Source organism: Streptomyces sp. CNB091, assembly GCF_000377965.1.
On record NZ_KB899003.1, the window covers coordinates 170,898 to 225,517 of the forward strand.

General features: G+C 70.7%; 60 protein-coding genes and 2 pseudogenes (1 of these 62 only partly in view). 24 read left to right on the top strand and 38 right to left on the bottom strand.

Annotated features, from left to right (window positions below):
* The first annotated feature begins 113 nt into the window (after positions 1-113).
* The 3 genes from D581_RS0124455 to D581_RS0124465 all read left to right on the top strand — a co-directional run bounded on the left by D581_RS0124455 (position 114) and on the right by D581_RS0124465 (position 4,178).
* A complete protein-coding gene (locus D581_RS0124455; protein WP_018959822.1) occupies positions 114-899 on the top strand; it encodes a methylase in 786 nt (261 codons plus the stop codon).
* A 335-nt stretch (positions 900-1,234) separates the two neighbouring features.
* Positions 1,235-2,311 carry a C40 family peptidase gene (locus tag D581_RS0124460; protein ID WP_018959823.1) on the top strand — a complete coding sequence of 359 codons (1,077 nt, stop codon included), beginning with the start codon at positions 1,235-1,237 and terminating at the stop codon, positions 2,309-2,311.
* A 445-nt stretch (positions 2,312-2,756) separates the two neighbouring features.
* Positions 2,757-4,178, top strand: coding sequence for a PP2C family protein-serine/threonine phosphatase (locus D581_RS0124465; RefSeq protein ID WP_018959824.1), 1,422 nt, complete (start codon positions 2,757-2,759; stop codon positions 4,176-4,178).
* On the opposite strand, the gene D581_RS0124470 is transcribed toward D581_RS0124465, so the two are convergent.
* The 6 genes and pseudogenes from D581_RS0124470 to D581_RS1000000141360 all read right to left on the bottom strand — a co-directional run.
* Positions 4,160-4,498: a DUF2516 family protein gene (locus tag D581_RS0124470; protein WP_018959825.1), complete on the bottom strand. Its 339-nt coding sequence runs from the start codon at positions 4,496-4,498 to the stop codon at positions 4,160-4,162. The two genes, D581_RS0124465 and D581_RS0124470, sit on opposite strands and share 19 nt — an antisense overlap.
* Positions 4,499-4,644: 146 nt before the next feature.
* A complete protein-coding gene (locus D581_RS0124475; RefSeq protein ID WP_018959826.1) occupies positions 4,645-5,340 on the bottom strand; it encodes a hypothetical protein in 696 nt (231 codons plus the stop codon).
* Positions 5,341-5,375: 35 nt separating this feature from the next.
* Positions 5,376-5,843: a helix-turn-helix domain-containing protein gene (locus D581_RS0124480; RefSeq protein WP_018959827.1), complete on the bottom strand. Its 468-nt coding sequence runs from the start codon at positions 5,841-5,843 to the stop codon at positions 5,376-5,378.
* A gap of 192 nt (positions 5,844-6,035) precedes the next feature.
* Positions 6,036-6,761 (bottom strand): class I SAM-dependent methyltransferase, encoded by a 726-nt coding sequence (locus D581_RS0124485; protein WP_018959828.1) that lies wholly within the window; start codon positions 6,759-6,761, stop codon positions 6,036-6,038.
* Between the two features lie 173 nt (positions 6,762-6,934).
* Positions 6,935-8,575, bottom strand: a complete 1,641-nt coding sequence (locus D581_RS0124490) for an eCIS core domain-containing protein (RefSeq protein WP_018959829.1) — start codon at positions 8,573-8,575, stop codon at positions 6,935-6,937.
* 534 nt (positions 8,576-9,109) lie between these two features.
* Positions 9,110-9,274: pseudogene (locus D581_RS1000000141360) on the bottom strand (DUF4158 domain-containing protein); the annotation flags it as partial.
* Positions 9,275-9,503: 229 nt separating this feature from the next.
* Here D581_RS1000000141360 and D581_RS0124500 point away from each other — a divergent pair.
* The 6 genes from D581_RS0124500 to D581_RS0124520 all read left to right on the top strand — a co-directional run bounded on the left by D581_RS0124500 (position 9,504) and on the right by D581_RS0124520 (position 14,205).
* Positions 9,504-9,920, top strand: a complete 417-nt coding sequence (locus tag D581_RS0124500; RefSeq protein ID WP_486585875.1) for an ankyrin repeat domain-containing protein — start codon at positions 9,504-9,506, stop codon at positions 9,918-9,920.
* A gap of 390 nt (positions 9,921-10,310) precedes the next feature.
* Complete coding sequence (locus D581_RS0124505; RefSeq protein ID WP_026290867.1) at positions 10,311-11,108, top strand: hypothetical protein; 798 nt, start codon at positions 10,311-10,313, stop codon at positions 11,106-11,108.
* Between the two features lie 192 nt (positions 11,109-11,300).
* Complete coding sequence (locus tag D581_RS0124510) at positions 11,301-12,155, top strand: alpha/beta fold hydrolase (RefSeq protein ID WP_018959833.1); 855 nt, start codon at positions 11,301-11,303, stop codon at positions 12,153-12,155.
* Positions 12,156-12,328: 173 nt separating this feature from the next.
* A complete protein-coding gene (locus D581_RS1000000140000; RefSeq protein ID WP_469225445.1) occupies positions 12,329-12,439 on the top strand; it encodes a peptidoglycan-binding domain-containing protein in 111 nt (36 codons plus the stop codon).
* Positions 12,440-12,709: 270 nt separating this feature from the next.
* Positions 12,710-13,408 carry an HAD-IA family hydrolase gene (locus D581_RS01000000137650; RefSeq protein ID WP_018959834.1) on the top strand — a complete coding sequence of 233 codons (699 nt, stop codon included), beginning with the start codon at positions 12,710-12,712 and terminating at the stop codon, positions 13,406-13,408.
* Positions 13,405-14,205, top strand: coding sequence for a phosphotransferase (locus D581_RS0124520; RefSeq protein ID WP_026290868.1), 801 nt, complete (start codon positions 13,405-13,407; stop codon positions 14,203-14,205). Before D581_RS01000000137650 ends, D581_RS0124520 begins: the two co-directional genes overlap by 4 nt.
* Positions 14,206-14,311: 106 nt before the next feature.
* Here the strand turns inward: D581_RS0124520 and D581_RS0124525 are convergent, their stop codons facing one another.
* Positions 14,312-15,013: a TetR family transcriptional regulator gene (locus D581_RS0124525; protein WP_018959836.1), complete on the bottom strand. Its 702-nt coding sequence runs from the start codon at positions 15,011-15,013 to the stop codon at positions 14,312-14,314.
* A gap of 19 nt (positions 15,014-15,032) precedes the next feature.
* On the bottom strand, positions 15,033-15,881 hold the full coding sequence (locus D581_RS01000000137655) for a TetR/AcrR family transcriptional regulator (protein ID WP_486585876.1): 849 nt from the start codon (positions 15,879-15,881) through the stop codon (positions 15,033-15,035).
* 209 nt (positions 15,882-16,090) lie between these two features.
* On the opposite strand from D581_RS01000000137655, the gene D581_RS0124535 reads away from it, so the two are divergent.
* On the top strand, positions 16,091-17,119 hold the full coding sequence (locus D581_RS0124535) for an ATP-binding cassette domain-containing protein (protein ID WP_018959838.1): 1,029 nt from the start codon (positions 16,091-16,093) through the stop codon (positions 17,117-17,119).
* Positions 17,112-17,954: an ABC transporter permease gene (locus D581_RS0124540; RefSeq protein ID WP_018959839.1), complete on the top strand. Its 843-nt coding sequence runs from the start codon at positions 17,112-17,114 to the stop codon at positions 17,952-17,954. The genes D581_RS0124535 and D581_RS0124540 overlap by 8 nt, the downstream gene beginning before the upstream one ends.
* A gap of 141 nt (positions 17,955-18,095) precedes the next feature.
* Here the strand turns inward: D581_RS0124540 and D581_RS0124545 are convergent, their stop codons facing one another.
* From D581_RS0124545 to D581_RS01000000137660, 3 genes are read right to left on the bottom strand one after another with little or no spacing between them, the layout of a single operon-like run.
* On the bottom strand, positions 18,096-19,349 hold the full coding sequence (locus D581_RS0124545; protein WP_020679241.1) for a GNAT family N-acetyltransferase: 1,254 nt from the start codon (positions 19,347-19,349) through the stop codon (positions 18,096-18,098).
* Between the two features lie 24 nt (positions 19,350-19,373).
* Positions 19,374-20,372 carry an asparaginase gene (locus D581_RS0124550; RefSeq protein WP_018959841.1) on the bottom strand — a complete coding sequence of 333 codons (999 nt, stop codon included), beginning with the start codon at positions 20,370-20,372 and terminating at the stop codon, positions 19,374-19,376.
* A 50-nt stretch (positions 20,373-20,422) separates the two neighbouring features.
* Positions 20,423-21,088, bottom strand: a complete 666-nt coding sequence (locus tag D581_RS01000000137660; protein ID WP_018959842.1) for an RsiG family protein — start codon at positions 21,086-21,088, stop codon at positions 20,423-20,425.
* 115 nt (positions 21,089-21,203) lie between these two features.
* Here D581_RS01000000137660 and dtd point away from each other — a divergent pair, with 115 nt between their 5' ends.
* Positions 21,204-21,653, top strand: coding sequence for a D-aminoacyl-tRNA deacylase (gene dtd / locus D581_RS0124560; protein ID WP_026290869.1), 450 nt, complete (start codon positions 21,204-21,206; stop codon positions 21,651-21,653).
* Between the two features lie 47 nt (positions 21,654-21,700).
* Here dtd and ygfZ read toward each other — a convergent pair whose 3' ends face one another.
* The 6 genes from ygfZ to D581_RS0124595 form a co-directional block, all read right to left on the bottom strand.
* Positions 21,701-22,666, bottom strand: coding sequence for a CAF17-like 4Fe-4S cluster assembly/insertion protein YgfZ (ygfZ, locus tag D581_RS0124565; protein WP_026290870.1), 966 nt, complete (start codon positions 22,664-22,666; stop codon positions 21,701-21,703).
* A 9-nt stretch (positions 22,667-22,675) separates the two neighbouring features.
* On the bottom strand, positions 22,676-23,236 hold the full coding sequence (locus D581_RS0124570; protein ID WP_020679242.1) for a Fur family transcriptional regulator: 561 nt from the start codon (positions 23,234-23,236) through the stop codon (positions 22,676-22,678).
* Positions 23,237-23,324: 88 nt separating this feature from the next.
* A complete protein-coding gene (locus D581_RS0124575; RefSeq protein WP_007446360.1) occupies positions 23,325-23,897 on the bottom strand; it encodes a heme-binding beta-barrel domain-containing protein in 573 nt (190 codons plus the stop codon).
* A gap of 287 nt (positions 23,898-24,184) precedes the next feature.
* Complete coding sequence (locus tag D581_RS0124585) at positions 24,185-25,057, bottom strand: hypothetical protein (RefSeq protein ID WP_018959847.1); 873 nt, start codon at positions 25,055-25,057, stop codon at positions 24,185-24,187.
* Positions 25,054-25,773 (bottom strand): hypothetical protein, encoded by a 720-nt coding sequence (locus D581_RS0124590; RefSeq protein ID WP_018959848.1) that lies wholly within the window; start codon positions 25,771-25,773, stop codon positions 25,054-25,056. The genes D581_RS0124585 and D581_RS0124590 overlap by 4 nt, the downstream gene beginning before the upstream one ends.
* A gap of 188 nt (positions 25,774-25,961) precedes the next feature.
* Positions 25,962-26,783, bottom strand: a complete 822-nt coding sequence (locus tag D581_RS0124595) for a hypothetical protein (RefSeq protein ID WP_018959849.1) — start codon at positions 26,781-26,783, stop codon at positions 25,962-25,964.
* Positions 26,784-26,888: 105 nt separating this feature from the next.
* Between D581_RS0124595 and D581_RS0124600 the strand changes: the two genes are divergently transcribed.
* Complete coding sequence (locus tag D581_RS0124600; RefSeq protein ID WP_012380275.1) at positions 26,889-27,251, top strand: DsrE family protein; 363 nt, start codon at positions 26,889-26,891, stop codon at positions 27,249-27,251.
* 69 nt (positions 27,252-27,320) lie between these two features.
* Here D581_RS0124600 and D581_RS0124605 read toward each other — a convergent pair whose 3' ends face one another.
* The 8 genes and pseudogenes from D581_RS0124605 to D581_RS1000000138695 all read right to left on the bottom strand — a co-directional run bounded on the left by D581_RS0124605 (position 27,321) and on the right by D581_RS1000000138695 (position 33,090).
* Entirely contained in the window at positions 27,321-27,578 is a 258-nt protein-coding gene (locus D581_RS0124605; RefSeq protein ID WP_018959850.1) for a DUF3099 domain-containing protein, read from the bottom strand.
* A gap of 218 nt (positions 27,579-27,796) precedes the next feature.
* Positions 27,797-28,084, bottom strand: coding sequence for a DUF1416 domain-containing protein (locus D581_RS0124610; protein WP_003968135.1), 288 nt, complete (start codon positions 28,082-28,084; stop codon positions 27,797-27,799).
* 63 nt (positions 28,085-28,147) lie between these two features.
* Positions 28,148-28,987, bottom strand: coding sequence for a sulfurtransferase (locus D581_RS0124615; protein WP_018959851.1), 840 nt, complete (start codon positions 28,985-28,987; stop codon positions 28,148-28,150).
* A 165-nt stretch (positions 28,988-29,152) separates the two neighbouring features.
* The gene (locus D581_RS1000000142230; RefSeq protein WP_350240574.1) at positions 29,153-29,233 is read right to left on the bottom strand and encodes a putative leader peptide; all 81 of its coding nucleotides are present in this window, start codon (positions 29,231-29,233) and stop codon (positions 29,153-29,155) included.
* 261 nt (positions 29,234-29,494) lie between these two features.
* A complete protein-coding gene (locus D581_RS0124620; protein ID WP_018959852.1) occupies positions 29,495-30,184 on the bottom strand; it encodes an LmeA family phospholipid-binding protein in 690 nt (229 codons plus the stop codon).
* A gap of 178 nt (positions 30,185-30,362) precedes the next feature.
* On the bottom strand, positions 30,363-31,847 hold the full coding sequence (locus D581_RS0124625) for a hypothetical protein (RefSeq protein ID WP_018959853.1): 1,485 nt from the start codon (positions 31,845-31,847) through the stop codon (positions 30,363-30,365).
* A gap of 10 nt (positions 31,848-31,857) precedes the next feature.
* A complete protein-coding gene (locus tag D581_RS0124630; RefSeq protein ID WP_018959854.1) occupies positions 31,858-32,112 on the bottom strand; it encodes a MoaD/ThiS family protein in 255 nt (84 codons plus the stop codon).
* A gap of 59 nt (positions 32,113-32,171) precedes the next feature.
* A pseudogene (locus tag D581_RS1000000138695) lies at positions 32,172-33,090 on the bottom strand (alpha/beta hydrolase).
* Positions 33,091-33,405: 315 nt separating this feature from the next.
* On the opposite strand from D581_RS1000000138695, the gene D581_RS0124640 reads away from it, so the two are divergent.
* From D581_RS0124640 to D581_RS0124660, 5 genes are all read left to right on the top strand, one after another.
* On the top strand, positions 33,406-34,212 hold the full coding sequence (locus tag D581_RS0124640) for a response regulator transcription factor (protein WP_018959856.1): 807 nt from the start codon (positions 33,406-33,408) through the stop codon (positions 34,210-34,212).
* Between the two features lie 189 nt (positions 34,213-34,401).
* Positions 34,402-35,442: a LacI family DNA-binding transcriptional regulator gene (locus tag D581_RS0124645; protein WP_018959857.1), complete on the top strand. Its 1,041-nt coding sequence runs from the start codon at positions 34,402-34,404 to the stop codon at positions 35,440-35,442.
* A 94-nt stretch (positions 35,443-35,536) separates the two neighbouring features.
* Complete coding sequence (locus tag D581_RS0124650; protein ID WP_018959858.1) at positions 35,537-36,637, top strand: trypsin-like peptidase domain-containing protein; 1,101 nt, start codon at positions 35,537-35,539, stop codon at positions 36,635-36,637.
* An 88-nt stretch (positions 36,638-36,725) separates the two neighbouring features.
* The gene (locus tag D581_RS0124655) at positions 36,726-37,460 is read left to right on the top strand and encodes a response regulator transcription factor (RefSeq protein WP_018959859.1); all 735 of its coding nucleotides are present in this window, start codon (positions 36,726-36,728) and stop codon (positions 37,458-37,460) included.
* Between the two features lie 128 nt (positions 37,461-37,588).
* Positions 37,589-38,947: a HAMP domain-containing sensor histidine kinase gene (locus D581_RS0124660; protein WP_486585880.1), complete on the top strand. Its 1,359-nt coding sequence runs from the start codon at positions 37,589-37,591 to the stop codon at positions 38,945-38,947.
* A gap of 35 nt (positions 38,948-38,982) precedes the next feature.
* On the opposite strand, the gene D581_RS0124665 is transcribed toward D581_RS0124660, so the two are convergent.
* The 4 genes from D581_RS0124665 to D581_RS0124680 all read right to left on the bottom strand — a co-directional run bounded on the left by D581_RS0124665 (position 38,983) and on the right by D581_RS0124680 (position 42,286).
* Positions 38,983-39,525, bottom strand: a complete 543-nt coding sequence (locus D581_RS0124665) for a PIN domain-containing protein (RefSeq protein ID WP_018959861.1) — start codon at positions 39,523-39,525, stop codon at positions 38,983-38,985.
* A gap of 32 nt (positions 39,526-39,557) precedes the next feature.
* Entirely contained in the window at positions 39,558-40,004 is a 447-nt protein-coding gene (locus D581_RS0124670) for a helix-turn-helix domain-containing protein (RefSeq protein WP_018959862.1), read from the bottom strand.
* 96 nt (positions 40,005-40,100) lie between these two features.
* Positions 40,101-41,036, bottom strand: coding sequence for a phosphatidylinositol-specific phospholipase C domain-containing protein (locus tag D581_RS0124675; protein ID WP_018959863.1), 936 nt, complete (start codon positions 41,034-41,036; stop codon positions 40,101-40,103).
* A gap of 173 nt (positions 41,037-41,209) precedes the next feature.
* The gene (locus D581_RS0124680; RefSeq protein WP_018959864.1) at positions 41,210-42,286 is read right to left on the bottom strand and encodes an alkene reductase; all 1,077 of its coding nucleotides are present in this window, start codon (positions 42,284-42,286) and stop codon (positions 41,210-41,212) included.
* Between the two features lie 133 nt (positions 42,287-42,419).
* Between D581_RS0124680 and D581_RS01000000137670 the strand changes: the two genes are divergently transcribed.
* Together D581_RS01000000137670 and D581_RS0124690 are read left to right on the top strand one after the other, a co-directional pair.
* Positions 42,420-42,830 carry a MerR family transcriptional regulator gene (locus tag D581_RS01000000137670; protein WP_018959865.1) on the top strand — a complete coding sequence of 137 codons (411 nt, stop codon included), beginning with the start codon at positions 42,420-42,422 and terminating at the stop codon, positions 42,828-42,830.
* A gap of 220 nt (positions 42,831-43,050) precedes the next feature.
* Positions 43,051-43,746 (top strand): hypothetical protein, encoded by a 696-nt coding sequence (locus tag D581_RS0124690; RefSeq protein ID WP_018959866.1) that lies wholly within the window; start codon positions 43,051-43,053, stop codon positions 43,744-43,746.
* A 118-nt stretch (positions 43,747-43,864) separates the two neighbouring features.
* On the opposite strand, the gene D581_RS0124695 is transcribed toward D581_RS0124690, so the two are convergent.
* Entirely contained in the window at positions 43,865-44,503 is a 639-nt protein-coding gene (locus D581_RS0124695) for a maleylpyruvate isomerase family mycothiol-dependent enzyme (protein ID WP_018959867.1), read from the bottom strand.
* A 267-nt stretch (positions 44,504-44,770) separates the two neighbouring features.
* On the opposite strand from D581_RS0124695, the gene D581_RS0124700 reads away from it, so the two are divergent.
* On the top strand, positions 44,771-45,250 hold the full coding sequence (locus D581_RS0124700; RefSeq protein ID WP_018959868.1) for a hypothetical protein: 480 nt from the start codon (positions 44,771-44,773) through the stop codon (positions 45,248-45,250).
* A gap of 82 nt (positions 45,251-45,332) precedes the next feature.
* Here D581_RS0124700 and D581_RS0124705 read toward each other — a convergent pair whose 3' ends face one another.
* From D581_RS0124705 to D581_RS0124715, 3 genes are all read right to left on the bottom strand, one after another.
* The gene (locus D581_RS0124705) at positions 45,333-45,743 is read right to left on the bottom strand and encodes a hypothetical protein (protein WP_018959869.1); all 411 of its coding nucleotides are present in this window, start codon (positions 45,741-45,743) and stop codon (positions 45,333-45,335) included.
* Between the two features lie 288 nt (positions 45,744-46,031).
* Positions 46,032-46,226 (bottom strand): DUF397 domain-containing protein, encoded by a 195-nt coding sequence (locus D581_RS0124710; protein WP_018959870.1) that lies wholly within the window; start codon positions 46,224-46,226, stop codon positions 46,032-46,034.
* Positions 46,227-46,239: 13 nt separating this feature from the next.
* The gene (locus D581_RS0124715) at positions 46,240-47,091 is read right to left on the bottom strand and encodes a Scr1 family TA system antitoxin-like transcriptional regulator (protein WP_026290873.1); all 852 of its coding nucleotides are present in this window, start codon (positions 47,089-47,091) and stop codon (positions 46,240-46,242) included.
* 250 nt (positions 47,092-47,341) lie between these two features.
* Here D581_RS0124715 and D581_RS0124720 point away from each other — a divergent pair, with 250 nt between their 5' ends.
* The 3 genes from D581_RS0124720 to D581_RS1000000140015 all read left to right on the top strand — a co-directional run bounded on the left by D581_RS0124720 (position 47,342) and on the right by D581_RS1000000140015 (position 50,626).
* Positions 47,342-47,794 carry an ATP-binding protein gene (locus tag D581_RS0124720; protein ID WP_018959872.1) on the top strand — a complete coding sequence of 151 codons (453 nt, stop codon included), beginning with the start codon at positions 47,342-47,344 and terminating at the stop codon, positions 47,792-47,794.
* Between the two features lie 990 nt (positions 47,795-48,784).
* The gene (locus tag D581_RS1000000141365; protein WP_158688630.1) at positions 48,785-49,186 is read left to right on the top strand and encodes a hypothetical protein; all 402 of its coding nucleotides are present in this window, start codon (positions 48,785-48,787) and stop codon (positions 49,184-49,186) included.
* A 207-nt stretch (positions 49,187-49,393) separates the two neighbouring features.
* A complete protein-coding gene (locus D581_RS1000000140015) occupies positions 49,394-50,626 on the top strand; it encodes a VanZ family protein (protein ID WP_158688631.1) in 1,233 nt (410 codons plus the stop codon).
* A gap of 223 nt (positions 50,627-50,849) precedes the next feature.
* On the opposite strand, the gene D581_RS1000000140020 is transcribed toward D581_RS1000000140015, so the two are convergent.
* The 5 genes from D581_RS1000000140020 to D581_RS1000000140030 all read right to left on the bottom strand — a co-directional run.
* The gene (locus D581_RS1000000140020; RefSeq protein WP_078625916.1) at positions 50,850-51,317 is read right to left on the bottom strand and encodes a hypothetical protein; all 468 of its coding nucleotides are present in this window, start codon (positions 51,315-51,317) and stop codon (positions 50,850-50,852) included.
* An 85-nt stretch (positions 51,318-51,402) separates the two neighbouring features.
* Complete coding sequence (locus tag D581_RS1000000140895) at positions 51,403-51,585, bottom strand: hypothetical protein (protein ID WP_199787830.1); 183 nt, start codon at positions 51,583-51,585, stop codon at positions 51,403-51,405.
* A gap of 649 nt (positions 51,586-52,234) precedes the next feature.
* Positions 52,235-52,813 (bottom strand): hypothetical protein, encoded by a 579-nt coding sequence (locus D581_RS0124740; RefSeq protein ID WP_158688632.1) that lies wholly within the window; start codon positions 52,811-52,813, stop codon positions 52,235-52,237.
* Positions 52,810-53,979: a DUF7224 domain-containing protein gene (locus tag D581_RS0124745; protein ID WP_158688633.1), complete on the bottom strand. Its 1,170-nt coding sequence runs from the start codon at positions 53,977-53,979 to the stop codon at positions 52,810-52,812. Before D581_RS0124745 ends, D581_RS0124740 begins: the two co-directional genes overlap by 4 nt.
* Before the next feature lie 62 nt (positions 53,980-54,041).
* A protein-coding gene (locus tag D581_RS1000000140030) for an ATP-binding cassette domain-containing protein (RefSeq protein ID WP_078625917.1) crosses the window boundary here: on the bottom strand, positions 54,042-54,620 show its 3' portion. 171 nt of this gene lie beyond the right edge of the window; 579 of the gene's 750 nt are visible here — the last part of the coding sequence; its start codon lies off the right edge, out of view; the stop codon is at positions 54,042-54,044.

Sequence of the window (54,620 nt, forward strand, 5' to 3'; positions counted from 1 at the left end):
ACACGCTCGGCCCATGCGCCGGCACCCCGTCGCACACGCTCGGCCCATGCGCCGGCACCCCGTCGCACACGCTCGGCCCATGCGCCGGCACCCCGTCGCATACGCTCGACCCCATGCGCCAGCGCCCCATCGGCACCGCCACCCGCGGGACCACCAACCCGAACCGGCTGCGCCGCATGGACCGCTGGATCGCCGACGCACACGGCCCGGCCCTGCGCCGCGCCGGGACGCCGGTCGCCGTCGACCTCGGTTACGGGGCGGCCCCCTGGACCGCGGTCGAGCTGCTGGACCGGCTGCGCACCGCCGAGCCGCGCACCGTCGTGGCGGGCATCGAGATCGACCCGGAGCGGGTCGCCGCCGCGCAGCCGTACGCCCGCGAGGGCCTCACCTTCGTACACGGCGGCTTCGAGGTTCCGCTGGACGTCCGGCCGCTGCTCATCCGGGCGGCGAACGTGCTGCGCCAGTACGACGAGGACCAGGTCGCCGAGGTCTGGGGGCGGCTGTGCTCCCGCCTCGCCCCGGACGGGCTCCTCGTGGAGGGGACCTGTGACGAGATCGGGCGCCGGCACGTCTGGGTGGCGCTGGGCCCCGAGGGGCCGCGCACGGTCACCTTCGCGACTCGGCTCGGCTCGCTGGAGCGCCCCTCGGACCTCGCGGAACGTTTGCCGAAGGCACTGATCCACCGCAACGTTCCGGGTGAGCCGGTCCACGCGTTCCTGCGGGACTTCGACCGGGCCTGGGCGACGGCCTCCCCGTACGCCTCGCTCGGCGCACGGCAGCGCTGGATCGCGGCGGTGCGGGCGGTGTCGGCCGACTGGCCGGTGGCGGACGGGGTACGGCGCTGGCGGCAGGGCGAGATCACCGTGCCGTGGGGCGCGCTGCGGCCCAACAGCCACTGAGACCTTGCCCGGAAGGGCAGAACTCCTCCGCTCCGGGAACGCCGCAGGGGCACCGTTCGTCCCAGTGAGGGGAGAGGACGCGGGTCGCAGCGGAGCGCGCCCCGGGTGCCTCGGGCGGGCTGGGGAGCTGGGCGGGCTGGGGAGCTGAGGGCAATCATGACGAAGTAGCCCTGTGGGGGCGGTATGTGGCGCGTCAGGTACCGTCGGCCCCTGTTGCTTTAGGGGACGACATGGCACGATCGCGACGTTGCCGAGACGTTACTGACGGTAAATCAGATGCACGTTGCCGCCTTCGTTCGGAGGCGGGCCCGGAGTAACAACCGGAGGGGGAGCTCGTGAACCGACGCCACCGCGCCACTGCCGCCATCACGCTGGTCTGTGCGCTGGCCCTGCTGACGTCCACGGGCCAGGCCATGGCCGCCCCGGTTCCGGAGCCCTCCCCGTCCGCCTCCGCCGGCCCGCCGCCCCGCTACTCCAACGCGGACCTCGAAAAGGTCCGCGAGCAGATCGACACGCTGTACCGGAAGGCGGGCGCGGCGACGGACGCGTACAACCTCGCCGAGGAGCAGGCGAAGAAGCAGTCCGGCGAGATCGTGCAGCTGGCCAAGGCGATCGTCGACGGCCAGGCGCGCATCGCCGCCCTGAAGGACCGGGCCGGGGCCCAGGCCCGCGAGCAGTACCGCAACGGCGGCCTGCCGCCCGGCGCGCAGCTGGCCCTGAGCAACGACCCGAAGCTGTTCCTGGACGGGCTCAACCAGGTCCGCCAGAGCCAGCAGGCGTCCAAGTCGCTCCTGGCCGACCTGACCCAGACGCAGCAGGACCTGGAGACGTACACCCAGGACGCCAGCACCAACTGGGAAAAGCTGGAGACGATCCGGGTCAAGCAGGCCAAGGCCAAGAAGAAGATCAACGCCCAGATCAAGGCGGCGGAGAAGCTCGAATCGCAGCTGGAGAAGACGGAGCGCGACCGGCTCCGCCAACTGGAGCGAGACGCCGCGGTCAAGGCCCAGACCGCCTGGCTCTCCTCCAGCGCCGTCAAGGACGTCAGCGGCGAGGCGAGCGAGGGCGGAACGGCCGCGGTGGCCTTCGCGACGGCGCAGATAGGCAAGCCGTACGTCTGGGGAGCCGAGGGCCCCGGTTCGTACGACTGCTCGGGGCTGACCTCACAGGCGTGGCTGGCGGCGAAGCGCACGATCCCGCGCACCTCGCAGGAACAGTGGCGGCTGCTGCCGCGCATCGACATCCAGGACATGCGCCCCGGCGACCTGATCATCTACCACGCGGACGCCAGCCACGTCGGGATGTACGTCGGCGACGGCGAGATCGTCCACGCCCCGCGCCCCGGCCGCAACGTCACACTGGCCGGCGCCGGCTCGATGAAGATCCTCGGCGTGGTCCGCCCGGACAAGTAGGACCGACCGGACGGATACGCGAGGCCGACGGCGACCGGACCGATACGCGGGACCGGCGGCGACCGGACCGATACGCGGGACCGGCGGCCGGCCGCATCGGCAGGGACGGTCGCACACGCAGGGCCGACCCCCTGCCCAGGACCGCGGGGACCGGGGCGGCCCGATCCAGGACGCGGCCCTCCCGAGGCCGTGGGCGGGGCCACGTGAGCGGGGCCACGCCGCCTCCCGTGGGCGCGTGATGTTTGTCATGCGCGCTTATCCGCCGTTATGGCCGCCCGTCGCGCCGGATCCGTGTGGGGACGCGGCTTATGGCGGCGCGTCCGGCGGGGGCCGGTCCCGGTGCGCCATTCCGTTCCCCCACCGCGGACCGCTATCGTCCCCGTCTGGCGGATCGTCGATCGTCGACCCGCCGCGCCCTCGGGGGGAGGGAAGGAAACGCGAACCGATGCCCGTACCCGTACCGCAGCAGCGAGCCGTTCCCGCTGCGGAGACCTCGCACGGCGACCTCACCCTGCTGGTGATCGAGGACGACCCGGCGGGCACCACCATCACCGTCCCCGAACTCTCGGCAGCGGCCGGGACTCGGGTCCGTATCCGTACCGCCCGCAACCTCACCGAGGCCGCGCGGCTGCTCACCGACGACGTCGACTGCGTCCTGCTGGACCTGGCGCTGCCCCTCACGGGCGGCGCGCCCGCCACGGACGCCGGGACGGCAGGCACCGGCACGTCCGGCGGATCGCTGCCCGAGCTGCCCGAGCTGCCCGAGCCCGTCTCCGCGCGGGCCGACGAGCTGGCGGCCCTCACCCACGTACTCCGCATCGCGCCGCTGCACGCGGTCCTCGCGCTGACCGCGCAGGACGACACGGAGCTGGCGGCCGAGGCGGTCCGGGTCGGGGCGCAGGACTATCTCTTCCGGGGCGAGCTGGACGCGCGCGTCCTGAGCCGCGCCATCCGGTACGCCGTGGAGCGCAAGCGCGCCGACATCGCCCAGCACCAGCTGACCGAGTCCCGGCTGCACGCCCAGGAGAACGCCCGCCTGGAACGCGGCCTGCTCCCCACCCCGCTGCTGGACGGTTCCGGCCTGAGCTTCGCCGCCCGCTACCGCCCCGGCCGCAGCCGCGCCCTCCTCGGCGGCGACTTCTACGATGTCGTCCGCACCCCGGACGGCACGGTGCACGCGATGATCGGCGACGTCTGCGGACACGGCCCGGACGAGGCGGCGCTCGGCGTCGAGCTGCGGATCGCCTGGCGGGCGCTGACCCTGGCCGGGCTGTGCGGGGACGAGCTGCTCTCCACGCTCCAGCAGGTGCTGGAGCACGAGCGGCAGAGCGAGGAGATCTTCGCGACGCTCTGCACCGTGGACATCGCCCCCGACGGGCGGCGGGCCGGACTCTGCCTGGCCGGCCATCCCGCACCGCTGCTCGCCCGCCACGGCCTGCCCGCCCGGCTGCTCCCGTACGAGGACGGCGGCCCGGCCCTGGGGCTGCTGCCGCGGGCCAGGTGGCCGCGCCGCCAGGTCGAGCTGGGCGGCGCCTGGAGCCTGATGATGTACACGGACGGGCTCATCGAGGGGCGCGTGGGGACCGGCGGCAGTGAGCGGCTGGGCCAGGACGGCATGGTCGCGATGGTCAACAGCCGGATGGAGCAGGGGCTGGCGGGCGAGGAGCTGCTGGAGGCGGCGGTCGCCGAGGTGCGGGAGATGAACGGCGGCGAGCTGACCGACGACGTGGCGGTCCTGCTGCTGGGCCGCGATCCGGAGCGGATACGACGATGGGGCGGCAGCGCACCGCGCTCCCACCCCGCGTCCGTCGACCGGCCGCCGTCCCCGTCCGTGAGGGCGGCGAGGGCTCAGCGCCCGCCGTTGTAGGGGCCGTACGGGCCGTCGCTGCTGGAGCCGCCGCTGCGGCCACCGCCGCCGCCCGAGACCGCCTTGAGCGCGGGACGCACGTCGACCATGAACACGATCGACGCGACCACACCCGCGAGCTGCAGGAAGAGCATCGGGATCAGCAGGTTCACGGCGACGGCGACACCCAGGATCACCAGCCAGAAGGATTTCTTCTTCTTGTCGGCGGCACGGTAGGCGTCCTCACGGGCGGTCGCCGCGAAGACGAACGCGACCACGGCCAGCACCAGCATCGCCAGATAGAGCAGCTGGAGGAGCGAGCCGAACGCTGAGAGCAACATGGTGTCTACCGCCTAGTGAGTGGATGAGCGCCCTGCGGCCGGAAAGGCCAAGGTACCGGGACAACGAGCCGGCCACCCGTAAAGGTGCCCGCCCCGCGCCCCGGTCACGCGTCCCGCGACCCGCGTACCGGAAGGACCCGTGGGGGTCACTTGCCGGCGGGCGGCGGGGTCTTCCTGGCCGCGGGCTTGCGCGGCGCGGGCGTCTTCTTGGCAGGCGCGGCCTTGGCCTCGGCGGACTCCACCGGAGCGGCGGGCTTGGTCGCGGCGGGCGCGGCCTCGGCGGCGGAGGGCTTGGCGGCGGGCGCGGCCTTGGTCGCGGACGGCTTGGCGGCGGGCGCGGCCTTGGTCGCTCCGGGCTTGGCGGCGGGCGCGGCCTTCGGCTTGGGCTCCGCCTCGACGACGGTGGCGATCTCGACGATCTCCTCGGCCGCCTCCCCGCGCCAGGTCCGTACCGTCTGCTCGCCGTGCTCGGCGACCTTCTCGTACGTCTCCCGGGCCTTGATCGCGTACTCGGCGGCCACGCCCACACTGCGGAGCGCCAGGTCCTGAGCGCTCTCGCCCAGCTTCTTCAGGTCGGCGGCGTCGAGCGAACCGAACACCTCGGTGACCTTCGCCTGCACGGTGGCCTGGGCCTCCTTGGCCTGCGTGGTCACCTTCTCCTGCACGGCCTTGGGGTCGGTGTTGCGCACCGCGTCGATCCGCTCGGGCGCCTCGGCCCGCAGCTGCTCGATCAGCGCCGGAACCTTGCGCGCCTGCTGCACGGCCAGGTCGGCCGTGCCGGCGGCGAAGTAGAGGGGGGTGGGGTCGGTGAGGGTCTTGCGCAGGTCATCGGTGATGGCCATGACTGTGGTCCTCCCGGATCATCAGAACCAGCTGTTCAGCTGTGAGGGTCTTGGTCTTCGGTGGCGTCCGCACCGGCGCCGTCGCCGTTACGGGGCCCGGCATCTTCACGGGGCCCGGCATCGCCGCCCGCGTCGGCGTCCGCATCGGGGCCGGGGGCGAATCCGTTCTCGCGGCGGAAGGAGTCGTAGATCTGCAGCAGCACGTTCTTCTGCCGCTCGTTGATCGACGGATCGGCCAGAATGACCGCCCGCGTCTCCAGCTCCTCCCGCTCCCGCTCGTCGAGGATCCCCGCACGTACGTACAGGGTCTCGGCCGAGATCCGCAGCGCCTTGGCGACCTGCTGGAGCACGTCCGCGCTGGGCTTGCGCAGTCCGCGCTCGATCTGGCTGAGATACGGGTTCGACACCCCGGTCGCCTCGGCGAGCTGCCGCAGCGAGAGCTGCGCCGCACGGCGCTGCTCCCGCAGGTACTCCCCGAGATTGCCGACGTTGAGTGATGCCATGACTCCGATAGTGCCCACCCTTGCTAACTTTTGCAAGCACATGCTTGCAAAAGTGTCGCGCGCCACTGTGCTGGGCGCCTGTGGCGTCGGCGGGTGTCCGTTCCCAGTGCTTGTGAGGTTTCCCGCTGGATCTGCTCGGCGAAGTGATTGAGTCCCGATCAATGTGCGCGGCGAGATCTCTCGGGGGCTGAGCTATGGACGTCGCGCGACGAAGACGAACTCCTTGCCCGGCCTGTCGGGCGCGTCGCGTACGTCCTCCACCACGTACCCCTGCGTGATCAGCTCCGTCTCGACCTCCTGCCGCTCGCGGAAGCGCAGAGTGGAGTCCGACATCATTACCTCCCCGTCGGCAGCGAACACATAGGTCCAGCGGAACGTCACCAGCGGCTCTTTCACCTCGATCACTTGGACCCAGCTTTCGACTGGGCCGACATCCGGGATCTCCGTCACGCGATATGAGGCTTCGCGGTTCCACTTCTCCCAGGCGCGTCTGGCTGGGTCCCGGGTCTCGAACACCAGACGGCCACCAGGCTGTAGTGCTTCGTACGCGCCACGCAGGGTCTCGCGCCATGCCTGCGGATCAAGGATCTGCTGGGCGGCGTTCGCGGTCATGGTTGCCAGGTCGACCCGCATCGGCGGAAGTGTCGTGGCATCGCCACAGATCCAGCGCACTCGCTCGCCGCCCGGCTTGGCTCGGGCCACGTCGATGGACGCTTGAGCGGGATCGACACCCACGACTTCGATCTCGCGTTCAGCCAGCAGAAGCGCGAACACGCCTGTTCCACAGCCGATGTCCAGCACTTGACGTGCCCCGAACTCCTCCGTCATCTGGACGTACGCGTCGAGATCGCCGCGATCGGGGTCGAGTGGGTCGTAGATCGCGGCGAGCCGTGGATGTCCAAAACATTCGTCTGTCATGCGGCCGAACGTAGGGGCCGCTGAGCTCGGACGCCTACTCAATTTCGCCGCGTGTCAACGGCGTTGGCCTTCCTGCCGCGAGAGATCTTCGGCCGACGCGGGGCTGAGGTCACTGCCCGACTCCGTCGGGAATCTTAAGGGTCGCGCGCTCGAAGGCCGCCTGGACGGGCGCTTCAGCTGCTCGGCCCGCCGCTCTCCCGAGATTCCCGAGGGAGTCGCTCAGTGCCCGGTGCCTCGCGAAGCAGCATGTCGAGAGCCTTCTCCAGACGGCTCGTCACCGTCTCGACCACCTCTATGGCCGATGCGGAGTCCTGGCGATCCACTCCTTCGCTGGGTTTCGTTCTTCCAAACGCCGCGATCTGGGTGTCCTCCGCGCCGAGAGCTGGCGCGGGCAGACCGTGCAGACGGCAGACCCAGTCCATGACCAGCCGGCTGAGCCGCCCGTTCCCGTCGCGGTATGGGTGGATGCTCACCAGGTACTGGTAGACCTTGGCCGCCAGCTCCACCGGCGGCATCCGCTCGCCCTCCGACTTGCTGACCTCCTCGTTGTACCAGCGAACGAACTCGTGCATCGCCTGCGAGACATGTGTCCCCGGGATGAAGTAGGCGTTCTTACCCATGGGGGGACTTGGAGCATCGCGCAACTGACCCGCCTCTCCGTTGTTGTTTTCCTGCCCGCTGGCCAGGACGCGATGGAGTTCCTTGATCCGCTCCATCGTCGGATGCTCACGCTGTTCAGCCCAGTTCTGCACCATCCGATCTGCTTCTTCCCACTGGATCGTCGCAGGCTGGGCGTCCTCTGGGGGAGCGACCCCCGCGCCGGCCGCTGTCGAGGATCCCTTCAGCCGGATGTCCCCGATCTCCTGCAGCGCCCCGACCAACAGCTCCGGGTCAAGCTCCGCGACCTGGGCAGCCCGCTCCCTGATCTCCTCCCAGCGCCCCTGGAACGACTGCCGCTGCTCCGCCGTCAGCGGCTCCTGGACATGCCGCTCCAGATTCGGCAGCATCGCGTCGCCGTACTCGCGCCAGATCGACTCCAGGGACTCGAACCCCGGACGCTGCGACCGCCGATGCAAGATCGCCCTGAGGCCGTCGAAGCAACCAGCGCGCTGCACGACGACCGGCATGACCGATCGCTGCACCGGTACGTCGGTACGGGCGCCGCTGCCAACTCCGCCTTCGGTCCGCGCCGGCGAGAGCACCGACCGCTGCATGACGCGGGTGGCGTTGGCCTCGGCTTCGCGTTCGAAGCGGTCGGAGGGTTCGGAGACCTTCAGCCCGGTGCCGTTGTCGGTTCCGGCGACGGGGCCTTGGCGTTGCTGGATGACGTGGGTGAGTTCGTGGGCGAGGGTGTGCTTGTCGGTTCCGCCGGTGCCGATGACAACGTGGTTGCCGGAGGTGTAGGCGCGGGCGCCGATCTCAGTGGCCGAGGCGCGGGCGGCCGAGTCGTTGTGGATCCGCACGTCGGAGAAGTCGGCGCCGAGGCGGGCTTCCATGTCGGTGCGGGTGGCGTCGTCCATCGGTTGCCCGGGGGTGCGCAGGATGTTGTGCACGGCGGAGAGCTGCACCGCGGGGGCCGTCTGCTCATCCGGACGGTGGCCGCAGCCGGCCGAATGCTGGTGCTCCTCATGCGCCCAGGCGTGGCCGGCGCGGCGGAGCATCTGGACGACGGCGGCGTTGCCGACCGTGGTCTGTAGGCCGGACAGGCCGCGCGGCCTGTCCGGGGGTGCGGTGTCGGGTCCGTGAACGGGCCGGCTACGTCTGCCGTCGGCCTTTTCCCCCTTGGAGCCTGTGTCGTTCTCATGATCGCGCAACGGAACTCCCTCTCCGGCTTGGTTTCATCCAGCCCCTTTTTGTACCAGGGCGGAACTTGCCGACGCAGCGTACGGAGGGACAGTGTCTGCGGCTGGGAGGGCAGACCTTCGGACCTGCCGGGATGGTGCGGTGCAGGTCGTCGGCAGCAGGGCGATGGGGAGTGGTTGCCCGAGGATGTGGTGGTGTGCTGGACGACGGTGGGGAGCGACTGGGACCTGGTCGCGAACAAGTCTGGGCCCCCATGTCCCTGACCGCCGCCCCGTACGAAGACGCGCAGACGTACAGCGAGGTCGTGTCCACCGACAGGCTCCCGCTCACCACCTCGCCGGGCACCGAGTACGGAGCGTCGGCCTTGACGCTCTGCTTGCAGTTCGGGCCGATGTACGACAAGCCGCCGGCCGGACGGACTGCGGAACATCGCCGGTCCCGGCCCGCAGGTCGCCGGTCCGCTGCCCCCGGACTACGAGGCGGTTTTGGACGAGGCCGAGCTCCGGCCTGGAGAAGCGCGTTCGTGACGGCAGCGACCCGCGTACCCCCTCGGCGTGCGTCCACGCCCGCCCGTGCAGGAAGGTGCGGAACCGCCGGGACCACTCCGCGTCGTCGTACTCGTCGTACTCGTGGTACTCGTAGGCGTCCCGGATCTCCCACGCGTGCTCGTACGCCGTCTTCGGCCGCTCGGTGTACCGCTTCACCACCGCCCACAGGGGTTCGAGCAGGCATGATGGCAGGACAGGCACGAGCCCTCCGGTGATCACTGAGCGTAGAGAACTCCATGATCACCTCGGGCTCGTGCCTGCTTACGTCCGGGGTGGCTGTCCGCCGCCTGCATACGCCTACTGCCGGTCGGTCTTGACTGAAACAGGACAGCGGGTACGTGTCCCGTCGCAGTGATGTGCGGGCAGTCTCGGAGATCTCCGGGCAGGTGAGATGGCGACGGTCTTACGGGTAGGGGACGATCTGGACTCCGCTGGTTTGGAGGACTGGTTGCCGCACTTCATGGACAACGACGGGAACGATCTGTCTCCGCTTCACCAAGCTGTCGAGATCAGCAATGTGGAGGAGCTGACACGGCTCCTCGATGCTGGTGCCGATCCCGATGAGATCCACGAGTACAGCGGTTGGACCCCGTTGTTGCGTGCGATCGACGGTGAACTCGATGGATCGGTGCAGACAGGAAACCCTCTGGGAGCCGCCGCGACTGCGGTCCTGCTCGCCTACGGAGCTGATCCCGAACGGCCGTCCCGGGATGGCCTTACGCCGATGCGTCTGGCCTTTCAGACGCGGCACGAGATCGCGGTTCGTCTTCTTGAAGCGCACATCGCTTGGCGCCGCGCAGCTGGATAGCGTCCCGACCGGCTTGAGGGGTCGGCTCCTTGGAAGGGGCCGTGCTGTTTCGCCATCAGCGCCTCGGGGCGCGCCGGTGGAGTTTCCCGAGTACCCGATGTGGACGAGGAAGGAGGCGACACCCGTGTGCTGGTTCTCCGCGCCGGGAAGCTCTTGCGGCTCGGCGGACTGAGCGACCACAGCCGGCCGCACGTTCGCCGACGAGAGCGCTTCTGCTCCAACAGTTGCGGCCACGCGTGGCATTGCCTGTCTGTCGGCACCCCCCGAAGCCTCGGCCTGATCTCCGCCACATCCACGGGGACCGGACAGCGGGTCCAGGGCTTCCAGGGCCGACCGGGGGCGGGGCTTCGGCCGTGAGTCGTGTCAGACCCGGGTGCGAGACTTCGGCCCATGTCTCTCGCTGATCTCACTCTCGACCAGTGGCGGTCCTTCGAGCTGCCTGCCGCACGTCGCATCGCCCAAGAGGCCGCGCACCAGGTGGATGGCCGGGTGACCGTCGTGGAGACCGTCGAACATCTCGGTGCTCCGCTGCACCGGGTTCGGATCGAGCGGGACGGGCAGGAATTCGCCCTGATACCCGGCGGCACGGTGGCGCTGGGATTCGATCTCGACACCTGGCAGCCCACGTCCGAGCAGGCCGCCGACTACGCGGAGAGCCTGGAACAGGGCTACGGCTACGGCCCCGACCTGCGAACCCACCTCGCACAGGTGCTCAGCCCCCGCCGGAGCGCCAGTTTGGCCACGGTGCTCATGGCCGTGCAGGACGAGAAGCTGACCGAGCTGCCTGCCGCCATGCCGGCCGTCCTCGCGGCTCGCGGCCTGCGGATGCCGAGCTCCGACGAGTGGGAACACGCCTGCGGAGCCGGAGCGGACACGCTGTTCCGGTGGGGCAACGACTTCCCCATCGGCAGCATCCCCTACGGCGACGACACCGGCCCGCATCAGCAACTGAGCGGCTTCGGCCTACGCATCGCCCACGACACCTACAGCGCCGAGCTGACGAGCGACGTCACCGCGGCCCATGGGGGTGACGGTGGCGAGTCGGTGTGCGGAGGGTACGGCTGGGTGCTGGCGTGGCTGCCCCTGGCCACGGCCAGCCGCGACCCCTCCATGGCCGAGCTCGCGTACGGCCCGGACGGCGAAGGGCTCTACGAGAGCTTCTCCACCCGGCCCGTGCTCCCGCTCTGAACCGCCCGCGGCCGCCCGGGACCACCCGGGACCGCCCCAAGGTTCACGGCGCGCGCCTTCCCGCCGGCGGATCCGGTGACCGGGTGACCGGGTGACCGGGTGACCGGGGTGCCTCTGGGGCAGGCCGGTCAGCGGCCCCGTCGTCTCGACCCCGGATCTTGTTCCGAAGATCGTTCTGTTGGAGGCTGAAGCATGCATACTCAACCGACGTTCATCCTCGTCCACGGCGCCTTCGCGAATTCGTTCTCGTTCGCGCCCCTCCAGGCCGAACTCGCCCTGCTCGGGCACCGCTCGGCCGCGGTCGACCTTCCGGGGCACGGATTCGGGGCGACGTCGCCGGCCTCCTTCCAGGCCCCCCAGGATCTGGACGCGCTGGCCACGGAGCCGGGAGGCATCAAGGGAGTCACGCTCGCGGACAACGCCGCCCGCGTGATCGACGTCCTCGAACGGGCCAAGCGGAACGGCCCCACCGTCCTCGTCGCCCACAGCAGGGGCGGCATCACGACCACCGCCGTCGCCAACGCCCGGCCCGACCTGATCGACCGGATCGTCTACGTCTCCGCCTGGTGCCCCGTCGAGCTGGAGGTGGGCGGCTACTACGCCCAGCCGGAGATGGCCGACGTCGACGCGGGAGCCCTCACCGGCGCACTCGTCGGGAACCCGGCCGAACTCGGGCTGCTGCGCTTCAACTTCCGCACGGCCGACCCGACAACGCTCGCTGCGCTCAAGCAGGCCTTCGCCGCCGACCTCACCGATGACGAGTTCCGGACCTTCCTCAGTACCTTCCAGTGCGACGAGAACCTCGACGCCGGTACGGCAGCCGACCGGGCACAGGCCACGACCTGGGGCCGGATACCCAGGACCTACGTCCGCCTGGCCGCCGACGCCAGTGTTCCGCCCGCCGCGCAGGACCGCATGATCCGCGAGGCCGACGCGCTCACGCCCGACAACCCCTTCGACGTCCGGACGCTCGCCGGCAGTCATCTGCGCTGGCTCGTCCACCCGAAGCCCGCCGCCGAGCTGCTCGCCGACCTCGCGGCGCTCTGACCGCCCGCCCGGCCGGGGAGAGCGGACGCCCCGGGTCCCCCGCCGGGTGCGCGAGTCGCCGGGGACCGAGCGGCAGGCGGGGCCGGAGCGGAAATCGGCTCACCCATACGCGTGTTGGGCCCACCAGTGGGCCCCTGGGCCCCTGACCGGGCAGCCGCCCGGCCCTATCGTCTATGCGGGTAGATCCTCGTACCGCGAGCGCCGTACGCGCCTACCGGAGCGGCAACCGCCTGGTGGCCGACGGCGAGGCGGGCCCGGTGACCTGGCGGGCGCTGACCGGCTGACCGGCTGACCGCCGCCGAGTGTGGGACACACGGTGACGCGTGATGTCCCGCGGGCCGCCCGCAAGGGCGGCAGTGGTCGGCCATGAACGGTCCGGCGGCCGTTTATGGTCGACCACGTCCCTCCGCACCCGGCGCACCGACGCCGAAACCCACCGCAGGAGTCCAGTACCAGGCATGTGTACGCGACCCGCCCCCGGCGACAACGACACTCCGGCAGCGCCTCCTGTGGCCCCTCTGGCCCCTCCGACCCCTGCGGCCCCAGCGGCCCCTATGGCCCCTCCCGCCCCCGTGGGGCGCGCCTTCGACGCGGTGCTCTGCGATCTCGACAACGTCGTCCGCTTCTACGACACCGCCCCGCTCGCCGCCCTGGAGCGGGCCGCCGGACTTCCGGAGGGCACCACGACCGACATCGCCTACGCGCCGGAGGTCGATCTCCCGCTGCTCCTGGGTCGGATCACCCCGGACGCCTGGGTGGCGGCCATCGCCGCCGGGCTCGTGGAGCGGGTGGGCGCGGACCGGGCCCACACACTGGGCCGGGCACTCGCGGACGCGCCGTTCTGGGCCGACGAGGAGGTGGTGGCGCTGCTGCGCCGGGCCAGGACCCACGTCCCCCTGGTGCTCGTCACCAAAGCAACCCTCCAACTGGACGCAGACCTCGCACTGTTGGGCCTTTCCGACCTGGCCGACGCGGTCGTGAGCAGCGCGGTGGAGCAGGTGGCCAAGCCCGACCCGGCCATCTACCGCATCGCGGCCGCGCGGGCGGGCGTACCGCCGGCCCGGTGCCTGTTCGTGGACGACCGGCAGGAGAACGTCGACGCGGCCGCCGCCCTCGGCATGACCGGCGTCCTCTACCGCGAACCGGCGGATCTGCGACGCGCGTTGGGCCCTTGCGCCGAGGGTGCGGGGAGCGCGGAGGCGGCGGACGGGGCGACCGACGGGGCGCGGCAGCTCGCCGCGCCGGCCCGGTGAGCCCGGTGCACCGGGACCCGGAGGTGCTGTCGGGCGGACTGGCCAACGCCGGAGCCGTCCTCCGTCACGGCGACGCCGTCGAACGCCCCGCCCCACCGCATGCCGCCCTCCTGCACGCCCACCTCCGGGCCCTCCGGGAGCAGGGATTCAACGGCGTACCCGTCCCTCTGGGGGTCTCGGCCTCCGGGCGTCGCGAGCGGCTCTCGTACGTCCCCGGCGAGGTCGCCGTCGCCCCGCACCCGCCCTGGGCCTGGACGGACGCGGCCCTGCGCTCCGTGGGGGCGCTGCTCCGGCGCATGCACGACGCGGCGGCGGCCGTTCCGTCCGGCCACGTGGCCGGCTGGCCCGGCGACCTGGCCGACCCGGAGGGGGCGACGGCTCCCGGCGCGGTGGTCTGCCACAACGACGTGTGCCTGGAGAACGTGGTGTTCCGGGGCGGCCGCGCCGCCGCGCTCATCGACTTCGACCTGGCCGCGCCCGGCCGCCCGGTGTGGGACGTGGCCATGGCGGCGCGCTACTGGGCGCCGATGCGGGGCCGCGCCGGCCTCGACCCGCCGCACCGTCTGCGCGTCCTGGCCGACGGTTACGGACTCGGGCGCGCGGACCGGGCCGCCCTGCCCCGGGTGATCGAGCAAGCCACAGCGGTGTGCCGGGCGTTCGTCGAGCTGCGGGTGGAGCGGGGGGACGCGGCGTACGCGGCGGCGTACGCGGAGAACGGGCGCGCGGTGTGGGACCGGCACCAGACCTGGCTGGCGGACCACCGCCCCGCACTGACCGCGGCCCTGCTCGCCGACTGAGAGTGAGGATTACGTGAGCGTTCCCCGGCGGGGTCTGACCCACCGACCATCGCCACCGCGCGGCTGCGGCTGCGGTTACGGCCCGGGCCTCGGCCGCGACCCCGGTTCAGTTCGGCTCCAGGCCCGTCCGCAACTGGACGAACGCCTGCTCGGCCGCCCGTACCGCGGACGGGTGGACGCGGTCCGCACTCTCCCCCGCGTCGATCCGCCGCCAGTTCTCCAGGGCCAGGATGCGCAGTACGGCGATGATCTGCCCGGCCGCGAGCCGTTCGGGCAGCCCGCCGCCGAGGGCGCGGGCGAGCGCCGCCTCGGAGCGGCCCTGGTAGGCGTACATGCGGGCGACCAGGGACGGCGTTCCGTACAACAGGCGGAGGAACGCCAGCACTTCCGGTACGTCACAGAGGCCGGTCACCGGGTCGCGCCGGTCGAGGCCGTCGAGGAAGTGGCGGCGCAGGGCGTCCAGCGGGCCCTCGCCGGGGGGCCGTTCGGCGACCACGCGGGCGGACTCGTCCTCGTGGTCGGCGAACCGGTGCAGGACCAGGTCCTCCTTGGCGGGGAAGTACCGGAAGAGCGTCGGCTTGGAGATGTCCGCCGCGGCCGCCACCTCCGCCACGGACACCTTGTCGAAGCCGCGCTCCAGGAACATGGTGATGGCCGCGTCGGAGACCGCCTGATAGGTCAGCCGCTTCTTGCGCTCCCGCAGACCGACCGGTGCCGGGGGGCGCTCCGGCGCCCGGCCCGGGGCCCGCACCTCGCCCCCGTCCCCGCTCCCGGACTCGCCGCCGGCGTTCTCTCCGTTCATGACCATGAAGCGTACGCCCCTGACCTCAAGCTGACTTGACGTCGCCACCGGAGACGCCGGGAGCACCTGAGGCGTCCTGGGTGCCGGGCGTGCCCGGGGCGTCATGGCCGTCGGCCGCCCCGCGGATCAGCGCCTCCACCCCGTCCAGCAGCACGCCCATACCGAAGCCGAACTCATAGTCCGCCTCGTCCGGCTCGCTCATGACCCCGGTCTCCAGCTGCCGGGTGATCCCGGGGTGCCGCTCGGGGTCGACGAGTCGCTTGAGGGTGCGTTCGTGGGAGGCCGCCAGCTCCTCGGGGGTGATGCCGCGCGCGGCGACGGCGGCCGCCAGGTCGCTCATCATCAGCGCCTCGCTGCGCACGAAGTTCGAGACCAACAGGATCACCGAGGTCTTGTCGCCCTCGCCGAGACCGCTGCCCCTCAGCGCCTGGAGCCCCTGCTCCCACCACGCGATCGAGTTCGGGGTCGCGGGCGGGCCGCCGATGGGGATCCGGAGCGCCCAGAGGTGGCTGTGGTACCGCTCGCGCTGCGCGGACGCCCATGCGGTGAGCGCCGCCCGCCAGCCCCCACCGGCCTCCAGGGCGGGCAGGGGATCCGGCGGGCCGATGGCCGCCTCGTGCATCAGGACGTACAGCTCGTCCTTGGCGGAGACGTACCGGTACAGGGACATCGTGGACGCGCCGAGCTCCTGGGCGACCCGGCCCATCGACACGGCAGCGAGCCCGTCGGCCGCCGCGACGGACACCGCCGCGGCCACGATCCGCTCCAGGCTCAGGCCGGGCTTCGGACCCTTTGCCGGGCGGTCCCGCAGCCCCCAGGCCGCCTCCAGGCTGGCCGGCAGATCGCCGCCGCCCGAGCCGTTCTTCTCCGTCACCGCATCCCCTTCGCCCGCCGTCCCGGCCACGCCGCCGCCCCGGAACACTCCACCGGCCCGACCACGCCGCCGTCCTGGCCTCGTCGCCGCCCCGGCGTCGTCGCCGTCGCTCTCCACGCCCCGTGCGCCTTGACCCCATCCTAGAGATGCGTAATGCTTACGCAATAACGCGTATGACATACGCAGAAAGCGCAGAAGGAGGCCCGCCCATGACCGGCCCGACCGGAACCACCGACAGCGGCAGCGGCAGCACCGTCGGCAGCGCTGCCGACGGCGCCCACGCCATCGAGGCGTACGGCCTCACCAAGTCCTACGGAAAACCCGCCGTCCGGGTCCTCGACGGCATCGACCTCCAGGTCGGGCTCGGCACCGTCTTCGCCCTCCTCGGGCCGAACGGGGCCGGCAAGACCACCACCGTGCGGATCCTCGCGACGCTGACCGAGGCCGATTCCGGCTCCGCCCGCGTCGCGGGGTACGACGTCGTCGCCGAGCGGAGCGCGGTGCGCAGGTCGATCAGCCTCACCGGCCAGTTCGCCGCCGTCGACGAGACCCAGACCGGCGAGGAGAACCTGCGGATGATGGCCCGGCTCACCGGGCTCTCCCGGGCCGACGCCCGGCGCCGGGCCGGAGAGCTGCTGGAACGCTTCGACCTCACCGCGGCGGCCCGCCGCCCCGTCCGGACCTACTCCGGGGGCATGCGCCGCCGCCTCGACCTGGCGGCCGGGCTCGTCGGCTCACCGGAGCCGGGGGTGTTCTTCCTGGACGAGCCGACCACCGGCCTCGACCCGCGCAGCCGCCAGGAACTCTGGGAGGTCGTCCGGGAACTGGCCGCGAGCGGGGCGACCATCCTGCTCACCACCCAGTACCTGGAGGAGGCCGACCGCCTCGCCGACCGGATCGCCCTGCTGAACCGGGGCCGGATCGTCGCCGAGGGCACCGCCGCCGACCTCAAGTCGCGGGTCGGCGGCCACCGTCTCGACCTGGTCCTCACCAGCAACGAGGCCTACCTCCGGCTGGCCGGCCGGGCCGTCCACCACTCCCCCGAGACCCTGACGCTCGGTCTCCCCACCGACGGCTCGGCGGCCCAGGTGCGCGCCCTGCTCGACGAGATCGACCCGACGGGCCACGAGATCGAACGCTTCGGCCTGCACAGCGCGACCCTCGACGACGTCTTCCTGGACCTGACCTCGAAGGTCTCGAAGGCGCCCACGACTCCGGAGGCACCCACCCATGTCTGACACCGCCGTTCGGCGCGGAACCCCGGCCCGGCACACCGGCGGGGCCGCGCGGCGCCCCGACCCCGGCCCCGGGCCCGGTCCGCTCACCCACACCGCGGTCATGGCCGCACGCGCCCTGCGCATCAGCAGCCGCAACACCGACGCGCTGATCACGTCCCTGGCCCTGCCGATCATGCTGATGCTGATCTTCGTCTACTTCTTCGGCGGCGCGATCGACACCGGGACGGGCTACGACTCGTACGTCATGTACGTCGTCCCGGGCGTCCTGCTCCTGTCCGCGGGGTTCGGCGCCGCGACCACCGCCACCGCCGTCAGCGAGGACATGAAGGGCGGCATCATCGACCGGTTCCGCTCCCTGGACGTGGGCGGTACGCCGGTACTGGCCGGGCACGTGGCGGCGAGCACCGTCCGTAATCTCTGCGCCACCGCCCTGGTCTTCGGCGTCGCGCTGCTGATCGGCTTCCGCCCCGCCGCCTCCTGGAGCGGCTGGCTCCTGGTGGCCGTCGTACTGGTGGCCTACATCGTGGCCCTGTCCTGGATCTCGGCGGCGATCGGCCTGCTGGCCCGGACGCCGGAGGCGGCGAGCGGCTTCACGTTCTTCATGTCGTTCCTGCCCTACCCGAGCAGCGCCTTCGTCCCGACCGAGAACATGCCGGAGTGGCTGCACGGCTTCGCCGACCACCAGCCGATCACCCCGGCGATCGAGTCCCTGCGCGGGCTGCTGCTCGGCCAGGAGGTGGGCAACACCCCCTGGATCGCGCTCGTCTGGGCCGCGGGGATGCTCGCCGTGGCGATCGGCGTCTCGGGGACGCTGTTCCGGATCCGGACCCGCTGACCGCCGGCCCGGGGCCGCTGACCACCGGCTCCGGGCCGGTGCTGACCACCGGCGCCGGTCGGCGGCGCCTGAGACCGCCTGCTCCGGGTCGGCGGACCTGGTCCGGTCCGGTCCGGTCCCGGCGGCAGCAGCGGACAGGACTCAGAACACGTCCGGGCACCACGGCCGCCGGCCCGTACGGAACACGGCGTCCGCCGTCGTCGCCGCACCCGCCCGCAGCTCCTCGGCCCGGCCCAGGTCCACCAGCCGCCGCACGGACTCGTCGCCCAGATACAGCGTCGCCAACTCCGCCACGTCCAGTGCCAGATCGGCGCTCCGGGTGGTCGGGACGCACCGGGCGCCGTCGGTCGAGGCGTCCAGCAGGAAGCGGCCCCCGGCCAGCCCCGCGTCGTCCCGGACCTCCAGGACGAGCGACGCCTCGGTGCCGTAGGTCCGGGCCTCCAGGGCGCGCGGCACGTCCAGCATCCGCAGCCACAGCCAGTCCGAGTTCGTGACCAGCCGTGCCGCGCGCGGGTCGGGCAGCAGCAGCGGAAGCAGATCGTCGGGGGCGCGGTAGCCGGAGCGGACCGCGGTGATCCAGTCGACCGAGCAGAGGAAGTGCCACAGGGCCCGCTCGGCCGCCGGGTTCAGCGCGATCATGTCCCGTACGGTGGCGGTGTTCTGCGGCTGCCCGGAGTCGCCCCACGTGTCGTCCGTGCCGTACACCATCAGGCCGTCGACCGTGCCGTCGGCGGCACGGTGCACCACGTAGAAGGGCTCGGTCCACTTCTCGTGGTCCGGGCGGGGCCCGACCCCCGTGTGCCGCCGCCACCAGCGCTCCCCGCGCGTGACGACGCCGGGCTGCCGGGCCGCCAGCGCGGCGTGCACCTCGGGGCCGGTCTTGCGGACGTCCGCGCCGTCCACCATCTCGATCCGGCCGCCGCCCGTCGGCTGCCCGGAGCGGCGCGGGTCGAGGCCCGCCCGGTGCACGGAGACCTCCCACACGGCGCTCCAGGTGGCGGGGCCGAAGCCGTACCGCCCGTAGATCGGGTACTCGGAGGCGATCAGCGAGGCGACCGGCTCGCCGCGCTCCTTGGCCGCCGCCAGGTCCGTCGCCATCATCCGGCTGAGCAGTCCGCGACGGCGGTGCGTGGGCGTCACCGTGACCGAGGTGATCGCGTCGGCCGGCAAGGCCGCCCCGCCCACCACGGTCAGCTCCTGGGCGAACGAGCGGAACGTCGCCACGCAGCGCCCGGCGTCGAAGACGCCCTGCGCGCGGGAGAGGTCGACATCGCCGAGCCGGTCCGCGACGAGCTCCTCGCCCGGCCCCTTTCCGGCGGTCAGGAAGCCGGTGCCCACCGCCCTCATCCACTCGGGGAACTCGGACGCGGTGACGTAACGGACATCAAGGCTCATCCCCCCACGCTAGGCATGCGCGCCTCAGAATGTCGCGCGAATTTCCCCGACCTCCGACGCCCCGCCCAGCAGCGGCGAACGCCCGATCCGGGCGACCACCGGGGCGTCCACGCCCAGCAGCTCCAGGGCGCGGGCCAGCACCGGGCCGAGCGCCCGGGTGGCGCCGTCGTCGATCTTGAAGGCGAGGGCCCGGCCGTCGGCCAGCGCCACCGCCTGGACCGCCTCGGCACCCATCTTGGAGAGCGTCCCCGGCACCTCGCGCATCAGCCAGGTGTCCGGCCGCCGGGTGCCCGCGACGTACTCCGGGTGGGCGCGCATCGCGTCCGCGACCCGGCGCTCGGCGCTCCCGGGCTCCGCCAGCACGAAGGACCGGAACGCGCGCGCCAGGCCGGTCAGCCCGATCGCCATCAGCGGGGCCCCGCAGCCGTCCGTGCCGAGCGCCGCGACCGGCTCCCCCGCCGCATCGGCGACGACCTCGCCGACAAGCTGCTGGAGCGGGTGGGCGGGGTCGAGGTAGGTGGCGGTGGGCCAGCCGTTGCGGACGCAGACGGCGAGCATGGCCGCGTGCTTGCCGGAGCAGTTCATCGTGATCCGCTCGCGTACGTGACCGCTCGCGAGGTAGGCCTCCGCCTCCACCGGGTCCAGCGGCAGGTCCGGCGGGGTCCGGAGGTCGGCGGCGCTCAGCCCGTGCTCGGCGAGCATCTTCCGTACGAGGTCGAGGTGGAAGGGCTCCCCGGAGTGGCTCGCCGCGGCCAGCGCCAGCCGATCGCCCGAGAGGTCGAGGCCGGCCAGCAGGATCGCGGCGGCCTGCATCGGCTTGTTGGAGGACCGGGGGAAGACCGGCGCCGCCGGGTCCCCGACAGCCCGCTCCACGCTGCCGTCGGCGGCCAGCAGGACCAGCGACCCCCGGTGATGCCCCTCCGTGAACCCGGAGCGCACGACCTCGGCCAGGACGGGCGGGGCGGGGGCCGGGGCGGGGGCCGGGGCGGAGGATATGGCGGACGGGGCGTCGGTGGACGTCATGGTGGCCTTCCGGGGACGGGGGTGCGGGACCCGCGCCCGGAAGGGTCGCTTCAGGCGAGCAGGTCGTCTACTTGTGCTTCCCCGTCACGGTACCTGCGGGCGATCTCCGCGCCGCAATCGTCGGCGGTGCGCTGAAGGTGGTGACGGCGGCGGGAGACCTGCTGTTCGTAGCGGACGAGCCGCCCCATCGCCGTGTGCAGCTCCTCGTCCGTCCGGGCCTCCAGGTCGGACAGCTCGACCTCGGCGAGGTTCTCGGCGGCGAGCTGCCGGAACTCGTCGCCGCGCGGCGTCGTCAGCGTGACGTGCCGCGCGGAGGTGCGGTGCCGGGACGGGGTGTCGGCCAGGATCTCGGAGAGCCGGCTCACCACCGCCGCGTCCTCCACGGGGGCCTCGGGGTCCCGGCGGCGGGCCAGTTCGGCGCGGAGGATGTCGATCCGGCCCTGCACCAGCCGGCGTACGTAACTGAGGTCGGCCTCGTCGCGCTGGGCGTCCCGGCGCAGCGTCCGCAGCTCCGGCAGCCGCAGCCCGCCGAAGCCGGCGTCGCCGCCGGTCTGCTCGGGCACGGTGGCGGCGGCCGCGGCCGCCGCGGGCGTCGCGGGTGGCGGTACGGGACCCTGCCCCGGCAGACTGCGCTGTACGGGTGACCGCAGGGTGCCGGTGCGGTGACGCGCGTCCGGTACGGCACCGGGAGATTGTCCGGCTCCATAGGTACTCATGCTGTTCCGTCCCCTCGACCGGTGCGTCGGCACACCGACATCGTGCATCGTGCCACTCCGCACGGTGCCGATGCAGGTGCTCTGTACCCGTTCAGCCCAAGATAGGTTGGTCTGTATGCGTGCAGTGGTACAGAGAGTGGACGGCGCGAGCGTCTCCGTCGCGGGCGCGACGGACGGCACCTCGGCCCCCGGAGTCGTCGGGGAGATCGTCGGCGAGGGCCTGTGTGTGCTGGTCGGGGTCGCTCATGACGACACCCCGGAGAAGGCGGCGCAGCTGGCCCGCAAGCTCTGGTCGGTGCGCGTCCTGGAGGGCGAGAAGTCCTGTTCGGATGTGAACGCCCCCCTCCTGGTGATTTCTCAGTTCACTCTCTACGGGGACGCCCGCAAGGGCCGCCGCCCCACCTGGAACGCCGCCGCGCCCGGCGAGGTGGCCGAGCCGCTGGTGGACGAGGTGGTGGCGCGGCTGCGGGCGCTGGGGGCGCAGGTGGAGACGGGCCGGTTCGGAGCGGACATGCGGGTCTCGCTCACGAATCACGGCCCGTTCACGGTGATCATCGAGGTGTAGCCGTACGCGGAGTGCTCCGTACGCGCAGTGCCCCGTACGCGCAGTGTCTACGGCTCGACGACCGTCTCCTGGGCGGCGGCCGTGTCGCCGGCGAGCAGTTCCGCGTCGACGGCCACGTTGCGCTTGACCAGGGCGAGGGCGATCGGGCCCAGCTCGTGGTGGCGGGCGGAGGTGGTGATGAAGCCGAGCTGGCGGCCCTCCTGACCGTCGGCGGCCAGCCGCACCGGCGTCCCGTGGCCGGGGAGGTGCACCTCGCTGCCGTCCAGGTGCAGGAAGACGAGCCGGCGCGGCGGCTTCCCCAGGTTGTGGACGCGGGCGACGGTCTCCTGGCCCCGGTAGCAGCCCTTCTGGAGGTGGACGGCGCCGCCGATCCAGCCCAGCTCGTGCGGGATGGTGCGGTGGTCGGTCTCGAAGCCGACGCGCGGCCGGTGGCCCTCCACGCGCAGCGCCTCGTACGCCAGGATCCCGGCGGCGGGGCCGTGGGCGGCGGCGTACGCCTCCAGGCCGGGGCGGGGCAGGAACAGGTCCCGGCCCTGCGGGGTCTCCCGTACGGCCGCCCCGTCCGGGACCTCGGCGATGGAACCGGCCGGGAGGTGGACGAGGGCGATGTCGCCGGTGCGGTCGGCGACCTCGACCCGGTAGAAGAACTTCATCGACTCCAGGTAGGCGATCAGCTCGCCCTGGGTGTCCGGCTCGACGTGCATCCACACCGTCGTGCCGTCGTCGACGAGATACATCGCGTGCTCGATGTGCCCGTTGGCGGACAGGATGAGCGCCTCGGTGGCCTGGTGCGGGGCGAGGTCGCTGACGTGCTGGGTGATCAGCAGGTGCAGCCAGCTCAGCCGGTCGTCGCCGGTGACGGTGATGACGCCCCGGTGGGAGAGGTCGACGAAGCCGTTGCCGTCGGCCAGCGCACGTTGCTCGCGGAACAGGTCGCCGTAGTGCGCGGCGACGCCTTCGTCGCGGCCTTCGGCGGGAACGGCACCGGGCAGGGACAGCAAGGGGCTCTTCATGCGCCCAGCCTACGACTTGGCGGGGGCGCCCTTCGCGGGCGTGTTCGCACCCGCGTCGCCGGTCCCGCCGGAGGCCCTGTCCACGACCCCGTCCGCGGCCCCGCCCGTGGTGCCGTCCGCCGTCCCGTCCGCCGCCGCTTTCGCTGCCGCTTTCGCTGCCTCGCACCCCGCGCAGCGGCCGAAGATCGCGAAGTGCTTCATGTCCGTCTCGAAGCCGAAGTCGGCGCGCAGCTTCTCGGTGAACTCGGCGACGACGGAGAGATCCGCCTCGATGACGTCCGCGCAGTCCCGGCAGACCAGGTGGATGTGGTGGTGCCGGTCGGCCAGGTGGTACGTCGGGGCGCCGTGCCCCAGATGGGCGTGGCTGACAAGCCCGAGCTCCTCCAGGAGCTCCAGGGTCCGGTACACCGTGGAGATGTTCACGCCGGACGCGGTCCTGCGCACCTCGCACAGGATGTCGTCCGGAGTCGCGTGCTCCAGGGCGTCGACCGCCTCCAGGACGAGCTGACGCTGGGGCGTCAGCCGGTAGCCGCGCTGTCGAAGATCGGTCTTCCAGTCGGTGCTCACCACACGCCCAGTGTAGGGCGGGGTGAGCACCGGGCCGCTGCCCCGGCTCCGGGCGGGCTCTCCGCGGGGGAGATCCCTGCCCGGGGAGTCCCTACTTGAAGAACGCGATGCCGTCGTCGGGCATGTCCTCGAGGTTCCGCGCCATCTCGGCGACCTCCTCGGGGGTGACGACCTTCTTCAGGTGCGCCGACATGTACGGACGCAGCTCGACCTCGGGGGTGGCCTTCTCGCCGACCCACATGAGGTCGCTCTTGACGTAGCCGTAGAGCCGCTTGCCGCCGCTGTACGGGCCGGAGGCCGCCGTGCGGGCCACCGCGTCGGTGACCAGGTCGATCTGCGGCTTCTGGTGGGCCAGCTCGCCGTACCAGATCTCGATGACGCCCTGGTCGCGGGCCATGACGACCTCGACCTTGCGGTCCTTGTCGATGCGCCAGTAGCCGGTCTCGGTCTCCAGCGGCCGGACCTGCTTGCCCTCGTCGTCCAGGACCCAGGTGTGGGAGACGTACTCCAGGAAGTCACGGCCGTCGTGGCTGAAGGTGACTTCCTGGCCGAAGTTGCACTTCTCGGCGCCGGGGAAGTCGGACACGCCCGCGCCCGCCCAGTTGCCGAGGAGGAAGGCCAGCGGGACGAGGTCCGGGTGGAGGTCGGACGGAATCTCGATCATGAGCGGCTCAGACGATCTGTGAGGGTGCGAGGGGTGGGCGGGAACCGTGGGGACGGCGAACGGCGAAGGTCAGCGCTGGCCCTGGTACAGCTTCTTCACGGTGATCGCGGCGAAGGCGGTGACGCCCACGCAGACCAGGATCAGCAGGGCGGAGAAGAATGCCTCAAGCACAGGGGGCTCCTCGTGACGATCGGGTGGCGGCGGTGACAGGACCGGGCCCCCAGCCTAATGGGTGGGGGCCCGGCCTTCTCGTCCAGGTGTCCGCGGCGAAGCCGCCGCCGCGCGTCTCAGGCCAGCAGCTGGTTCTGCAGGATCACCGTCTGCTGGAAGGGGACACGGCCCGTCTCCCGCTTCCCGGCTCGCTCGTGCACGACGAGGGCCAGAGTGTCCCCCGCCAGGGTGTACGCCAGCCGGACGTGCTCGGCTCCGAAGGGCGCCTGCTCGGCGAAGACGAACGACGAGAGGTTCTCGATGTCGTTGTCCGAACCCCAGGTGTCGTCGAACTGGGTGGTGTCCGTGCGGTCCAGCGGCGTACCGGCCGAGTAGCCCACGTTCAGATCGTCGAGCATGCGGCTCGCGAACGCCGTCGAGTTGAACCGCACCAGGTAGATCCGGGACGTCGTGCCGTCCGGCATGGTCCAGCCGCGTGCCGCGATATGGCGCGGCGCGGCGTCCTTCAGGAGCTGGGACACCGACGGCCGGTCCTGCTGACGGTAGACGTCGAGGAACGTCTCCGTGGAGATCCAGCCGCCCGGCAGCTTCTTGTCCGGCACCGCTCCGGCGGGGGCCGGCAGCAGCAGCTCGCGCAGGTCGGCGTGGTGGATCTCGGCCGGGTTGCCGGCCCCGAACGGCCGGGGCGAACCGGCCGGGAGGGCGGGCAGGGACAGCTTCGGGTAGTCCCAGCGGCCGTCGTCCTCCGTGGCGAGCCCGGGGACGTCGGTCCGCTCCAGGGAGGCGATCCCGAAGGCCGTCCCGGTGCCGAGCACCCCGAACGCCAGCACGGCGGCCGTCCACCGCGCCACCGCGCGCAGGACCCGCCGGGGCGGCTTCGGCGCCCCGGCGGCCGCGTCGGGATGGAGGAGGGGCGGCGCGAACACAGCGGCCGAAGGCGGCGCTTCGGGCATCCCGGACGCCCCGGACTTCGCCGTCTGCTCGCTCATACGTACTCCCCCGGGGACGCGATGTGGTCAAGCTGGTCCTTCACCAGATCCCCGACCTCGGACGGGCTGAACGGCTTGCTGCCGTTCGCGTCGACGGTCACCGAGGCCTCTCCCTCGTACGCGATGCAGGTGACGCCGTCGAGGCTCTTCCTGTCGCCCTTGGGCAGCCGGTAGCAGGTCACCCTCTTGTGGCCGTCGACCTTCGGTCCCTTGCGGAAGAAGTCGAAGGAGTCCAGCAGCTTCTTCCGGTCCAGGTACGACGCGCGGACCGCCTGCCTGTCCCGCATCTTCACGACCTGGATGTTCACGACGAGGTCATGGGAGTCCGCCGCGTACGAGCGCTGCGCGATGCCTCGGATGCGGAGCTTCTCGATGGACTTGTTCAGCTCGCGGCGGTCCTTCCCGGCCAGGCCGCGCCCCATCTCCTTCATCGCGGCGGCGGCCTTGGCGCCGCTCGTCTCGCTGTCGTTGCCGAGTTCGCCGATGTCCGGGCCGAGGAGATAACCCTCGGGCACCGGGAGCAGGAGCTTGGTCAGCTCGGTGTCGTGGCGGCCCCGGGACGGCTCGCCCGCCGGGTCCTCGCCGGTGGGTACGTGGTCCTCGTCCCAGACGGTCGTGGCGACCGTCCGGTCCGCGGTGTCCACGGTGTTCTTGACGTACCCGGCCGCGCCGCCGACCGCTCCGAGCACCAGGACGACGGACAGCGCGGCCAGCACCACCCGGCGCGCCCGGCGGGCCGGGGCGGGGGTGGGGGCGGGAGTGGGGGCGGCGGGACCAGCCTCCCCGGTCGGTCCAGCCTCCCCGGCCGGTCCAGCCCCCCTGGCCGGCCCGGGCGGATCGGCCGGCCCGGGCGGATCGGCCGGCCCGGGCGGATCGGTCACGGAATTCGTCCCTTCGTCGTCGTTCACAGCCGCTCCAGCTGTCGCTCGGCCAGCGTCCGGATGGCCTTCTTGCCGATCGGGACGGTGTCGTAGATGTGGATGTCGAGCACGATGTCGCCGCGCCGGGCCAGGGCCCTGGCCCGGTACGCCGGGAGGTATCCCGCCTCCCGCTCGACCGGGTGGAGGAAGTAGCGGCCCGCGCCGCTGCCCTTGATCGCATCCCCCTCGTTGCCCGCGCCGCGCTCGTTGCGCGGCATGTACTCCAGCTGGCTGTCGAGGTGCTCCGCCGCGCCGAGCCTGTCGCCGGACCGGAACTGGAGCAGGTGGACCTCGGTCTCCCGGTACTTCCCCTGTTCCCAGGAGACCGAGGCGACCCGGCGCAGTCCTTGCTCGGTCAGCGCCTCGAACATGTGGTGCGGGTTCTTGTAGTTCGTCTCGGCGTACTGGTCGATCGGCTCCCAGCCGTCGCCGAGGCTCAACTCGTCGGTGAGTGTCTTCTCCGCTCCCTCGGGCCGGTCGACGAGCAGCTTGCGCAGGTCGCCGTCCGTCCTGACCCGCCGGTCCTGGTCTGCGGTCAGCGGGGCCTGGTCGGCGGACCGGGACTTCGCCGGGTAGCCGAGGCCGGGCTGCGACAGGGCGGCCAGGGGCGTGGACGCCCGCTCCGCCTGGATGCCGTAGCCGACGGCGGTCCCGCCCGCGATCCCGAGGACGGCGGCCACCGCGATGATCGGCGCCGTACGTCCGCGTGGCCGGCGGCGTACGGGCGCGTCGGCATGGGCCGGCTGCTCCGGCGGCGCGGGTGCGGTCCCTTCCGGCGCGGCAGGAATCGTGTCGTTCGGTTCCAAAAGGGTCCCCCCAAGAGACCTGAAGCGCGGGTTCCCTTACCTGCGCGCACAAGTGACTCCCAGGCCGGCAAGGAGGTTGCGTCCCGGACGATTACAGTTCGGCACATGCCGAAGAAGCTTGTGATCAAGGTGACCGCCGGGCCCGAGGCCGCCGAGCGCTGCTCCCAGGCCTTCACCGTGGCGGCCGTGGGTGTCGCCAGCGGTGTGGAGGTCTCGCTCTGGCTGACCGGCGAGTCCTCGTGGTTCGCCCTGCCGGGCCGGGCCGCCGAGTTCGAACTGCCGCACGCGGCCCCGCTGCCGGACCTGCTGGACTCGATCCTGGCGGGCGGCCGGATCACCCTGTGCACCCAGTGCGCGGCCCGGCGCGACATCGGCGAGAAGGACGTGCTGGAGGGTGTGCGGATCGCGGGCGCGCAGGTCTTCGTGCAGGAGGCCATGGCGGACGGCGCCCAGGCGCTCGTCTACTGACCGGGCGACCGGGCGGGGGGCTTCCTGGCCAGGGCGGGGCTTCCCCGGCTCAGCAGGAACTCCCGCGGCTCAGTGGCGCTTTCTGCCGTCCAGCTCGTCCCACCACTCGTCGGACTTCGGGTCGCCGGAGGGGTCGTCCCACCAACGGTCGTCCGGGCCCCGCCGGTTGGCGACCATCGCGGCGACGGGCGGGATCACCATGGCGACCAGGCACATGCCGATGGCGACCGGCATGGACCACAGGCGCACCACGGCCCAGGCGGACACGAAGAGCGCGACGCATCCGCCCATCATGAGGAAGTAGTTCCGCCTGCGTCGGGCGTACATGCTTCCAGCGTAGGACCCCCCGGGCCGCCCGCCCACCCGGTGGGGCCCCCGGGACGGCACGAAGGGCCGCACCCCGCGTCAGGTGGCGTCCAACCCCCTGGGGTGCGGCCCTTCGGCCGTTCTTCGCGCCGTACGGAACGGCGCACCGCGGATCGCTACGGATCAGCGGCGTACCGCGCACCGTTACAGATCAGCGGCGCACCGCGGACCGTCACGGATCAGACGGCGATGGCGACCTCGGAGAGCCCGCCGGTCTGCGCGACGACCGTGCGGTCGGCGCTGCCGCCGGGAACCAGGGCGCGGAGCGTCCAGGTGCCTTCGGCGGCGTAGAACCGGAACTGTCCGGTCGCCGAGGTCGGGACCTCGGCGGTGAACTCGCCGGTCGAGTCCAGCAGCCGTACGTAGCCGGTGACGGGCTCGCCGTCGCGGGTCACGCTGCCCTGGATGGTGGTCTCACCGGGCTTGATCGTCGAAGCGTCGGGGCCACCGGCCTGTGCTCCACACATGGTTCTGTCCTTCTGGTCGGGTCGTGCGGGTCAGTCGGTCGGTCGGTCAGTCAGTAGGTCGGACTACTTGGCGGGGCCGAGCTCGATCGGCACGCCGACGAGGGAGCCGTACTCGGTCCAGGAACCGTCGTAGTTCTTGACGTTCTCCTGGCCGAGCAGCTCGTGGAGCACGAACCAGGTGAGCGCGGAGCGCTCACCGATGCGGCAGTAGGCGATGGTGTCCTTCGCCAGGTCGACCTGCTCGTTCTCGTAGAGCGCCTTGAGCTCGTCGTCCGACTTGAAGGTGCCGTCGTCGTTGGCGTTCTTCGACCAGGGGATGTTGCGGGCGCTCGGCACGTGGCCGGGGCGCTGCGACTGCTCCTGCGGGAGGTGGGCCGGGGCGAGCAGCTTGCCGCTGAACTCGTCGGGCGAGCGCACGTCGACCAGGTTCTGGCTGCCGATGGCCTTGACGACGTCGTCGCGGTAGGCACGGATCGACTCGTCCTGCGGCTTGGCCGTGTACTGGGTGGCCGGGCGCGTCGGGACGACGTCGGTCAGGTCGCGGGAGTCGAGCTCCCACTTCTTGCGGCCGCCGTCGAGGAGCTTCACGTTCTCGTGGCCGTAGAGCTTGAAGTACCAGTAGGCATAGGAGGCGAACCAGTTGTTGTTGCCGCCGTAGAGGACGACCAGGGTGTCGTTGCCGATGCCCTTCTCGCTGAGCAGCTTCTCGAAGCCGGCCTGGTCGACGAAGTCCCTGCGGACCGGGTCCTGGAGATCCTTGGTCCAGTCGATCCGGATCGCGTTCTTGATGTGGTTCTTCTCGTACGCCGAGGTGTCCTCGTCCACCTCGACGATGGCGACCTGCGGGTCGTCGATGTGGGCCTCGACCCAGTCGGCGTCTACCAGGACGTCGCTACGGCTCATGTTGTTCTCCTCCGGGGCAGTGTGCGGCGGGGTGGTGCGAGATGCGGAGTTGCTGGGTGCGGGTGCAGAGGCGCGAGGCACGGAACGTGGCGCGTACGGGGCACGGGGCCGGCCCTGACTTCGGTCGAAGGGCCGGGGAGAGACGGGACGGTGCGAACGCCCCGCTCAGGAGGTGCGACAGAGCATGGCGGCGACGCGGCACAGGTCTACTGCCCGCCGCTTCGTGAGATCCGCCTGTCGCTTCATGGGTCCGATCGTAGGGAGGTACGGCCGGAGATGTCACCGTCGTGTCGCATGATGAGACACGATCATCCGTGATGTGAGACACGGAGGAGTGAACGGGTCGGCGGTCCCGTGCGGGGCTCCCCCGAGCCTGCCCCGCATCTGCGGACCGGACGCGGGCGTCTCACTATCCGGATCCCGGGTGTGCTTCAGGGGCGCGGGAGGAGATGGGAGGGGGCGGGAGGGGGACGGGAGGGGCTCCGGCGGGGAGCCCGGGGCGGTCGGTCAGCCCGTCAGGGAGACGTCCGAGCCGGTCACCGAGATCTCCAGGCCCTTCTCGGTCACCTTGACCTCCCGGAGCTCCAGGCCCTTCGGCAGCCCGTCGATGTCGCCCTGGAAGTCGGTCTTCTCGCGGACCAGCCGCTCGACGCCGGGAAGTCCCTCGCCCGGCACCTTGTCCGCGCGCACCTTGATCGTGTGGCCGTCGACGCGGGTCACGGTGGACAGCACGCTGCGCGAGATCGGCCGACCGAGGAGCTCGACGGTGCCGGTGACCTTCGCCTTGCCGTTGCCGCCGTACTCCACGACGACGCCGTCGCTGGCCGCCGCCGTCAGGTCCGCGTAGCTGACGAGCGCGGTGCCGGTGGCGCGGGCGGCCGTCGCGCTCCGGTAGCCGGAGCCGAGCTTCACGTCGTGCAGTTCGGCCCGGACCTCGCTGACCCGTATCGCGCGGCCGGCGGCGCTGGTCTCCATGCCGGTGAGGTCGACGTCGACCCGGTCGAGCCGCGACGCGGCGAGCTGGGTGAGGAAGGGGAAACCCCTGATCGAGATCTCCGTCGTGGCGGGCCCGCCCCCGCTGATCGTGACCCGGTCCTCGGCCTCGGACTCGGCGAAGTAGACGGCCGCACGGTCGACGGCGAGGAAGAGGCCGCCGAGCACCACCACCAGGACCAGCAGTATTCGCAGTGCGCGCATGTGTCGTTCCCCCACCTGAGCCGATCGGTCCCCCTGGCGCCCGTGAGCCTACTGCCGCAGGAGAGGGACGCCCTGGATGATCGACGACCGACGGCCCCCGATCGGTTCCCGGGGGCCGGTCGGCGACCGTCACCGTGCGGTGGCCGTGCGGCGGTCGGCGACGGTGGCCGTGCGGCGGTCAGAGGATGGCGCGGCCGACCAGGTAGACGGCCGGGGCCGCCACGGTCAGCGGTAGCGCCACTCCGGCGGTCATGTGCACGAACCGGGACGGGTAGTCGTAGCTCGCCACCCGCAGCCCGATGAGCGCGCACCCGCCGACCGCGAGACCGAGCAGCACGCCCTTCGCCCCCATGTCGGTCGTATTGCCGAACGTGAGGCCCGCACCCGCGCCCGCGAGCAGGGCCACCCCGAGGGAGGCGATGCCGGGCAGCGGAAGGGCACGGACGAGCGTGGCCGCCGCGACGGCAGCCCCGCCGACCGTCACCGCGTCCGGGGCCGCCGCGAGAAATCCGCCCGCGAGCACCGCGAGCGAGGCCGAGACGACCGTGGCCATCAGGCCGTACATCCGCTCGTCGGCCCCCGCGTGGCTGCGGAGCTGGAGGACCACGGTGAGCAGCACCCAGACGCCCAGGGTGCCCAGCAGCGCGGCGGGGCCGTGCTCCCGGCCCGCGGCGAGCAGCACGACGTCGGCGACCAGCCCCCCGGCGAAGGCGAGCGCGATGCCCTGGCGGGCGGGCCACATGCCGTTGAGCCGGAACCATCCGGCGGCCGTCACCGCCTGGAGGAGCACCACCGGGACGAGCAGCGCGTACGGCCCGATCGCCGCGCCCCCCGCGAGCAGCAGGCCGAGCACGGCGGTGAGCGCGGCGGGCTGCATCCCCGGCGCGATGATCGGCGAGCGCCCTTCCGCGCGGGCCCGCTGGGCGTCGGTGATCCGGGCGTTGCCCAGCGTCGTGGGCGCGCTGTAGCCCGTGTCGCCGGCCTCCGGCCGCACGGTCATGGGCGCGGGGGCGGTCCCGGGTGCCGCGGGGGCCACGGGCGCGGCCGGGACCTCGGGCGGCAGCGGGAAGGAGCCCGAGGCCCCCTGGGGCGGAAGATAGGCGGTGTCGGCCGCCGAAGCCGCTGAGGGCCGGTACGGCTGCTGCGGCTGTCCCTGCGCCTGCCCCTGCACCTGTTGCTGCGGTTCACGAAACTGCGGCTGCTGCTGGTGCTGCTGGTGCTGCTGGTGCTGCGGATCCTGGTACTGCTGCTCGTACGGAGGGTGCGGCTCCGGCGTCGCGTACGGACCCGGCTGCTGCTGTCCGTACGGATCGGGCTGTGCCGTCGCGTACGCATCGGGCTGCCGCTGTCCGTACGGATCGGGCTGCGGCGTCGCGTACGGACCCGGCTGCTGCTGCTGCCCGTAACCCTGCCCCGGCCCCTGCCCCTGTCCCTGCCCCAGATCCCCCGCCCGGTGCTGTTCCCCGCCCGGGCGGATCGTCGGCTGGTACTGCGTGTCCCAGGTCGGCGCCTGCCACGTCTGCGTCCCGCCCTGGTCGAAGGCGGCCTGGTCCTGGGGAGTGGCGGACTGCCCGGCCGTCCCGTCCGGCCAGTGCGGCGGCGCCGGGTGCTGCTGCCGCTCGGGGTCGTACGGATACGGGTACTGCTGATCGCTGCTGCTCATGGTCTGCGGTTCACCCTCCTGCGAACGGCGGGAGCACCTCGACCGTGCCGCCCTCGGCAAGGCGTACGGTCTCATGCCCACGGGCCCCGACGGGGTTCCCGTCGATGAGGAACGAGCACCGCCGGAGCACCTGGCTCAGCTCGCCGGGGTGCCTTGTACGCGCCGCGTCGAGCGCCTCGGCGAGGGTCTCCGCCGCGTACGGTTCCTCCGCGGTGCCCGCCGCGGCCTTGGCCGCGGCCCAGTAGCGGATCGTCCCCGCTGCCATGGCGCCACTCCTTCGGGTCGGTTCGTCGGACGCCTCGTGCGTCAGCTCTCCATGATGGGTCACGCGCGGGGTGCGGCCGTCGCCCAGTCGGCGATCCGGGCGAGCAGGGCGTCGTCCGCCGCGTTCTCGGCGTGGCCCATCCCCCGCTCCAGCCACAGCTCCGCGCCACCGGGCCCGGCCGCCTCGGCCAGCATCCTCGGGTGGTCCAGCGGGAAGTAGGGGTCCCGGTCGCCGTGCACGAGCAGCAGCGGGGCCGGGGCGATCAGCGGGACCGCGGCGACCGGGGAGAGCGGGACGGGGTCCCAGTCTGCGGTCGCGATGCGGGTACGGAATCCGTAGCGCCCGACGAGGCGGCCCGAGGGGGCGGGTGACCACCCAGTGCAGCCGGCGCATCGGGGCCGTCCCCCGGTAGTACCAGCGAGCGGGAGCGCTGACGGAGACCACCGCGTCCGCGTGCGCCCCCGCACTCCCCGTGCGCCCAGCGCGCGCCGGTACACGAACGGGTGCCTCTCCCGCCACGGATTCCGCCGTGTGGAGCGCACCGTGCCGGAGCACCACCGAGCCGCCCATCGAGAACCCGACCGTCACCACCCGGGAGTGCCCCAGCTCCCGCGCCCAGGCCACCGCGGCGGCCAGGTCCAGCACCTCGCGGTCGCCCACCGTGGAGCGCCCGCCGGACCGCCCGTGGCCCCGGAACGAGAACGTGACCACGGCCGCACGCCGGGCGAAGACCCCTGCCGCGCGCCGCACGGCGGGACGGTCGACCGAGCCGGTGAACCCGTGCGCGACGACGATCGCGAGGGTCGCCGCCGGCCGCTCGAACGCTTCGTCCCCCGGCGTCCCGGCACCCGCCGTACACGGTTCGTACACCGCCTCGACCGGTACGCCGTCATCCGTCAGCAACGTGGCGAATCGTGGGGGTCGCGTGAGCAAGGGAACAGAGGAACCCGGGAATCGACCCTCGGACACGGAACTCATGTGGGCTATTCTGCTGCGAAGAGGATCCGGGCAAAGCAGCCCCCGGGTCCTTTTGTGCTTTACCCGCGTTGTTACCACGACGTTTCCACAAGCTCAGCGGTCCCAGGGCGCGGGACCGCACCGTGAAACCCGCATGACGCGGACCGCACGACCGCATGACCGCATGACCGCATGACCGCATGACGTACGAAGCAGTGCCGCATACTCCCCCGGGCCCGACCCGGGAGTGCCCCTCTCGCAGGGAACGAGGAGGACCGACGTAATGGGCGAGCGAACCGTGCAACATGATCGACCGAACCAGGCAGGTGGCCGGCGATGAGTTCACTGCTGCTTCTGACGAACGCACTCCAGCCGTCGACGGAGGTGCTCCCCGCCCTCGGGCTCCTGCTCCACAGCGTGCGGGTGGCCCCCGCCGAGGGGCCGGCCCTCGTGGACACCCCGGGCGCCGACACGATCCTCGTCGACGGGCGGCGCGACCTTCCGCAGGTCCGCTCGCTCTGTCAGCTGCTGCGGTCCACGGGGCCCGGCTGTCCGCTGATCCTCGTCGTCACCGAGGGCGGTCTCGCGGCCGTCACCGCCGACTGGGGCGTCGACGACGTCCTGCTGGACACGGCGGGACCGGCCGAGGTCGAGGCCCGGCTGCGGCTGGCCATGGGCCGCCGGCAGATCACCTCCGACGACTCCCCGATGGAGATCCGCAACGGCGATCTCTCCGTCGACGAGGCGACGTACAGCGCGAAGCTCAAGGGCCGGGTCCTGGACCTGACGTTCAAGGAATTCGAACTGCTGAAATACCTCGCCCAGCACCCGGGCCGGGTGTTCACCCGCGCCCAGCTCCTCCAGGAGGTCTGGGGCTACGACTACTTCGGCGGTACGCGGACGGTCGACGTCCACGTACGGCGACTGCGCGCCAAGCTCGGCCCAGAGCACGAGTCGCTGATCGGCACCGTGCGCAACGTCGGCTACCGCTTCGTCACGCCGGAGAAGGTCGAGCGCGCGGCGGAGGAGGCGAAGGACCGGGCCGCCGCCCAGCAGAGGGCGGCCGGCCCCGTCGCCCGTTCGGAGCAGTCCTCTTCGGCCACGGTGCCGGAAGAAGCCCCGGTGGAGGCTGCCAAGAGGTAGGGGGTGTCCGGTGGGTCAGGGCCGGATAGGGCGCGGCGTCTGGTGCGGTGCATCGCAAGGCGCCGGAGCGTCCTCATCGCGGAGCGATTCGGACGTTTCGGCAACGCCGCGAGGTGCCGTGCCAGGCGTCGTGACCCCGGTCCTGATTCACCGGACACCCCCTGGGTCCATCCGCGTAGACTGCGGCGCGTGGCCAAGGTGACGCGGGACGATGTGGCGAGACTGGCGGGGACGTCGACCGCGGTCGTCAGCTACGTCATCAACAACGGACCCCGGCCGGTCGCCCCGGCCACGCGCGAGCGGGTGCTCGCCGCGATCAAGCAGTTGGGCTACCGGCCCGACCGGGTCGCCCAGGCCATGGCCTCGCGCCGCACGGACCTCATAGGAATGATCGTGCCGGACGCCCGGCAGCCGTTCTTCGCGGAGATGGCGCACGCGGTCGAACAGGCCGCCGCCGAGCGCGGGAAGATGGTGCTCGTCGGCAACTCCGACTACCGCGACGAGCGCGAGGTCCACTATCTGCGGGCCTTCCTCGGTATGCGCGTCTCCGGGCTGATCCTCGTCAGCCAGGGCCCCAGCGAGCGCGCCGCCGCCGAGATCGAGGCCTGGGACGCCCGGGTCGTCCTGCTGCACGAGCGCCCCGAGGCGATCGACGACGTCGCCGTCGTCACCGACGACGTGGGCGGCGCGCAGCTCGCCACCCGGCATCTGCTGGAGCACGGCAACGCGTACGTGGCCTGTCTCGGCGGTACGGAGGAGACCCCGGTGGTCGGCGACCCGGTCGCCGACCACGTCGAGGGCTGGCGGCGGGCGATGCACGAGTCGGGCCGCTCCACGGAGGGCCGGCTCTTCCAGGCCCCGTACAACCGCTACGACGCCTACCAGGTGGCCCTCGGGCTGCTGGCGGGCCCGGACAGGCCCCCGGCGATCTTCTGCGCCACGGACGACCAGGCCTTCGGCGTGCTGCGGGCCGCCCGTGAGCTGCGCATCGACGTGCCGGGCGAGCTGGCGGTGGCGGGCTTCGACGACGTGAAGGAAGCCGGCCTCACCGATCCGCCGCTGACCACGGTCCACTCCGACCGCCCGGCGATGGCGCGGGCGGCGGTGGACCTGGTGCTGGACGACTCGCTGCGGGTCTCGGGGTCGCGGCGCGAGCGGCTGAAGCAGTTCCCCTCCGCGCTGGTGGTCCGGCGCTCGTGCGGCTGCGGGGAGCCCACGTCCCCGGCCTGACCCGGCCGGCCTTTACAGCGGGCATACGCGGTTCTTCCGGGCTTCTCAGGACGTACTCAGGCCCTTCTCATCTTCGCTGACCAGCCTGGTGCACATGACGGAGAACCTTCGCCCGAGCGGCGCGCACCCGACGGACCAGGACCCGACCCCGTACGCCTCCCCGTACGCGTACGACGGCACGGCGCACACCGGCACGGCGTACGACGGCACCACGTACGCCGGTACGGCCAATGGCTACCCGCCGCCGCCCCCGTACGCCCCCAGCGCCCCCACCACCAGCCGCCGGGCGAAGCGGCCGGTCGCGCTGCTGGCGGCGGTGGCCCTCGCGGCGGGCGTGGTCGGCGGCGGCACCGCGACCCTCGTCGGCCAGCTGAACGGCGGGGGGGCCGGGGCCACCGGCTCGGGCGGCGCGGTCAACGGCACCACCGTCTCGCAGTCCAGCAAGGGCACCGTCTCGGGCGTGGCGGAGGCGGTCTCACCCGCGATCGTGGAGATCGGCGCGGCCTCGTCGGCGGGCAAATCCACCGGGTCGGGCGTGGTGATCACCGAGGACGGCGAGATCGTCACCAACAACCACGTCATCTCGGGCGCGCGGCAGATCCAGGTCACCCTCTCCACCGGCAGGACCTACACGGCCGACGTCGTGGGCACCGACCCCGCCAAGGACCTCGCGCTCATCAAGCTCCGGGGCGCGAGCGGCCTGAAGACGGCGACGCTCGGCGACTCCTCGCAGGTCAAGGTCGGCGACCAGGTCGTGGCGATCGGCTCGCCCGAGGGCCTGACCGGCACCGTCACCAGCGGCATCGTCTCCGCGCTCGACCGGGACGTCACCGTCGCCAAGGACGACTCCGGCAGCTCGGGACAGGATCAGGGACAGGGCCAGGGCCGGCAGGGCGGCGGCTCCGGGCAGTGGCCGTTCGAGTTCGGGGGACAGCAGTTCAACGGCGACACGGGCGAGGAGACGACCACGTACAAGGCGCTACAGACCGACGCGTCGCTCAACCCCGGCAACTCCGGCGGTGCGCTGATCAACATGGACGGCGAGATCATCGGCATCAACTCCGCGATGTACGCGCCGAGTTCCTCGGCGGCGGGCAGCGGTTCCGCGGCGGGCAGCGTCGGCCTCGGCTTCGCGATCCCGGTGGACACCCTCAAGGCCGACCTGGACACCCTGCGCGCGGGCGACGGCTCCTGATCCCGCACAGCACCCCGGCCGTGCAAGGCTGAGGCACCCCCGCAGGGCGGGACGGACCAGGTCGACACGAGAAGAGGACGAGACAGCGATGAGCCCCGCCGAAGACGATCCCCAGCGCATCCTGATCGTCGACGACGAGCCGGCCGTGCGCGAGGCGCTCCAGCGCAGCCTCGCCTTCGAGGGATACGGGACACAGGTCGCGGTCGACGGGTACGACGCCCTGGCGATGGCCGAGTCCTACGCCCCCGACCTCATCGTCCTGGACATCCAGATGCCCCGGATGGACGGTCTCACCGCCGCCCGCCGCATCCGGGCCACCGGCTCCACCACGCCCATCCTCATGCTCACCGCCCGCGACACCGTCGGGGACCGGGTCACCGGCCTCGACGCGGGCGCGGACGACTACCTGGTCAAGCCGTTCGAGCTGGACGAGCTGTTCGCCCGCATCCGGGCCCTGCTGCGCCGCAGCTCCTACGCCTCGGCGGCGGGCGCGGACGCCCCCGACGACGACGTCCTCTCCTTCGCCGACCTGCGGATGGACCTGGCGACCCGCGAGGTCACCCGGGGCGAGCGGCGGGTCGAGCTGACCCGTACCGAGTTCACGCTGCTGGAGATGTTCCTGTCCCACCCGCGCCAGGTGCTGACCCGGGAACAGATCCTCAAGTCCGTCTGGGGCTTCGACTTCGAGCCGAGCTCCAACTCCCTGGACGTGTACGTGATGTATCTGCGCCGCAAGACGGAGGCGGGCGGCGAGCCGCGCCTCGTCCACACCGTGCGCGGGGTGGGGTACGCGCTGCGCACGGGCGGGAGCGGGGAGGCGTGAGCGGTCCGGCGCCCGCAGCGGGTGGGCGGGAGCGGGGAGGCGTGAGCGCCCCCGCGCACGGGCGGGAGCGGGCCGGCGTGAGCCCGGTGCGCCGGTTCCGGGCGCTGCCGCTGCGCTCCCGGCTCGCGATGCTGGTCGCGACGGCGGTCGCGGTGGCGGTCGCCGCGGTGGCCGCCGCCTGCTGGCTGACCACCCGGGACCGGCTGACCGAGCAGCTCGACACGACGCTGTCCCAGGTCAAGCCCAACGAGAACGCGATCAGGCTGCTGACGGCGTCCTGCACCAGCGGACTGCCCGGTGACCTCCAGGTCGTGACCGGCCCGTACACGATCCAGCTGGTGCCGGCCGTGGGTGCGAAGCCGTGCACGGTGCCGGGCAGGTCCGCCATCCCGATCGACGCCACGGACCGGGCCGTCGCCGCCGGACTGCGCGAGGACGCGACGCACACCACGAAGGCCGAGGACGGTGCCAAGATGCGCGTCCACACCTCGCCCGCCGGTCCGGACCGGCCGGGCCTCGCGGTCTCCGTGGCCGTCCCCATGGCACAGGTCACCGATCCGCTGAACCAGCTGGCCTGGGTGCTGCTCGCCGTCTCCGGCATCGGTGTCGTCGGGGCGGGCGCGGCCGGGCTGTGGATCGCGCGCGCCGGGCTCCGGCCGGTCGACGAGCTGACCGAGGCCGTCGAGCACGTGGCCCGCACCGAGGACCTGACCGTACGCATCCCGGTGGACGGCGAGGACGAGATCGCCCGGCTCTCCAGCTCGTTCAACTCGATGACGGCCCAGCTCGCCTCCTCCCGCGACCGCCAGGCGCAGCTGATCGCGGACGCCGGCCACGAGCTGCGCACCCCGCTGACCTCGCTCCGGACGAACGTGGAGCTGCTGGCCCGCAGCGACGAGACGGGCCGGATGATCCCGCCGGAGGACCGCAAGGCGCTGATGGCCTCGGTGAAGGCCCAGATGACGGAGTTGGCCGCGCTGATCGGCGACCTCCAGGAACTGGCCCGCCCCGACGCGGCCGAGCCCGGCCCGCTCCAGGTGGTGGCCCTGCACGAGACCACCCGCACCGCCCTGCGCCGCGCCCGCCTGCGCGGCCCGGAGCTGACGATCACGGAGGACCTGGCCCCCTGGTACGTACGCGCGGAGCCGGCCGCCCTGGAACGGGCGATCGTCAACGTCCTGGACAACGCGGTGAAGTTCAGCCCGCCGGGCGGCACGGTCGACGTACGCCTGCACCGGGGCGAGCTGACCGTCCGGGACCGGGGCCCCGGCATCCCCGCCGAGGATCTCCCGCACGTCTTCGAACGCTTCTGGCGCTCCCCGACCGCCCGTCAGCTCCCCGGCTCGGGCCTGGGCCTGTCCATCGTGGCCCGTACGGTGCACCAGGCGGGCGGCTCGATCGCCCTGCGCCCGGCCCCGGACCCCGGCCCCGGCACGGTGGCGGCGCTCACGCTGCCGGGGGCGCCGACGCCGCCGCCGGGGATGTGAGGCCGGGGCAGGGGCTGTGAGGCCCGGGCAGGGGCTCAAAGACGGCGGCGGTACTCGGCTGCGAACTGGGGAGCTCCGCCGACGCTGATCCGATCGAGCAGACCATGCAGATCACGGGGCTCACGCCGGTAGCTCTTCACCTGCGTGTGAAGGACGATGCCGACCTCGACCGGAGCAAGGTCGAACATGTCGAGCAGGAATTCGTCGGGGTGCAGCACCTCGATGCCGTACGGCTCGGATGCCGCAGCGGGAAAGTCCTTCAGGTTCAGCGTGACGACGGCGTGGGCGTGCCCACCGATCGCCGCCGCCAGGACATGCCGGTCCTTGGGGTCGTTCGTCATGGCGGGTATGAGCGCCGTGTATCCGGAGACCAGGCTCTCCGGAAACGCTCCCGCCATGGCGTCGACGAGCCCTTTGGCTGCCTGATCCCCGATCCGCTCAGCGACGTTCCTGGTCAGCTCGTCCAGGATATCGACCGACCAGAGCGGTTCGTAGAGCTCGGCCTCCGCGAGCCGGAGCAGAGTGTCCCTGAGGTAGTTCGGATACAGGACACAGGTATCCAGGACGACGCGCTGCACATCGCTCCAGTCAGCTTGGCGGAATCAGGCGGTCAGCCACCGTAGAGATCGGACTCCTCAGTCAGTCTGGCCAGCTCGTCCAGACCCCGGCGACGCTGTGTGCGGCGCTTCTCCTTGTAGTCGAGGACATCGGCCAGGAGGACCCTGCGGTGTCGTCCCGGCCGGTTGAATGGCAGGCCTCCCTCGTCCAAAATCTTGACGAAGGTCGGTCTGCTGACTCCGAGCAGATTGGCGGCCTCTTGCGTGGTCAGCGTGGTGTTCACGGGCGCCACGGTCACCGCCTTGCCCTCCGCCAGGGCGTGCACGACGACCATGAGCGCCTCGTAGACCTCTGGAGGCAGGCTGTGCGTAGCGCCGTCGGGGCCCCGGAGCAGAGCGGGCTCGGCAGCAGCCGGCGTCCGGTCGAGGAAGGCCAGGAGTTCGGCGACTTCCTCGCGGTGCTCGGGCAGAAGCGTGCGGTCCTCCGCGGTGCTGTGCATAGCTCGGTCTCCTTTGAGAGTGAACCCAGCATCGCATAATTCGAAAGAAACGCAAGGCGACTCCGAGGCGCCCGTGCCGCGAGCCCACCCCGTCGCTCACCCCGTCGGGTTGTGCCGGATCAGCGACTCGACCAGGCCGGACCGCTGGTTCGGGTAGTCCAGCGGGACGATGCCGAGCCCTGTCCATCCGGCGGTCTCCGCGCGCTCCAGGAAGGAGTGCACCTGCGGGTTGAGCCGGTCGGCGTTCCAGCGGGGCGGCATCAGGGCGGCGGTGGACACGTAGTTCATGAAGAACTTGCCCGGCTGCTGGGCCGCCCTGCGGAACTGGGCCTCGATCTTGGGGTACTTGGCGAACGGCTCCGCCATGTAGTCGTCCTGGATGTCGAAGAGGGCCTGGTCCCCGTACCGCACCCCGGGCAGCCCTCCGTTGTCCGCGAGGAGCACCACCTTGCCCCGGGCCCCGCCGAGGTCGGGCAGGGTGGCGTCGAGGTGGAGCAGCGACCGCCAGCCGCGTACGTCCAGGTAGTCGTCGAAGACCGCCCGGAACGCCGCGTCGCTCGCGGACGAGTGCTCCTGCTTGACCCGCATCAGCACGGTCTCGGTCGGCCGCGTGGCGAGGAAGTCCCGGCAGGCGACGAGGACATCCCCGAACATCATGTTCTGGAACGAGGCCCCGTGGTGGATCGCGAACGAGCCGTCGATGAGCCGGCACCGTATGTCGAGGAAGCGGATGCCGCTGGTCAACTGCTGGGCGATCGTCGTGTTCTGGCACTCCGACCAGGGACCGCCGAACCGGGCCCCCGAGTCGTGCGTGCCCGGGATCGTGAGCCGCCGGAGCGCGGTGCCGTCGGACAGGGCGGCCATCCAGTCATGCGTCCCCCGGACCGCCCGGCCGGCCTCCCGCGTGGCGGCGACGGCGGGCGCCGCGCCGACGATCGCGGTGGCGGAGACGGCGAGGGCGCCGGCCAGGAAGCTCCTGCGGGAGGGCCGGGACGGGGGACCGGGCGTGCGCGTGGGGCTGGGGCTGGACATGGGCGGGTGCCTCCAAGGGCCGTGGGGGGTGGAGGGGGTGGTGTCTGGCCTCCCGAGCCCTTGGATTCTGACGGGCACACGTCATCGCCGGAAGAGGGCGGGCCCCCGTCCCCCTGCGGAGGTGGACCGGACCCCCTCCTCTTCCGGCGATGCCCCCGGCCGTGCTCGCCGGTTCAGCCCGCGTGCTGGTACGAGGGGTAGGTGACGTACCCCGTGTCACCCCCCTGGAAGTACGTCGCCTCGTCCTCCGGGGCGATCGGCAGCCCGGCGCGCATCCGCTCGACCAGGTCCGGGTTGGCGATGAAGGCCCGGCCGAAGCTGATGAGATCGGCGCCAAGACCGAGCCAGCGGTCCGCGTCCGAACGCCCGGCACGCTCGGGCCCCATCGGCAGCACCGGGTTCATGATCAGCGTGCCGGGCCACGCCCGGCGCAGGGCGACCAGCACCTCCTCGTCGACCGTCGCCTCCAGGTGCACGTAGGCCGGCTCCAGACGGGCCAGCTCCGCCAGCAGTACGGCGTAGAGCTCGGGTACGTCCCGCTCCTCGACGCCCCAGAACGCCCCGCCCGGCGAGAGCCGGATGCCGGTCCTGGCCGCGCCCACGGCGTCGACGGTCGCCGCCATCGCGTCGACGGCGAACCGCACCCGGTTGGCGAGCGAACCACCGTAGCGGTCGGTGCGGAGGTTGGCGTTCGAGGAGAGGAACTGGGAGATCAAGTAGCCGTTGGCGCCGTGGAGTTCCACGCCGTCGAACCCGGCGTCGACGGCCCGGCGGGCAGCCGACGCGTAGGACTCGGCGTGCTCGGGCACCTCGGCCGTCTCCAGGGCGCGCGGCACCGGCACGGGCTGCGGGCCCGTCGGGGTGAACACCTCGCCGACCGCAGCGACGGCGGAGGGCCCGACCGGCCGCAGCCCGTTGGTGTCCGGGTGCGAGACCCGGCCGCCGTGCATGATCTGGGCGAAGATCCGGCCGCCGTTGGCGTGCACCGCGGCGGTCACCGGCCGCCACGAGGCGACCTGCTCGTCGGTGTGGAGTCCCGGCGTACCGGGGTTGGACTGCCCGACCAGGCTCGGCTGCACCCCTTCGCTCACGATGAGCCCGGCGGACGCCCGCTGCGCGTAGTACGTGGCCATCGACGGTGTCGCCAGCCCTCCGGCGGCCGCCCGGACGCGGCTCATCGGCGCCATCACCACCCGGTTGGGCAGCCGCAGGTCACCGAGGCGGTAGCTGTCGAAAAGGCTCTGGTTCATGGCGCGAATCTCCTGGCTCCATCAGCTCCGAAGCACCCGTGAACCGGGTACGGCGCTACGCTAAAACCTGACATCAATGTGAGGGGCAAGCCCGTACGGCGATCCTCTCGGCGGGGAGCGGAGGGGCCACACCATGCGCATCGGAGAACTCGCGGCCGTCACTGGGGCCAGCGTCCGGTCCCTGCGCTACTACGAGGAGCAGCGGCTCCTGACGAGCAGCCGCAGCCCGAGCGGTCAGCGGCACTACACGCAGGCCGAGATCGAGCGGGTCCACTTCATCCAGCGGCTCTACGCCGCCGGCCTGTCCAGCCGCACCATCATGGAGCTGCTGCCCTGCGTCGACGCCCCCAGCGAGGAGACCTCCGACGCGGCGATGGAGCGCATGGAACAGGAACGGGAGCGGCTCTCCGCGCACATCGACGACCTCCGCTCCACCCGGGACGCCCTGGATGTCCTGATGGCCGTGAACCGGACCCACCGCAGCACGCTGCGCCCGGGGGCGGGAAGTGTCCGCGACAAAGACACAGCAGGTCGCCTTCCTTAACGGAAAACAGCGGAAGAATATATTCAGCGCGACCGTCTCCAGAATTTCCGAGCCGCCCTGAAAACCTTTACCGGAGATCTCGAACTGGCCTTAGTCTGAGGCCACTTCGGGACCTCCGGCGCGCGATCGAGCGACGCCCGGACCCCTTTCTCTCCACCCTCCGCGCATTCCGGATTCCGGAATGCGCGGCAATGAAAAGCGAGGAAGACCTGTGCGACGCATGACCTCCGCCCTCCTTTCCCTGAGCGCCCTGCTGACCGCCTCCGTCCTGGCGGCCCCGGCGGCCGGAGCCACCCCGCACGACGACCGTCCGGCCGACAGCACCACGCGCGAGGTCTCCGCAGGTGGCGCCCCCGCAGGCTGGGAGAAGGTGAACGGCGACGACCTGGCACACATCGCCGAGTCGACCGACAGACAGCAGTCCCTGTCCGCCTCCGGCAGAAGCGCCGCCGCCCCGGCCGACGACTCCGGCCCCATGGCCATCAAGTCGATGCGCAACGGTAAGTTCGCGGTCACCGAGGTGAATTACGCCGCGCCCAACACCGGTGCGGTGCGAGCCCGTTCCACCCATGTCTTCGGCGCCTGGGAGAGCTTCGCGTTCGAGTGGGACGAGGCCAGCGAGACCATCGCTCTCAAGTCCCTCGCGAACAACCGCTACGTGGCGGTCGAAAAGAACTTCACCGGCCAGGCGCAGAACGTGCTGCGGGCCCGTTCGACGACCGCCGGCGGCTGGGAGCGGTTCGTTCTCTACTACAACGAGGACCTGAACCTCTACGCGCTCCGGTCCACCCTGAACAACCTCTTCGTCGCGATGGAGAACAGCTACACGGGTTCGCTCCAGTACACGCTGCGCGCCCGCTCCGCCGACGTCACCGGCTCCTGGGAGCAGTTCGACCTGTACAACATCGTCGGCTGACACCGCCCGCCCGCGACCCGGCCTCCCGCGACCCGGCTTCCCTCAGCACCCGGACGGAGGCCGGGTCGCGGCGCGCGCCCGCACCGCACCGCGAGGGAACGGACCTCCCTCATCGCCCTCAGGCGGTAGCCGTGAACGCGGAGACCCCCGGCCCGCTCAGCTCCTCGACCGCCTGCCGCCGGCCCGACACCGCCAGGAGCAGGGACAGCGCGGGACCCGTCACCTCCGGCCCCTCCCCGATCGACAGGTCGGCGTCGGTCGCCGTCAGCCGTACGGACGCCACCGCCTCCTTCGCCCCGCCGAAGGCCGCCGGCGTACGCGTCTGAAGGCGCAGCGCGCGGACCACGGCCTCCTGCGGATAGGAGCGGACCAGGCCCACCGCACGGCGGATGTCCTCGCCGTGGACGACCTCCTCGACCAGCCGGGTGTCGAGCGGGGCCGGAGGAGTCGTCGTCCGCGACACCACCCGCCGCAGCCGCGCCAGCGTCTCCTGCGGCGACGCCCCGCGTTCGCGCTCCACGCCGCGCGCGTTCTGACGGTCGAAGTCGAACCGCGCCCGTACGAGGCCCGCCACGAAGCCGATCCGCGTCGTACGGGCGGTGTCCACCAGGTGCGCGGCCACATCGTGCACCGTCCATCCCTCGCAGAGCGACGGCGCGTCCCACTGCCCGGCGTCCAGCCGCGCGAGGTCGTCGGCCAGCGCGGCGCGCTCGGCGTGCACCATCCGCCAGATCCCGCGCTTCGTGTCGCTCTCCACGGCTGCCTCCACTCGAACCGGTGACCACATTTCCCGTAGGAGACCGGGGGCGCCACCGGAACTCATCGCATCCCGGACCACCGGAAATGGATCAAGAAAGGTGATCTTGTCCAACTGTGTCATGACTTCGTAACAGCGCACGGACAGCACAACTCCACCGCGTCACGGTCTATCCAACAGGACGTGACCCACGCCACTTCGAGGAGTGGGGATCCGGGCGCCGGACCAGGCGTCCCGCCATGACCGTTCGAGAAACCGGGGAACGACATGACCAACATCCGACGCGCGTCAGCCATCGGCGCCGCCGTCACCGCCACCGCCTGCGCCGCGATCGCCCTCGCCCCGGCCGCCGTGGCGGCGGAGCCGACGGCCCAGCGGGCCACCGCCGCACCCAAGGCCGCCGCGGCCGCGAAGTACAACGGCGCCTGCGGCGGGGGCTACTCCGTGGTGAACTCGGCGCAGATCGGCACCAAGGGCACCGTTTTCCTCACCTACAGCTCCGCCACCGGCAAGAACTGTGTGGTGACCGTCCGCACCACGCCCGGAAAGGCCGTGCACATGACGGCCTCGCTCGGGTTCGCCTCGCCCACAACGACCGTCTCGGACACGGGCTACTACACGACGTACGCGGGCCCGGTCTATCTCGACGCACGCGGCCTGTGCGTGACGTGGCGCGGCGAGATCTCCGGTGAGGTCGCCGGCAAGAACGGCACCAACTGCGGTTCCCTGGCCGCGAACCGGGGCTGATCCCGCACCGAACGGATTCGGCCCGGTGGGTGGTGTGCGCACACCACCCACCGGGCCGATCCCGTTCGCCATCCGGTCGGCCCTAGCGTGGCGCCCCGCACAGGCAGCATCCCGGGGGCAGGACGGGCAGCAGGTGCCGGGCCGCCACGGAGAACGCGAGGTACGGGCGTACGGTCCACTCCGTCCACCGATCGCCGTGTCCGAGCGAGAACCCGCATGTCCGCCCCCGATGCAGGGCGGCGATCGCGCGCACGCGGCCACCCTCGTCGATCCGCTCCCGGGCCTCGCGACGCGCGTCGGGAGCCAGATTCGCCACGAGAGCCCGCGCCTCCGCCTGGAACAGCCGGATCGCCTCGGTCGCGGTGGGCACGGAGTACCGGACGAAGGTGTCGGGGGCGCTGCCGCGTAACAAGGGGTACGTGGAGCGTTCGCACCAGTAGGCGTGCAGGGCGGAGCTTTCGAGCCGCGTCGGGTCGGGGTCGGGGTCGCACATGGCAAGGGCCTCCTGACGTGACACCAGGAACACCCCCCGCCCACGGCCGGCGTGACGAGCTGCGGGGAGGGGGCGCACTGGTTCGCGACTCCCCTAACAGGCGCAGACAGAAGGGGAGTTGGCCGCCACGTGACGGGGCGGCACATCTGGAAGCTAGCGCGTGATGCACATGCGTATCAAGTGTTTGACGTCTAACGAGTGATTCTGGCTAGATAAACAAGTGATACGAACGAGAGAGCGGCCCCCGTCTGCGCCGATGGGGACCGCTCACTACCGGATCAGGGCTGCTCAGGCCAGGTCGTCGAACTCACCCTCCTTCGCACCGCCCAGGAACGCCCGAAGCTTGGTGCGCGTCGTACGGACGATCACGTCCGGGTTGTCGCTCTCACGCAGCAGGATCTCGCCGCCGTGCTCGGCGAGCTCCAGGCAGTTGTTGCCCTCGGCCCCCGACGACTTCGAAGACTTGCGCCACTGAATATCCACGTACCTCACGCCTTCACACTTGTTGCGCGACCTCACGAATGAAGTCTCTCGACTTCCGCGGGTCGAGGGACAGCTCCTCGACCCGGTCCATCGCCGCCCGATAGTTCCTCAGACGCGTCTCGGCGTCCAGGAACGCGGGCCCGGTTGCCGTGTCCGTCTGCACGGTATCCAGCTGCGGAACAGGACCGTAGACATAATGCGTCGAGCTTCCCGTCTCCGGAAAACCACCGGCGGCGAAGGGAACGACCCGGATGGTCACGTTGTCCCGCTCCGATTCGCGCAGCAGGTGCTCCAACTGACCGCGCGCGACGCCCGAGTCGCCGTACGTCATCCGTAGCGCCGCCTCATGAATGAGGAACGTGCAGGCCGGCGGGTTCTCCCGGTCGAGAACATCTCGGCGCTTGAGCCGATGGGAGAGCAGCCGTCGCCTGCGGGCCGGGGGCAGCTCCGGCACCGCCTGCGCGAAGACGGCGCGCGCATAGTCCTCGTTCTGGAGCAGTCCCGGCATGTACATAATCAGCACCGCCCGAATGCCGACGGCATGGTGCTCAAGCTCCGCCAGGTCGAGCGTTCCGCTGGTCAGGTCGGAGCGATACTCCTCCCACCAGCCCCGCCCCCGCTCATCGGCCATCGCGGCGAGCGCATCCACGTAGGCCTCGTCAGGACACGCATAGCCACCGGCCCAGGCACGCACCCGTTCGCCGCTCACACCGAAGCGCCCGGACTCCGTGTTGCTGATGGCGGTGCGATCCGTACTGAGCAGGGCGGCGGCCTCGGCCAGGGCCAGGCCCGCGTGCTGCCGCATCTTGCGCAGCTCCGCACCCACGCGACACTGCCGCGCCGTGGGCGCCTTCCTCGGTGGCATCGACGATCTCCTCTGGTCGGCTCCCAGTGTGGCTGGCACGCCCACGGTAATCCATTCGGTCCCTTAATTTTCCAGAGCCGTAGCACAAGTGAGACTTACCGCTATGGTCGTCCTCACGCCGCGCTTCACCACGGGTCGTCCCGAAGTGCAGCCGCTTCGCCGCGCGTTGACACGTGCGGCGATGCGGCCATCGCCACGGGCCGGGCGCAGCGCACCCGTTCACCGAACCGGACCGCATGGGGAGACCGACATGACCGCCGCAACGACAACTCCCGTACAGCCAAACCGGATCGGAGGCGAGTTCTATCGGCTCACCCTCCCGAACACCGCGAGCGCTCCACGCCTCGCGCGGGACTTCGTCACCTCGCTGCTGGAGGTCAGCCGACACCTCGGGCTGGTCGACGACGCCCGGATCTGCGTCACCGAGCTGGTCACCAACGCCCACCGTCACACCGGTACACCGCTGATCCGGGTCCACGCGACCGTCAACAGGAAGAGGGTCACCGTCACCGTCACGGATGAGGGCAGCCCGCTCACCGGCGCGCTCGGCGCGCCGGGAGCAGGCCCGGAGGCGGAGGGCGGGCGGGGGCTCGTCCTGGTGGAGAGCCTGGCGCTGGCCTGGGGGACGCGCGGCGGCGATCGCCGGCACCCGGGGCGCAAGGCCGTCTGGTTCACGCTCGGGCAGCCGGCGCCGACCCCGTGAACGTCACTCCGTGGGGCTTCGCGGTGTCGGCCGTCGTTCTCGGCGTGCTCGCCGCCGGGATCGCCCTCGCTCCGGGGCCCACCGCCAGGGAAACGCCGCCGATGGGCTCCGACCCGTCCGGCCGGCGGCACTACGAAGAAGCCGCGGAACACGCCCCGGGGAGGACCGGCGGGGCTCCACGATGCTGATGCGGGTCGCCGAGGCGTCTGACAGGTGTCCACCAGGGCGGCATCCACGGCCCGCGCCGCTGCCGTACAGGTAGGTGTCAGGGGAGGAGAAGCGCACGGGTCGCGCCGCTGACAGCCGACGATTCCCGAGGTCTTGGCGTGCCGTGCTACCACCACGGCCGCGACTGACTCGGTGCCGCAGCTGTGCGTCTGCTGGTCCTGTCGCATTACCGTCGTGGGCCTACTTGCTCGTCCGAAAGGAACAGCCCTGCCACGACAGCCAGTTGCGCATCACCGACACCCTGGCACGACTCGAAGCTCTCCCGAACCCCGGCTGGCCAACACGTTCCACACCCGCGAGACGCAGCATTCCACCAGAGCCGTGGAGACCGGCGCTCACCCGACGGGACGGCCGGGCTATCACCTGACCGAACGCCGAACCGTCTTACCGCAGAAGACGGCAGACCGTCACGAAAGATCGAGGCTACGGACGCGCCGGTAACGAGGCCGATTGGAACAGCATGCAGACAGGGCGAAAAGGAGACAGCTTTGGCAGAAACCTTTCTGCAATGACAACGCCACAGGTCGACGGTGATCGGGTTTACGGATTTCCCGACGCCCTAAAGAGGTGAATTGCATAGATTCCCCGCAGCCAGACTACCCACTATTGCGAACTTTGTCCGATTGGACACCAAGGGGCAACATTGACCATATTTAGAATTAATCAAGGCGTTTGGTGACACCCCTAGCCGGGACGCACTGTAACGATGTAGTTTCACTGCGCAAAGCAAAGTGATGGTTTCGTGACGACAAAGGGGAAAGCGTGAAGAAGATGGCGGCGGTTGTGGCAATGGGTAGTGTTCTCGCGCTTGGCGTGGGGGCATCGCCGGCAGTTGCCGCAGGGAACTGCGGACACACCACATCGTGCACATCACTCAGCAGCGGACGGCTGAGCATATTCCTTTCGTCAGCTACCGTCATTGAAAACCGAATGAACGTGGTTGTCTCGTACGAGAAGGATTCAGGAGCCTCGATTAACGCCAGGTTCGGCTACTCCTACTCCGGATCCAACCATTGGGCAGGCTACTTCAACCAGTCGGCCAACACCACGAAGCGTACGACGTGGAAAAACGCATACGTGACCAGCACCTGCCGGTCCGCGGTCGGCATGATGCAGGTGACCGGCCAGCAGACCTTCCAGACTCCGCCAGTTACCAGCTGCTGACGCATCACCATCTGCGGGCCGCTCCTTTAAAGGTGCGGCCCGCAGGCCGGTCCTATTCTCTCTTCTCTTCTATGCTTCGCCGAGGCCCCCGTGATCAGCGCAATTTTCCGAGAGAACCCGTGGCTGGTTCCTACATTCCTTATATTCGGTCTTTTTCTGAGCTGCTTCATGCTTTATGTTGCTCGGAGGCGAGGCTTGTCGCAGCCTATGGCAGTGCTTCTCGGGTGGGCTGTTGCAGGAGAACTCGTTGCCACACTGTATCCGATTCATACCTCCGCAGGCGCATCAGGAACTTGCTGGGTCAACCGTGACCCGTTCACTCCGCTGTTGACTCAGCAGGGCTTGATGAACATTGCGATGTACATTCCGCTCGCCTTCTTCGCCGTCGCCCTGTTCCGCCGACCTGCCCTGATGGCCGCAAGTTGCACTGTGCTCTCGGCGACCACTGAACTTACCCAAGCAGTCACTTCGCATATAGGCCGCTCCTGCACATCTGAAGACCTCGTGGCCAACAGCCTGGGAGCCGTAATCGGGGCGGCTGCAGCCGCCCTTATGCACACGAGAAGACAATCTGATGGCGCGCAGCGCTTGAGAGTCTTCAGCAAGCAGGATCTCTCTCGGGCAGCCGGCACTCTCCTGGGGGGTGCCGTAGTAGTGCTGAGCATCGGGTCTGTAGCAGTCACTACAGTCCTCACCGAGGTATCAGAATTGACGCAAGCCAGTTCTGCGCAGCAGGAGAAAGCCAGAAAGATGGTTAATAAAATCTATGGGAAAGGAGCCGAGATCTCCAGCATTCAGCATATGAAGGGAGAAGGGGGTCAGGCGGATCAAACCCTTGTCACTCTGAAGGATGGGTTCTTGAACTTCACAGAATCCGAAAGTTTTGTCACTGGATCCACTCTCGCAAAGTCACTACCAGGCGTAGAGAACCAGCAGCTGAAATCAGATGATAATGCGATTCAACAGGCTGAATCGTTCGTTCGCAGTAGGTTCCCCTGGGCTCTCGCCGGGAGCCAGCCGATGGTGGACCCGACGGTGCCAGGCACTGGACAAAAAACAGTTGGGTGGCGGACGCGAGTAGACGGTGTCCTCATGCCTATGAGAATGGACGTCGTAGTTGAACCGAACGGACGAATTTCTGCCTTCACAGGCCGAAATGAACCTGGTCCAGCAGCCCCTCCTGCTCATGCCTTGACAGCTGCACAGGCTAGAAAAGTCGCCACGGGCAAAGTGCCAGCCGGAAAATTTGACAGCTCGGAAATACTTGTACAAAAGAACGAAGACGGAAACTGGGAGACACGCTGGGCAGTCAATTTCAGGCTCCCTCCCGTAGAGTCCACTGCAGAAGAAGTTCCCGCTGGTCAGCAGGTGGCGTCAGTAATGATTCACGCAAATACCGGGAAGATCATAGACGTCAATTACGGAGAACTTCCCAACTGAACGATTACGATGCAGAATTGCTGTGGCTGAAAGCCTGCGAAGTACTCGGGAAGAGTTTCACGGGTAAGCGGACCATAAGTTGACAGTGTTATGCCGAACGCCGATGGCCCGTTTTGGTGACATTCCCCAGACCTCATCGCCCGTTCGACGTCGCCGTTCACGACGTGAGCACGGGCAGCCCGCACCCGTGCCGTAGACCTGAGCCGCGACGGTCCAGCGCAGTTCAGAAGGCGTGGGCTGCCGTCCCATTGTCGCTGCGGGGGCCCTTGCGGATCGTGTACTCGGGGACAGGCTTGGTGTACACGCCATAGGGGTCTTCCGGGCCCCTTTTATGGGTGACTGGGCGGATACTGAAGCTCAGACTATGAATCCTGTCGGGAGTGGTGTTGTTCAGCTCGGCGAGGCGAGCGCGGATGTGGGGCTCGGCCTCGGCATGTGCCTCGGAAAGGGTTCCGTGCAGGGCATAGGTGCCCTCATCGGCGTAGTAGGGGATGCGCGAATGGTCACGTCCATCTACGCGATACCTCGCGGCCCAGGTGCAGCCGAGGAGTTTGGGACCGAGAGGGTAGCGATCGGAGCCGTCGCAGGCTCCGAGGGGGGCGACCTCGTGGTGTACGACCGTGCCGTCTTCCGTAAGTACGCGCTCCTGGTGACAACCTCGGCGTCTGCCCGTCTGCTTCTCGGTGGTCATGGCGCCTCCTGGTAACTACTGGCTCCTGCTTCGGACGTCGTCACTCGCTCATGATTCCCTTCACGGTGCATCCCGGTCGAGCAGTTCAGCGAAGGTGCTGTGCAACGGGCTGTTCCAGCAGAGCTCGTGCTGAGTACGCGTAGCGCATCGCTGTCTTCTCGTCGAGGCTGAACACCTCGGCCAGGCGGAGTGGGTCGGGTACGTGGATCAGGGCCTCTTCGAGTTGCCGGTCGACGCAGAGTCGTTCCAGGCCGGCTTCGACGCCCATGGCTACGCGGATATGAGGGAAGCCGTTGGCGTGTGATGACTCGGCCGTGGATCGTGAATGACGGCTTGTGGGCGCTGATCGATCCGCTGCCGCCGCCCTGGCCGGAGCCGTCGCCAGGCCCGAAGCCGGTGAATGATCGGCGGTGTCTGCGGGGGCACCCTGTTCGTCCCGCACCAGGACATCGCTTGGCGGCGTCTGGTGCGGTGTCAGCGTACTGATGTCTTCGACCGGCTGCATCGCTTGTTACTCGCCGAGTTGCACGCGGCTGACGAGCTCGGCTGGGCGTGCGCCTGCGTCGATGGCTCCCATGTCCGCGCGAAGAAGGGGGAGCCTCGGCCGGTCCGTCGCCGGTCGAGCGGCGGAAGACAGGCAGCCACCACCTGACGGCGACACCACGACGCCTTCACCTCGTTGGCACGCAGCCTGATCTGCTGGCGACGCCACAGGAAGGGCGAATCATGACGACCTCACGTGTTCGAGGACCTCTACGCCGATAAGAAGTCGGTGAGCGTGCAGCCGAACCCGTCGGGTCAGGCCAGGAACTGAGAGCTGGGCCCGGAGCGGGTGGAGGCCGAGCTGCCGTCCATCTGTCCGAGTCGGCGGCCCAGCTTCCTTCAGTCCATACCGGGTGTTTTGTGCTGACCGCGAGTCAGCTATGCGCTGCTGACTGACGTCGGCTTGATGCCAGTAGCCCCAATCCGAACAGGACAAGCGCCGCAGTCCACGCGGGCAGGCTCTCGGATGGATAGAGCGTGAGAGCCCACCACTCAGCTGCTGGCTTCCCGGAAGGGTGGAACGCGCGGCCGAGACTGGCGCTGATCAACAGGAGCAGCAGGCAGACCGCGCCGGCTGCTGCCTCGTTGCTCACCCGTCGTACGGCCAGAGCCACAGCGAGCAGCAGCATCAGGTTGCGTGGGATGTCCATGCCCAGGGTGAAGCCCAGGAGATGAGACAACGTTACGGCGGCCGTGACGGCCACGAGGTCCCAGCGGTCCACGCGCACGACTGCTGTCCTCTCGGGAGCGTCCAGGCGTCGCTCAAGGCAGTAGAGGACAGCCCCGATAACGAGGAGCGGCGTGAAGTACTGGACACGGGTACTGACCATGCCGCCCAGAAATGCCGGTACGGGAATTTCCGTCCCGCCAAGTAACCAGCAGATCACTGCCAGCAGCAGGAGCGCCAGCGGCACGGCCCACCAGCGTCGTACGACGGAAAAGTAGAGCTTCACGTCGTCCCCCCTACACAGTGGGTTTGGTCTTGGGCGGCCTTGGTGAACCACTGGGTCTGCTGCTCGGCCGGAAGCTGACGGATGCGTTGGACCTGCTTCCAGTCCTGCTCAGGAACGCTCGCCCGCACGTCTTCTTCGTCTATGCCTACGACCAGCAGCGCCCATGTATCGGCCAGGTACGGCTGGCGGCAGTCACGTACTCCGTGGAGTGCGGCGACGCCGGCGACGGCCGATCGTGCGAGATCGACGCGGAGTTGCTCGGTGCTGTTCTCCGGGGACCAGTACAGGGGCCAGGTACCCGGTTCGAGGTCGAGCTCATCGGAGGCCAGTCGCAGCGTCCGGGGCGAGGGCACTCCAGAGGCTCGCAGCTTTTCCAGTGCGGTAAGGGAGCTGTTGCGCAGGCTGGGTGCCTTCTCCTCGTACTCTTCGGGGAGGCAGAGCGTCGGGGACTTGCCGACGCATACGGTGTGGCCGACACGTGCGTTCGCGAGCGGGCTGTGTCCCCAGTCCGATACAAGACTTCTGCCTGTGAAGATCGTGGCTGCCAGAACGGCCACGCTCACCACGGCCAGCCAAGGCCTGCGGCGGACGCCCACCAGGAGCACGACAGCCACAGTGACTCCTGCGGTGACCAGCCAGGGAACAAGATAGACGAGTGGGTCCAGAGTGTCGGTGAGGGTCGATTGCTCGGTGATGAAGCCATTCAGATGCCGCCATGCCGGGGCACTCATGGACTGCGGTACAGCCAGGCAGACCCAGCTGCCGGCCGCAGCGATCAACGCGGCAACAGCGCGTGGACACAGCAGCCCCACCACCCAGCCGATGACTATCCAGGCGCACGGGAGTACCAACAGGTGCCCAACGGCGAGCAGGCCGGAAGCGGTCGGCCAGACCCCGACGGTCATCCTGGTCATGATCAGGGCGCCGACGACAAGGCCGAGGTGCAGCGCGAAGACCGGTCGGGACGCCCACAACCACTGGCGTACAGGACCTCGGGAGCTGACGCTCCGCAGGTCCTGTACGTGCCGCTGGCGGCCGGCTTCCCAGGCGGCAGCCCCGGCCACTGCCGGAGCGATCGCTGTGATGCCCCACGAGGCGAACTCGCCCGATGCGAGGCCGTAGCCGTGAACTCCCCAGAAATTTCCCTCCGTCACGAAGCTGTTCAAGTAGAAAAGCGCCGGGAGGATCAACCATGGCGCGGAGGATGCACGCAGATTCCCGAGAGAGATCACTGTTCCACCGATCCCAGCAGAGCTGAATAGGCGCTCTCCAGGCGTCGTCCTGGAACACTCTGCGGATCGGCGTGGTCCGCGAATTCGGCTACTCCGCCCTGAAATCGCGGGGCCCCGTTTTCCAGGACGACAACCTCGTCGAAGGCTTGATCCAGGTCGGCAATGTCATGTGTGGAAACGATGACGTGCACGCTTCCTCGCAGTTCGACGAGCAGATCGTGGAACCGGCGTCGCTGGGCAGGGTCCAGGCCTGCCGTGGGTTCGTCGAAGAGTAAGAGCTCCGCGTCATGCACCAAGGCCTGCGCAATGGCCAGCCGTTGCTGTTGCCCTCCCGAGAGGGTCCCAACCTTGTCCTTGATCTTCGCCGTCAGCCCGACACGCTCGATCGCTGCGGGAGCGGCACGCCATGCGTCACGTTCCCGCATTCCCTTGAGCCAGCCGACGTAGGCAACATGCTCCCGGCAAGACATTCTCGGAAGGAAGTTGACGCGCTGGGGCAACCAGGAGACCTTGCGCCGGTAGGACTGCAGAGTCCTGCTGTTGGTGGACCACAACTCGCCGAAGCAGATCTTTCC

Coding starts and splice junctions, on each gene's coding strand:
- D581_RS0124455 (WP_018959822.1), top strand. CDS start 114: ATGCGCCAGCGCCCCATCGGCACCGCCACCCGCGGGACCACCAACCCG.
- D581_RS0124465 (WP_018959824.1), top strand. CDS start 2,757: ATGCCCGTACCCGTACCGCAGCAGCGAGCCGTTCCCGCTGCGGAGACC.
- D581_RS0124470 (WP_018959825.1), bottom strand. CDS start 4,498: ATGTTGCTCTCAGCGTTCGGCTCGCTCCTCCAGCTGCTCTATCTGGCG.
- D581_RS0124475 (WP_018959826.1), bottom strand. CDS start 5,340: ATGGCCATCACCGATGACCTGCGCAAGACCCTCACCGACCCCACCCCC.
- D581_RS0124480 (WP_018959827.1), bottom strand. CDS start 5,843: ATGGCATCACTCAACGTCGGCAATCTCGGGGAGTACCTGCGGGAGCAG.
- D581_RS0124485 (WP_018959828.1), bottom strand. CDS start 6,761: ATGACAGACGAATGTTTTGGACATCCACGGCTCGCCGCGATCTACGAC.
- D581_RS0124500 (WP_486585875.1), top strand. CDS start 9,504: ATGGCGACGGTCTTACGGGTAGGGGACGATCTGGACTCCGCTGGTTTG.
- D581_RS0124505 (WP_026290867.1), top strand. CDS start 10,311: ATGTCTCTCGCTGATCTCACTCTCGACCAGTGGCGGTCCTTCGAGCTG.
- D581_RS0124510 (WP_018959833.1), top strand. CDS start 11,301: ATGCATACTCAACCGACGTTCATCCTCGTCCACGGCGCCTTCGCGAAT.
- D581_RS1000000140000 (WP_469225445.1), top strand. CDS start 12,329: ATGCGGGTAGATCCTCGTACCGCGAGCGCCGTACGCGCCTACCGGAGC.
- D581_RS01000000137650 (WP_018959834.1), top strand. CDS start 12,710: ATGGCCCCTCCCGCCCCCGTGGGGCGCGCCTTCGACGCGGTGCTCTGC.
- D581_RS0124525 (WP_018959836.1), bottom strand. CDS start 15,013: ATGGTCATGAACGGAGAGAACGCCGGCGGCGAGTCCGGGAGCGGGGAC.
- D581_RS0124535 (WP_018959838.1), top strand. CDS start 16,091: ATGACCGGCCCGACCGGAACCACCGACAGCGGCAGCGGCAGCACCGTC.
- D581_RS0124540 (WP_018959839.1), top strand. CDS start 17,112: ATGTCTGACACCGCCGTTCGGCGCGGAACCCCGGCCCGGCACACCGGC.
- D581_RS0124545 (WP_020679241.1), bottom strand. CDS start 19,349: ATGAGCCTTGATGTCCGTTACGTCACCGCGTCCGAGTTCCCCGAGTGG.
- D581_RS0124550 (WP_018959841.1), bottom strand. CDS start 20,372: ATGACGTCCACCGACGCCCCGTCCGCCATATCCTCCGCCCCGGCCCCC.
- D581_RS01000000137660 (WP_018959842.1), bottom strand. CDS start 21,088: ATGAGTACCTATGGAGCCGGACAATCTCCCGGTGCCGTACCGGACGCG.
- dtd (WP_026290869.1), top strand. CDS start 21,204: ATGCGTGCAGTGGTACAGAGAGTGGACGGCGCGAGCGTCTCCGTCGCG.
- ygfZ (WP_026290870.1), bottom strand. CDS start 22,666: ATGAAGAGCCCCTTGCTGTCCCTGCCCGGTGCCGTTCCCGCCGAAGGC.
- D581_RS0124575 (WP_007446360.1), bottom strand. CDS start 23,897: ATGATCGAGATTCCGTCCGACCTCCACCCGGACCTCGTCCCGCTGGCC.
- D581_RS0124585 (WP_018959847.1), bottom strand. CDS start 25,057: ATGAGCGAGCAGACGGCGAAGTCCGGGGCGTCCGGGATGCCCGAAGCG.
- D581_RS0124600 (WP_012380275.1), top strand. CDS start 26,889: ATGCCGAAGAAGCTTGTGATCAAGGTGACCGCCGGGCCCGAGGCCGCC.
- D581_RS0124605 (WP_018959850.1), bottom strand. CDS start 27,578: ATGTACGCCCGACGCAGGCGGAACTACTTCCTCATGATGGGCGGATGC.
- D581_RS0124610 (WP_003968135.1), bottom strand. CDS start 28,084: ATGTGTGGAGCACAGGCCGGTGGCCCCGACGCTTCGACGATCAAGCCC.
- D581_RS0124615 (WP_018959851.1), bottom strand. CDS start 28,987: ATGAGCCGTAGCGACGTCCTGGTAGACGCCGACTGGGTCGAGGCCCAC.
- D581_RS1000000142230 (WP_350240574.1), bottom strand. CDS start 29,233: ATGAAGCGACAGGCGGATCTCACGAAGCGGCGGGCAGTAGACCTGTGC.
- D581_RS0124620 (WP_018959852.1), bottom strand. CDS start 30,184: ATGCGCGCACTGCGAATACTGCTGGTCCTGGTGGTGGTGCTCGGCGGC.
- D581_RS0124625 (WP_018959853.1), bottom strand. CDS start 31,847: ATGAGCAGCAGCGATCAGCAGTACCCGTATCCGTACGACCCCGAGCGG.
- D581_RS0124630 (WP_018959854.1), bottom strand. CDS start 32,112: ATGGCAGCGGGGACGATCCGCTACTGGGCCGCGGCCAAGGCCGCGGCG.
- D581_RS0124640 (WP_018959856.1), top strand. CDS start 33,406: ATGAGTTCACTGCTGCTTCTGACGAACGCACTCCAGCCGTCGACGGAG.
- D581_RS0124650 (WP_018959858.1), top strand. CDS start 35,537: ATGACGGAGAACCTTCGCCCGAGCGGCGCGCACCCGACGGACCAGGAC.
- D581_RS0124655 (WP_018959859.1), top strand. CDS start 36,726: ATGAGCCCCGCCGAAGACGATCCCCAGCGCATCCTGATCGTCGACGAC.
- D581_RS0124660 (WP_486585880.1), top strand. CDS start 37,589: ATGCTGGTCGCGACGGCGGTCGCGGTGGCGGTCGCCGCGGTGGCCGCC.
- D581_RS0124670 (WP_018959862.1), bottom strand. CDS start 40,004: ATGCACAGCACCGCGGAGGACCGCACGCTTCTGCCCGAGCACCGCGAG.
- D581_RS0124675 (WP_018959863.1), bottom strand. CDS start 41,036: ATGTCCAGCCCCAGCCCCACGCGCACGCCCGGTCCCCCGTCCCGGCCC.
- D581_RS0124680 (WP_018959864.1), bottom strand. CDS start 42,286: ATGAACCAGAGCCTTTTCGACAGCTACCGCCTCGGTGACCTGCGGCTG.
- D581_RS01000000137670 (WP_018959865.1), top strand. CDS start 42,420: ATGCGCATCGGAGAACTCGCGGCCGTCACTGGGGCCAGCGTCCGGTCC.
- D581_RS0124690 (WP_018959866.1), top strand. CDS start 43,051: ATGACCTCCGCCCTCCTTTCCCTGAGCGCCCTGCTGACCGCCTCCGTC.
- D581_RS0124700 (WP_018959868.1), top strand. CDS start 44,771: ATGACCAACATCCGACGCGCGTCAGCCATCGGCGCCGCCGTCACCGCC.
- D581_RS0124705 (WP_018959869.1), bottom strand. CDS start 45,743: ATGTGCGACCCCGACCCCGACCCGACGCGGCTCGAAAGCTCCGCCCTG.
- D581_RS0124715 (WP_026290873.1), bottom strand. CDS start 47,091: ATGCCACCGAGGAAGGCGCCCACGGCGCGGCAGTGTCGCGTGGGTGCG.
- D581_RS0124720 (WP_018959872.1), top strand. CDS start 47,342: ATGACCGCCGCAACGACAACTCCCGTACAGCCAAACCGGATCGGAGGC.
- D581_RS1000000140015 (WP_158688631.1), top strand. CDS start 49,394: ATGGCAGTGCTTCTCGGGTGGGCTGTTGCAGGAGAACTCGTTGCCACA.
- D581_RS1000000140020 (WP_078625916.1), bottom strand. CDS start 51,317: ATGACCACCGAGAAGCAGACGGGCAGACGCCGAGGTTGTCACCAGGAG.
- D581_RS1000000140895 (WP_199787830.1), bottom strand. CDS start 51,585: ATGGGCGTCGAAGCCGGCCTGGAACGACTCTGCGTCGACCGGCAACTC.